Origin of the sequence: Coleofasciculus sp. (genome assembly GCF_046565525.1) — a bacterium.
In the GTDB taxonomy this organism is placed as follows: domain Bacteria; phylum Cyanobacteriota; class Cyanobacteriia; order Cyanobacteriales; family Coleofasciculaceae; genus Coleofasciculus.
In genome coordinates this window covers 57,672-115,342 of the sequence record NZ_JBKHUP010000002.1, presented here as the reverse complement: position 1 = coordinate 115,342, position 57,671 = coordinate 57,672, and the positions used below count along the sequence as shown (strand labels likewise).

General features: G+C 42.3%; 49 protein-coding genes (2 of these 49 cut by a window edge). 26 read left to right on the top strand and 23 right to left on the bottom strand.

Annotated elements, in window-relative coordinates:
* The 14 genes from ACLGGO_RS01235 to pseB form a co-directional block, all read right to left on the bottom strand.
* Positions 1-841, bottom strand: the 5' portion of a protein-coding gene (locus tag ACLGGO_RS01235; RefSeq protein ID WP_446417986.1) for an FkbM family methyltransferase. It extends 8 nt beyond the left edge of the window; the window shows 841 of its 849 coding nt (coding positions 1-841); its start codon is at positions 839-841; its stop codon lies beyond the left edge, outside the window.
* 78 nt (positions 842-919) lie between these two features.
* The gene (locus tag ACLGGO_RS01230; protein ID WP_446417985.1) at positions 920-2,278 is read right to left on the bottom strand and encodes a hypothetical protein; all 1,359 of its coding nucleotides are present in this window, start codon (positions 2,276-2,278) and stop codon (positions 920-922) included.
* Between the two features lie 74 nt (positions 2,279-2,352).
* A complete protein-coding gene (locus ACLGGO_RS01225) occupies positions 2,353-3,567 on the bottom strand; it encodes a lipopolysaccharide biosynthesis protein (protein ID WP_446417984.1) in 1,215 nt (404 codons plus the stop codon).
* 265 nt (positions 3,568-3,832) lie between these two features.
* Complete coding sequence (locus ACLGGO_RS01220) at positions 3,833-5,200, bottom strand: capsular polysaccharide export protein, LipB/KpsS family (protein ID WP_446417983.1); 1,368 nt, start codon at positions 5,198-5,200, stop codon at positions 3,833-3,835.
* An 87-nt stretch (positions 5,201-5,287) separates the two neighbouring features.
* On the bottom strand, positions 5,288-6,595 hold the full coding sequence (locus ACLGGO_RS01215; RefSeq protein WP_446417982.1) for a methyltransferase domain-containing protein: 1,308 nt from the start codon (positions 6,593-6,595) through the stop codon (positions 5,288-5,290).
* Between the two features lie 69 nt (positions 6,596-6,664).
* Complete coding sequence (locus tag ACLGGO_RS01210) at positions 6,665-7,486, bottom strand: phytanoyl-CoA dioxygenase family protein (protein ID WP_446417981.1); 822 nt, start codon at positions 7,484-7,486, stop codon at positions 6,665-6,667.
* 328 nt (positions 7,487-7,814) lie between these two features.
* Positions 7,815-8,867 (bottom strand): pseudaminic acid synthase, encoded by a 1,053-nt coding sequence (gene pseI / locus ACLGGO_RS01205; protein WP_446417980.1) that lies wholly within the window; start codon positions 8,865-8,867, stop codon positions 7,815-7,817.
* 89 nt (positions 8,868-8,956) lie between these two features.
* Complete coding sequence (pseG, locus tag ACLGGO_RS01200) at positions 8,957-10,456, bottom strand: UDP-2,4-diacetamido-2,4,6-trideoxy-beta-L-altropyranose hydrolase (RefSeq protein ID WP_446417979.1); 1,500 nt, start codon at positions 10,454-10,456, stop codon at positions 8,957-8,959.
* On the bottom strand, positions 10,453-11,739 hold the full coding sequence (locus tag ACLGGO_RS01195) for an aminotransferase class III-fold pyridoxal phosphate-dependent enzyme (protein ID WP_446417978.1): 1,287 nt from the start codon (positions 11,737-11,739) through the stop codon (positions 10,453-10,455). Before ACLGGO_RS01195 ends, pseG begins: the two co-directional genes overlap by 4 nt.
* A gap of 4 nt (positions 11,740-11,743) precedes the next feature.
* Positions 11,744-12,520 (bottom strand): cytidylyltransferase domain-containing protein, encoded by a 777-nt coding sequence (locus tag ACLGGO_RS01190; protein ID WP_446417977.1) that lies wholly within the window; start codon positions 12,518-12,520, stop codon positions 11,744-11,746.
* A complete protein-coding gene (locus ACLGGO_RS01185; RefSeq protein ID WP_446417976.1) occupies positions 12,517-13,200 on the bottom strand; it encodes a class I SAM-dependent methyltransferase in 684 nt (227 codons plus the stop codon). The genes ACLGGO_RS01190 and ACLGGO_RS01185 overlap by 4 nt, the downstream gene beginning before the upstream one ends.
* A gap of 1 nt (position 13,201) precedes the next feature.
* Complete coding sequence (locus ACLGGO_RS01180; RefSeq protein WP_446417975.1) at positions 13,202-14,086, bottom strand: aldo/keto reductase; 885 nt, start codon at positions 14,084-14,086, stop codon at positions 13,202-13,204.
* Positions 14,083-15,249: a UDP-4-amino-4,6-dideoxy-N-acetyl-beta-L-altrosamine transaminase gene (pseC, locus tag ACLGGO_RS01175; protein WP_446417974.1), complete on the bottom strand. Its 1,167-nt coding sequence runs from the start codon at positions 15,247-15,249 to the stop codon at positions 14,083-14,085. The genes ACLGGO_RS01180 and pseC overlap by 4 nt, the downstream gene beginning before the upstream one ends.
* Positions 15,246-16,235 (bottom strand): UDP-N-acetylglucosamine 4,6-dehydratase (inverting), encoded by a 990-nt coding sequence (pseB, locus tag ACLGGO_RS01170; RefSeq protein ID WP_446417973.1) that lies wholly within the window; start codon positions 16,233-16,235, stop codon positions 15,246-15,248. Before pseB ends, pseC begins: the two co-directional genes overlap by 4 nt.
* A 200-nt stretch (positions 16,236-16,435) precedes the next feature.
* Between pseB and ACLGGO_RS01165 the strand changes: the two genes are divergently transcribed.
* A complete protein-coding gene (locus ACLGGO_RS01165) occupies positions 16,436-16,744 on the top strand; it encodes a hypothetical protein (RefSeq protein WP_446417972.1) in 309 nt (102 codons plus the stop codon).
* Between the two features lie 472 nt (positions 16,745-17,216).
* Here the strand turns inward: ACLGGO_RS01165 and ACLGGO_RS01160 are convergent, their stop codons facing one another.
* The 3 genes from ACLGGO_RS01160 to ACLGGO_RS01150 form a co-directional block, all read right to left on the bottom strand.
* Positions 17,217-17,675, bottom strand: coding sequence for a DUF29 domain-containing protein (locus ACLGGO_RS01160; RefSeq protein WP_446417971.1), 459 nt, complete (start codon positions 17,673-17,675; stop codon positions 17,217-17,219).
* A 34-nt stretch (positions 17,676-17,709) separates the two neighbouring features.
* Positions 17,710-18,153, bottom strand: a complete 444-nt coding sequence (locus tag ACLGGO_RS01155) for a DUF29 domain-containing protein (RefSeq protein ID WP_446417970.1) — start codon at positions 18,151-18,153, stop codon at positions 17,710-17,712.
* A 204-nt stretch (positions 18,154-18,357) separates the two neighbouring features.
* Positions 18,358-18,798, bottom strand: coding sequence for a DUF29 family protein (locus ACLGGO_RS01150; protein ID WP_446417969.1), 441 nt, complete (start codon positions 18,796-18,798; stop codon positions 18,358-18,360).
* Positions 18,799-19,158: 360 nt separating this feature from the next.
* On the opposite strand from ACLGGO_RS01150, the gene ACLGGO_RS01145 reads away from it, so the two are divergent.
* From ACLGGO_RS01145 to ACLGGO_RS01050, 20 genes are all read left to right on the top strand, one after another.
* The gene (locus ACLGGO_RS01145) at positions 19,159-20,004 is read left to right on the top strand and encodes a hypothetical protein (RefSeq protein ID WP_446417968.1); all 846 of its coding nucleotides are present in this window, start codon (positions 19,159-19,161) and stop codon (positions 20,002-20,004) included.
* Positions 20,005-20,176: 172 nt separating this feature from the next.
* Positions 20,177-22,111: a polysaccharide biosynthesis protein gene (locus ACLGGO_RS01140; protein ID WP_446417967.1), complete on the top strand. Its 1,935-nt coding sequence runs from the start codon at positions 20,177-20,179 to the stop codon at positions 22,109-22,111.
* A gap of 26 nt (positions 22,112-22,137) precedes the next feature.
* Entirely contained in the window at positions 22,138-24,123 is a 1,986-nt protein-coding gene (locus ACLGGO_RS01135; RefSeq protein WP_446417966.1) for an O-antigen ligase family protein, read from the top strand.
* 545 nt (positions 24,124-24,668) lie between these two features.
* Positions 24,669-25,958, top strand: a complete 1,290-nt coding sequence (locus ACLGGO_RS01130) for an ABC transporter ATP-binding protein (protein ID WP_446417965.1) — start codon at positions 24,669-24,671, stop codon at positions 25,956-25,958.
* Between the two features lie 51 nt (positions 25,959-26,009).
* A complete protein-coding gene (locus tag ACLGGO_RS01125; RefSeq protein WP_446417964.1) occupies positions 26,010-27,227 on the top strand; it encodes a class I SAM-dependent methyltransferase in 1,218 nt (405 codons plus the stop codon).
* A complete protein-coding gene (locus ACLGGO_RS01120) occupies positions 27,224-29,536 on the top strand; it encodes a glycosyltransferase (protein WP_446417963.1) in 2,313 nt (770 codons plus the stop codon). Before ACLGGO_RS01125 ends, ACLGGO_RS01120 begins: the two co-directional genes overlap by 4 nt.
* A 19-nt stretch (positions 29,537-29,555) precedes the next feature.
* Positions 29,556-30,497 carry a class I SAM-dependent methyltransferase gene (locus ACLGGO_RS01115; RefSeq protein ID WP_446417962.1) on the top strand — a complete coding sequence of 314 codons (942 nt, stop codon included), beginning with the start codon at positions 29,556-29,558 and terminating at the stop codon, positions 30,495-30,497.
* A 26-nt stretch (positions 30,498-30,523) separates the two neighbouring features.
* The gene (locus tag ACLGGO_RS01110; RefSeq protein ID WP_446417961.1) at positions 30,524-32,437 is read left to right on the top strand and encodes a methyltransferase domain-containing protein; all 1,914 of its coding nucleotides are present in this window, start codon (positions 30,524-30,526) and stop codon (positions 32,435-32,437) included.
* Entirely contained in the window at positions 32,421-32,774 is a 354-nt protein-coding gene (locus ACLGGO_RS01105) for a hypothetical protein (protein ID WP_446417960.1), read from the top strand. The genes ACLGGO_RS01110 and ACLGGO_RS01105 overlap by 17 nt, the downstream gene beginning before the upstream one ends.
* The gene (locus tag ACLGGO_RS01100) at positions 32,771-33,343 is read left to right on the top strand and encodes a class I SAM-dependent methyltransferase (protein WP_446417959.1); all 573 of its coding nucleotides are present in this window, start codon (positions 32,771-32,773) and stop codon (positions 33,341-33,343) included. Before ACLGGO_RS01105 ends, ACLGGO_RS01100 begins: the two co-directional genes overlap by 4 nt.
* Before the next feature lie 10 nt (positions 33,344-33,353).
* Positions 33,354-34,058, top strand: a complete 705-nt coding sequence (locus tag ACLGGO_RS01095; RefSeq protein WP_446418003.1) for a glycosyltransferase family 2 protein — start codon at positions 33,354-33,356, stop codon at positions 34,056-34,058.
* A gap of 79 nt (positions 34,059-34,137) precedes the next feature.
* On the top strand, positions 34,138-36,222 hold the full coding sequence (locus tag ACLGGO_RS01090) for a hypothetical protein (RefSeq protein WP_446417958.1): 2,085 nt from the start codon (positions 34,138-34,140) through the stop codon (positions 36,220-36,222).
* Between the two features lie 127 nt (positions 36,223-36,349).
* Positions 36,350-38,047 (top strand): hypothetical protein, encoded by a 1,698-nt coding sequence (locus ACLGGO_RS01085; RefSeq protein ID WP_446417957.1) that lies wholly within the window; start codon positions 36,350-36,352, stop codon positions 38,045-38,047.
* Between the two features lie 57 nt (positions 38,048-38,104).
* A complete protein-coding gene (locus ACLGGO_RS01080; protein ID WP_446417956.1) occupies positions 38,105-38,998 on the top strand; it encodes a class I SAM-dependent methyltransferase in 894 nt (297 codons plus the stop codon).
* Positions 38,995-40,422, top strand: coding sequence for an FAD-dependent oxidoreductase (locus tag ACLGGO_RS01075; RefSeq protein ID WP_446417955.1), 1,428 nt, complete (start codon positions 38,995-38,997; stop codon positions 40,420-40,422). The genes ACLGGO_RS01080 and ACLGGO_RS01075 overlap by 4 nt, the downstream gene beginning before the upstream one ends.
* A gap of 1 nt (position 40,423) precedes the next feature.
* Positions 40,424-41,938 (top strand): B12-binding domain-containing radical SAM protein, encoded by a 1,515-nt coding sequence (locus ACLGGO_RS01070; RefSeq protein WP_446417954.1) that lies wholly within the window; start codon positions 40,424-40,426, stop codon positions 41,936-41,938.
* A 74-nt stretch (positions 41,939-42,012) separates the two neighbouring features.
* On the top strand, positions 42,013-42,714 hold the full coding sequence (locus ACLGGO_RS01065) for a glycosyltransferase family 2 protein (protein ID WP_446417953.1): 702 nt from the start codon (positions 42,013-42,015) through the stop codon (positions 42,712-42,714).
* Between the two features lie 55 nt (positions 42,715-42,769).
* Positions 42,770-43,153, top strand: coding sequence for a DUF2304 domain-containing protein (locus ACLGGO_RS01060; protein ID WP_446417952.1), 384 nt, complete (start codon positions 42,770-42,772; stop codon positions 43,151-43,153).
* Between the two features lie 63 nt (positions 43,154-43,216).
* Entirely contained in the window at positions 43,217-44,368 is a 1,152-nt protein-coding gene (locus ACLGGO_RS01055; protein WP_446417951.1) for a glycosyltransferase family 4 protein, read from the top strand.
* Entirely contained in the window at positions 44,365-45,549 is a 1,185-nt protein-coding gene (locus ACLGGO_RS01050; protein WP_446417950.1) for a glycosyltransferase family 4 protein, read from the top strand. The genes ACLGGO_RS01055 and ACLGGO_RS01050 overlap by 4 nt, the downstream gene beginning before the upstream one ends.
* Before the next feature lie 115 nt (positions 45,550-45,664).
* Here ACLGGO_RS01050 and ACLGGO_RS01045 read toward each other — a convergent pair whose 3' ends face one another.
* The 5 genes from ACLGGO_RS01045 to ACLGGO_RS01025 form a co-directional block, all read right to left on the bottom strand.
* The gene (locus ACLGGO_RS01045) at positions 45,665-46,642 is read right to left on the bottom strand and encodes a 30S ribosomal protein S1 (RefSeq protein WP_446339827.1); all 978 of its coding nucleotides are present in this window, start codon (positions 46,640-46,642) and stop codon (positions 45,665-45,667) included.
* A 263-nt stretch (positions 46,643-46,905) separates the two neighbouring features.
* Complete coding sequence (gene nrdR, locus ACLGGO_RS01040) at positions 46,906-47,478, bottom strand: transcriptional regulator NrdR (protein WP_446417949.1); 573 nt, start codon at positions 47,476-47,478, stop codon at positions 46,906-46,908.
* A 202-nt stretch (positions 47,479-47,680) separates the two neighbouring features.
* The gene (locus tag ACLGGO_RS01035) at positions 47,681-47,776 is read right to left on the bottom strand and encodes a photosystem II reaction center protein T (protein ID WP_446339777.1); all 96 of its coding nucleotides are present in this window, start codon (positions 47,774-47,776) and stop codon (positions 47,681-47,683) included.
* 170 nt (positions 47,777-47,946) lie between these two features.
* Entirely contained in the window at positions 47,947-49,476 is a 1,530-nt protein-coding gene (psbB, locus tag ACLGGO_RS01030; RefSeq protein WP_446339778.1) for a photosystem II chlorophyll-binding protein CP47, read from the bottom strand.
* 731 nt (positions 49,477-50,207) lie between these two features.
* The gene (locus tag ACLGGO_RS01025) at positions 50,208-50,543 is read right to left on the bottom strand and encodes a hypothetical protein (RefSeq protein ID WP_446339779.1); all 336 of its coding nucleotides are present in this window, start codon (positions 50,541-50,543) and stop codon (positions 50,208-50,210) included.
* A gap of 168 nt (positions 50,544-50,711) precedes the next feature.
* Between ACLGGO_RS01025 and ACLGGO_RS01020 the strand changes: the two genes are divergently transcribed.
* Positions 50,712-51,938 carry an AI-2E family transporter gene (locus ACLGGO_RS01020; protein ID WP_446417948.1) on the top strand — a complete coding sequence of 409 codons (1,227 nt, stop codon included), beginning with the start codon at positions 50,712-50,714 and terminating at the stop codon, positions 51,936-51,938.
* A gap of 207 nt (positions 51,939-52,145) precedes the next feature.
* Positions 52,146-53,345: a homocysteine biosynthesis protein gene (locus ACLGGO_RS01015; protein WP_446339828.1), complete on the top strand. Its 1,200-nt coding sequence runs from the start codon at positions 52,146-52,148 to the stop codon at positions 53,343-53,345.
* Between the two features lie 552 nt (positions 53,346-53,897).
* Here ACLGGO_RS01015 and ACLGGO_RS01010 read toward each other — a convergent pair.
* A complete protein-coding gene (locus tag ACLGGO_RS01010; protein WP_446417947.1) occupies positions 53,898-54,953 on the bottom strand; it encodes a hypothetical protein in 1,056 nt (351 codons plus the stop codon).
* Between the two features lie 245 nt (positions 54,954-55,198).
* Here ACLGGO_RS01010 and ACLGGO_RS01005 point away from each other — a divergent pair, with 245 nt between their 5' ends.
* The 3 genes from ACLGGO_RS01005 to hemE all read left to right on the top strand — a co-directional run.
* Entirely contained in the window at positions 55,199-55,669 is a 471-nt protein-coding gene (locus tag ACLGGO_RS01005; RefSeq protein WP_446417946.1) for a tetratricopeptide repeat protein, read from the top strand.
* A gap of 73 nt (positions 55,670-55,742) precedes the next feature.
* Positions 55,743-56,780, top strand: coding sequence for a S66 peptidase family protein (locus ACLGGO_RS01000; protein WP_446417945.1), 1,038 nt, complete (start codon positions 55,743-55,745; stop codon positions 56,778-56,780).
* Between the two features lie 65 nt (positions 56,781-56,845).
* Positions 56,846-57,671, top strand: the 5' portion of a protein-coding gene (gene hemE / locus ACLGGO_RS00995) for a uroporphyrinogen decarboxylase (protein ID WP_446417944.1). It continues 236 nt past the right edge of the window; 826 of the gene's 1,062 nt are visible here — the first part of the coding sequence; the start codon lies at positions 56,846-56,848; its stop codon lies off the right edge, out of view.

The window sequence follows — 57,671 nt, the reverse complement described above, 5'->3', positions numbered from 1 at the left end:
TTACAAAAAAAACATTATGTATTTTATCATGATGGTGTGGCTCGTAGGGAGAAAAAACACCTTTTTTATTAATAATTTTACTGGCATATCCATAGGCTTCTAGAAAATTACAAACCTCATCAATACTAGAATGGTAATAGTCTAGATGAGCTGACAAAAGTTCTATCATCATTAACCGAGGGCGCATACTTGAGTTAGCAAGCAAGTTACTCATGCCGTTTAATACTCTGTACTCAAATCCCTCAACGTCAATTTTGACAATATCAACTTTTTTAAGGGATAGGGTTTTAACAATTAAATCAATTGTAGTAGTAGGCATTTTACTTTTCTCTGAACCGGGTTTAATATGGTCAGAGCCAAGCCTTGATTGGCTTGAATCACTGACGACAAAAGAAAATGCAGAATCAGCAGTTTGTGAGAATTCCAGTTCGGAGTCTTCTACATCAGAAACAGCAGTAGGTACAACTTTTACAAAGTGATTGGTGTTATTAATAACGCTATTCAGCTCAATTAAACACGCATTCCGTTTGAGTGGTTCTATTGATATAACGGCACCATTAGAACCAACTTTAGATGCAAACAGATGGGTGTAGTATCCAATATTTGCCCCAATATCTAAGCAAATGTCACCTTCTTTAAGGTAATTTTGGAAAAAATTAGATTCGGTAATTTCCCAGGATCTAAGAGCTATTTTACGACCGACATACTCGCTGCTCCAGATTAGCTGATATCGATTCGGAAGTGCTATCTGTGCAAGTTTATTCGGATTATTTGAAAAAACTATATTTAGACTGGAGCGAAATATTTTCCTTAACATATTTTTCCAAAAATTATCCATCATTATCATATTGTCACTTTACTTATCAATCAACTAAGAACTACATACTCTAATCTAAAAAGATATTTTTTGAAACAATAATTAACGCCTAACTAAATTATGTATTTTTACTTTGTCCATTTTCATCAACGATATGACCGTACCTGAAATAATTAATGCTGAAAGAACTTGAAATCCGTTACCTGCATTTAGGGAAAGGTAGAATGGTGAAATCGCAAGGGTTAGTAGAAAGTAGGCACAGAGCATTTCTATATACAAGCCATATCCTAATTTAAAAAGCTTCCATATAAACCCTATGATAAAGCCAAACACAAAAAAAACAAGAAATGAAAATGCGTATCCGAAATCTAAATATATGCTTCCTAGCGCTGTAAAGTATACACCACTGCGTTTCAAGGATTCAGTGACACCGACAATTGAATCAGACGGTATCAAGCCTAGTTTATTAGCGAGTAGCGCAGGTAAAAATAAACTGTGTATGCCGTAAAAGAGTCCTGGTTCAGGAGTTTGGGAACATAAAAGATTAATTTCGTTAAGGCTGTGTACTATGTAAACTAATAGATAAACAAGTGCTAATATAGTATGAGCAATAATTCCTTCATTTTGAACCAAATTATGAATATCAAAAGAGAAGGTTAGTAACCAAGAGTTTTGAAGGTTTTCGTAAGAATCACTCAAGCTTCTTCCTCTGATGCTTTCACGATCTATAAAAACAAACAAAACATAACCCATGAAAGATAACAAGAGTATAAAACTCCAATTTTTAATTTTTTTTAAAATTATAAAACGATTTATTAAAGGTTCTCTTGTTCGACTTATTCTTAACAATATTGCCATAGTTAGAAGCAATAATGTCATAAAAATAGTGTTTCTTCCGCCACTCAGGCTATCAGAGACAAATTGTAAAATCAGTGAGATAACAACTAAGCGTAATGTTGAGGATGTAAGTTGCTCCATACGAAGCAGGGCAATTAGAGCAGCCACAGGTAGAAAACCAGACAATACTCGCGCTGCAATAGACCAAGGATGACCTGTTGGTATACCTCCTTGTTCAATAACCTGCTGATTCATGGCATCTCTGGCAGAAGATAATCCCTGACTGAAGTCTATGCCTCGACCGAACAGAAGATCAACAGCTAGCATAAGGCTGCCAATTAATCCTATGAGTGCGATTATAATGATAAATTTATCTAATCGATAGTTAATCAGTCTATTGTTTACAAAAATTTTGCTTAGATGTATTTTTTCCTTTTTCAAAAAACTTAAATTTTTCCCTGAACCCTTAGCAAGAGTAATTACAAACTCTTTTCCTAATAAATAGCTAGTCGTAAAAACAGCGAAAAATCCCCCTACAAATCCTATGGTTTTTATAGACCACCCTTGATTAAATTGAATCGGAGATATAAGGTAAGCTAAAAAAACAAAAGACCAAGATGTCATGAGCAATCTAAGTGGGCTACGTAAGAGCGGTAATATCAATTTTACTATCACTATCATAACAACAACTATTTCCATTAAGAATCTACAGATAAGCATAGCTTATTCACAGACCATTGGGTGAGAATTAGTGTAAAAATAAAATACAAAATTCTTCCAATTACATAAATTATAGCAAAACTAACTAATGATAGATTCCAAAAAGAACATAACAATGATAAGCCTAAAACAATTGCAACTATAGCAATGTTCAAGATAAGCAGGTATTCAGTCTTCCTGAATGCAACAATAAAGTTTTCATAGTAGCTAACCACTATTACTGATGCTCCCACATAGATTATCGGAATAATTGAATAAGCTTGTAAATATTCTGGAAAGTAATTAGGTATTATCCATTCAACTATTAGACTAAACGGATACCATAGGAGAACCAAGGAAACCAATATTACTACTGTACAACGATTAAGCTTACCGAGTAATTCTTTCGGTGGATCGCCTTGCCCGATACGATATAAGATTTCTGGACCTATATGTTGAGACAGTATAGACTGAACTAGTGAACCCCCTGTCGCTAGAATCATGGCAAACGAATAATACCCAAATATAGTGTCACCCAATGTGCTTATCACAAAAAATCTATCTATATTAGAAGCTGCATTAGTAACGACTCCATTTAGCATTAAAGGTAAACCCACTCGAAAAATTGGCTTTAATTCTACAAAGCCAGATAAATTCCAGGCGAAATTATGAATTTTATATTTGGCTATAATAGCTGTAATACATGTAGTGATAATGATTTCTGAAACTAAGATACCAATATATCCGTATTGATGTGCTAATGTAGTTCCTAAAGATAGACTCAAGATAGAGCGCAAAAAAATAATAGTGCCGAATTCAAGAGTCATTAGACGACTGCGAATATCAGCTAACAAGAGCACAAACAAAGTCGAACCTCCAGCAAACAATCCTGCCAAGAAAATGACTACATTGGTAGACATGTCTTTCAAGGTGTCGCTGGTTATGACAAGTCCTAAACTGAGTAATAGAGCTAAAGTAGATAGAGCAGTAAAACCAGCAATTGTGTTACGAGCCGATTCAACCTCATTACTACGACCTTCACCATACCATCTGGGAAAGATCCCGATTGAACCTTCGTATAAACCACAGCTACAAATATACATTCCATAAGTGGAAAGCAGTAAGGATAGAGAATAGTATCCTAACTGGCCTGGAGAAAGAACTTTAGCATATAAAGTTATCTTCACTAAGCCCACTACTCCTGAAAGAAGCATAACTATGTAGTAATAATATATGCGCTTCACTAAGTATTACGCTACTCAACCTTAACATTATACATACCTGACAGTACTACTGCCAGTAAAGGATAGCTTTTTCCTGTAGTTTTCATAAAAAGCGGATCTATCCTCGTAATCCTCACCTAGACTAGCTTTCACGTATTTTTGACAGACTATTAATTTCGACAGAGTGTTCAAGTCATTATGCTTCCATCAATTTATACCGTATATGGCTTTGGGAATCGTGGCGATCAATCCGGATTTAGCTATTTTCTAGTGTCAATAAGTATTCCTTTAGGCTTTCAATAGTAGTTTGTATATTCTCCTCGGTGTTCAATTTTTGGTTTAGCAATAAACTGCCGACTATAGTCGATTCCAGGAGACTGCGAACTATATTTTGTTTAGAATGTTCTGTTATAGGTTGGGGGGTAAACGATTCTAAATAGTTTGTAAGTTCTTCAATTTGTTCAGCTTTATTTAAACATAAGTAATAGCCATTTAAATAATAGTAAGGAGTACACATAGTAATTACACGTTTTCCTCTTATTGCTGCTTCTACTCCTGCTGTGCCAGCTCCTACAAGAACTATATCCAAATGCTTCATGACAGTACGACTATTGACATCGGCGGGTACTAAAATGAGGTTGGGTATTGACTTTAATTTTTGATAGAATTCAGTTCGGCGGATTCCTAGCATAGCCCAATGCTCCTTGATGACTAAAAGGTATTGACAGCTAAGCTTTTTACATAAGTTCATTATAAATTCTTCATACCTTAAAAAAGTTAGGTCTTTTAGCCAATAGTCTACTGTCATTTCTGGAACATAAGCAAGAGGAATAAATAATGATGGCTTGGGTGATGCCTTACCTAATCTATATTCCCAGTCACTTTCAAATAAATCAATTCCCTGATAATTAGATAAATCAGTTTGACCCTGATCTAGAGTATGAAAAAAGGCGGCTAAATATCTATAGTTTAATGGATCTGCTTTTACCCAACTTAAAATTTTAAAGACTAAATACTTTAACCACCATTGAACAAAATTCCTAAAGTGATCAAAAAAGGAATATCCATAGAATTTTTGTGAGTAAGTAATTCTGTGATTATCGTCTAACAATATTTTTAAAGCAGAGTCAATTTCGGCTTCCGTCGGTGTTCTCACTTTATTCTTCTCACCATATCTAGTAACAATAATAGTATTAGGTATACTTCCACCACATAGCATAATAGTAAACACCCCATGTCTCTCACAGACTCGATAAAAAATGTCTAGAATGTAATTATCGATAGACTGCGACAGAAAATAACTTGGATTATATTTTTCTATTAGTTCTGTTATTGCCTGATACATTGCATGTACCATTCTTTCAGCTTGTTGAGTTGGTAGTAGTCTTAGAACACGACAACGTGTAATGATTTGACACATATCGTGTGGTGTTAGATGTTGCTCTGTAGGGTTTAACTTATAGTATCTATAAAAACTATTCATCAGATTAATTTTTTCTAAACCCGGCAAATCACTACAAGCAATAATTTCTCCATCAAATACATAATTTGCTACTTTTTTTAGAAAAACATTCAATCGTGGGCGTGTGTAAACTAATACACTTCCATTTATTCTTTTCTTCATTTCTATACAACCTCACTTTGATGATAAATAAATTGACTTAACTTTTTTTCCGCTATAATACTCTGAAATTAAAATCTAAAGTTTATTTTAGGCGCGTTTCAATACAAAACCTATTATTTGCACATGATGAGCTAAATAGAAAATATTCCCCTTTTTAAATTTTTTTTCTATTTTTTGTTTTTTCCATTTTGAGGCTAAATAGTTTTTGTAAAACAAGTTAAGCTCAATAATATCAAACCCCGATTTTTTCGCTCTGTAATATATAAAATCAAGTGCATCAGAAAAAGTAAAAATCCAATTGTGACGATCAAATACGGGAGCTAGAGGCAAGTGAGCATTCCCTATAGGTTCACCAAATGTTGTAATAGTTCGACCCCTATTATGAGCACTTTCCACAAAAAGACTTCCAATAAAGTAGTTTTTGGCAATTAACATCATTTGATCCATACTTTGATGAATGTTTTGAAGATGTTCTAATGTTTCAAAGCATAAAACTGTATCAAAAGAATGATGCTCAAAAGGTAAAATTTCTTTATCTAGGTCAATATAGTAGTCAGCTAGTCCCTGCTTGTCTACGCCAACATACTGGGTTTTAGAGCCAATGTACTTTTTAACTCCACAGATGTCACATCCTACATCTAGTACTGTATCCCCGCTTAAATATCTTTCACCGTACAACTTACCGACAGCAAATTGTCTTGAAGCTCTACCGTAACCTAAAAATAAGTTTGATACGGGGATAGCAGTAACCGTAGCAGATGAAGAGATAATTTCAAATTTGCGCGGGAGTTCTGAAATTATATTCCATTCCAGCGCTTCTGTATAACCATAATGCCCATCAACGAGCCTAAGACAAAGCTGAGTATAGGTAGGAAGAGTGATTTTAACTTTTCCTCTTAGTGGAGGAAACTCTTTTAATTTTAAATTTTCAACCAAAGCCAAAACGGAATTAAAACTTGATACGTCTAGTTTTTGCAAAGCTTGATAAATTCGAGTACTCAAACTATCAGGATTTACTTGATCTATTATGATATACTTAAATCCTAAAGTACAGCTAATTAACATCAGCTCATCACTGATTTCCAAAAAAACAACTCTAATATTTTTCGTCGGGGGAATCTTTGGCACGTAATTGGGTAAGTGAGGAATCGTTAATTCAACCGATTTCACTAAAGAAGTAATTAATGAAAAATCATCTAATTGATTTTCTATGAAAGTTACATCACTAGCTTTGACAACTGGCATGCAAACTTTCAGGGTTTGAGCTAAATAATAGGAGCGGACATGGTTTGAGAATAATACCTGTTCTAATCTAAATTTTATGAAACGTCTCCAAATTAATATTCCTACACTTAATAGTCCATCTTGTTTTAATTTTTCAGTTAACCGACTCATATATTTTAGCCCCACACTTAATCTGTAAATGCTTTGTTTTAAGTTAAATGATTTTTATCCTACATAATTTTAAATGATTTGTTTGAGTAAAGAATTATCTATCTTATCATTTTGAAGACCATAATCATTTATAGCGAATTGAATTTGCAATATGAGCCGATCTTTGATTGTGGGAGGATATCCCTTATGAAAACAAAGTGTATCTTCTGCAAAACCAAAACCAGCATTACCACATAACGTAACTATACTCTCACTACCATACGAACTAATTATCTCTTTATCGGGATATCGCTTTAGTAATAGCCAATGGAGAAACTTTTTTCTCTCGTGAGTACCACGGACACATACATGAGGACCATTAGCCAAATCTACATCTGTTAAATAAAAGAAAAACTTAAGGAAGCGATAGTCATCGAGATCATAATGAAACATCTGAGCAGCTTGGCTTCTATCAGATTCAGTCGCTTCAGTTACGAAACTCCACCAGAGACGATTTCCGAGGTGTATGGGGTTTTTCCCTAAATATTTCTTGGCAATCTCTAACAAATAAGGATCTCTTTCTATACGACTAATTGCTGGGCAATTCAGTGCAGCATTAAAGTAAACGGCGGTTAATAAAGGATTTTTATGCTTAGCCTGTACTTGTTCTTTTTCATGTACATAAAAACCTAGGGAAGGCTGACCATTCCCATAACATCGTGTAGAAAAAGCAAAATCGAGTATATCTTGAACCACATCTTCAGGTAAAATAATACCTGACGAAATGCCATCTTTTTTTAAGGTATCAATGACGTTGTCTATATCAATATTTTTGAATAAAGATTTAGCTGTATCATAACAGTGAAATTTTGTTGATTTTTCGATAAAAAAAGACATAATACGACGAGTCATACTAAATCGTCCCACTATCCGCATTAATACCCATTTTGGATTTTTAGTTAAACGCTTATACACAGTAGAAAGCTTGAAGTATAGAATAGACAATGGTTTTAATAATGATATCATCATATTAATTTACTGATTAAATACAAAAAATACATTTAGGGAATTTAGTTTAGTAATGTTGGGTATCATTCTTTCAAATCATTTTTTTTTGAACTAATATTTTTAAAATTAACATTTCACCAAATCTTAGGAGTAGCTATAAAAATGCTGTCACCTACATCTTCACGAAACATAGCCATATTACCCAATTTACTAACTCTCAAAAAGCATCTTTCTAGAGAAGGATATTCCAACTAACAGGTGTTCCCATCTTGACATCTTTTTTAACAGGTTTTCCTAGCAATAATTCATAGTAATTAGGAGCTAATCCCGCTCCAGGACGAACTGATTTAAAGTTGTCTTCTGTCAATAAATCTCCTGCTTTCATATCTTTGGTAATGTAGAGCGATCGCCTAAATTTTAATGACTCCTTCTCAGCTACTGTCGCACCATACTGTATCCTCCCTAGTGATTGCCAAGCTCTTTGCGACTCTATCACGAGTTGCTGTATTTCTTCCGGTTCCATTGAAAATGCTGAATCTACACCTCCATCAGCCCGACTTAGGGTGAAATGCTTTTCAATAACTGTAGCACCCAAAACAACACTGGCAACGGCAACGCCAATTCCTCTTGTGTGGTCAGATAAACCCACTTGTACACTAAACAGTTCCCGCAAATGGGGAATTGTCAGCAAATTGGTATCCTCTGGCGTGGCTGGATAGGTGCTAGTGCATTTTAGCAGCACTAAGTCTTTACACCCAGCCTCCCTTGCTGTCCGGACTGTCTCATCTAACTCTGCTATCGTTGCCATGCCAGTAGAAATTATCATAGGCTTGCCCGTGCTGGCAACTTTGCGAATCAGGGGTAGATCAGTATTTTCAAAGGAGGCAATTTTATAACAGGGTACGTCTAGTGATTCGAGAAAATCGACGGCTGTAGCATCAAAGGGAGTACTGAAGCCAATGATTCCTCGTTCCCGACAACGGTCAAAAATTGGTTTGTGCCACTCCCACGGAGTGTAAGCCTTCTGGTATAGCTGATACAAAGAGTTACCATGCCATAGACTGTTAGGATCATCAATATAAAACTCGCCCTCATTGATGTCCAAGGTCATTGTATCAGCCGTGTAGGTCTGGAGTTTGAGAGCATCTACCCCTGCCTTGGCTGCTGCTTCAACAATTTCTAGAGAGCGATCTAAAGAGTGATTGTGATTGCTGGACATTTCAGCAATCACAAAAGGAGGATGACCAATGCTTATCTTTCTATCAAATATAGTGAGTTCCCGCATTCTTTCTCAGATAATTCAATAATACTCGTTATCAAGTATGACATTGACCTAGCTTATAATACTAAAAGGCATTTTGCAATTCTAATTTTTTATTTAAACCGAACATAATGTAGAGCTACATTACCCCTTACAATTTTATTGCCAAGCTTTTTAAAATGGGCTTTTTCAAAGGCTCTGATTGAAGTATCATTGTTGGGCTTAATTAAGGCATATACAGATGATATTGATGTATGGCGAAAAAGTTCCTCAACTGCTATATCTATGAAACTGCTGCCATAGCCTGAGCCACGTTTTCCTTTATCTAGACTAATACTAATCTCTGCCTCGTTCCCGTCCTGTCTCTCAAAACGTACTTGCCCTATTGCTCTGTCTTCGTAATCGAAAACCATAAAAATATAACAGTTTGAGTCATGGAGCTTATTCGCAAACCATTGTAGATGTTGTTCCCAAGGTATGGGATCTGAGGAAAACGAAGCAGATCTTACTTCTGGATCGTTTGCCCACTCCCACAGCAATTTACAATCCTCTTGGTGTATTGGTCTTAATCTCAGGGGTTGGTCTTGCAAATGCATCAAGACTCTCGCAGTGCCCTCACCATCTATTAATTCCAGTCCATGTCTAGCCATTTCTGATCGAATCCCAGATGAAACTCGTAATTGCTTCATCGCCTGGGCTATGTCAGTAACAGAAACATCTTCATGCCATCCTAAATTGACATCTACTCCCATCTCACCGAGTGTTTCAGCGATCGCGCGTTGGTTATCGGCTAGAATTAGAACCAGGCTAGGCAAACCCATAAAAGCCAGTTCCCAGGTCGTAGAGCCACCTGCGCTAATTGCTACATCAGCCCAAGCCATCAACTCAGGCATATTTGTCACATTCCTCTCCAAGGATATAGGAAACTGCGACACCTTAACAGCAGCTTGCAACTGCTCATAGTGAGGATTACTCCCCCCCACTACCACTATCACTATTGCTTCCAACCCTTGCACGTCCACTCGCTGTAATCCCCGAATTACTTTGAGGGTAACATTCTCAGGGTCACTACCGCCTAATGTGACCAGCACTTTCTGAGCCACTTGCGAAATTTTTCGCGTCCATCCTTGCCACTGGCGAAACTCCTGTCGTAAAAGCGCATAGCGCGTACCCAGTAATAGCTTAGTATCAGGCGAGCGGTTCAGGTACAAACCCTCATGAGCATCGATATTTTGATTCAAGACAATATTAGCCCAGTAGTGCTGTGCATGTCCGTAATCGTCAATAAACAATAGGCATAGTCCGCTGTTTTTAATTATTCGCTGGTACTCAGCCCCAAAGTAATAGCCATCCACCACAACCCAGTTAGCTCCCAGATGCTGCGCTAGAGTCGCTGTTTCTTTGGCATCCTCAGCACTTCCTACCTGAACTGATAGATTGATTACTTCTACTCCCTCTGATTCCAAACGAGCTCTTATTGGGGGTGCATCCGTACTCATGACAAAAATTGGCTGTCCACCAGCGTCTTGCCAAGCTTGAGCCAACGCTAGACAGCGCATCACATGACCCGTACCTATTTGGGTTGAAGCCTCTACTCTAACAACCAATTTCATCGGATTTTAAATAATGGCTCTAAGGGCTGGCAACGGAGGTACTTATCTAAGTATCTATGGTCAACTGCATCCTTTAAAATAGCAAATACTTCATTATAAACAGCTAACAGCCGCTCTAGATCTGTATCACTATGGGCATAACTCATATTATGCGTCCCCAGTGTCAAAATAGCTCTAGCGAACATTTCCTGCAAAAACAACGTCTTAATCTGCCATTGACTATAGGGTGAAATCTCCTTAAACAGCAAAAATGACCAACTAGGATGACCCGACACAGACAAAATGTGATGGATTTGATGACGTTCAATTAAAGCTTGTACTCCTTGCAGTACCTTTTCCCCTTGGCTTCTCAATGTTTCGACCACAGGTTGCTGCTGCAATTTTGTCATCGTCGCCAGAGAGGCAGCTAGTGAAAGAGTTTCCCCGCCAAACGTGAACGAAAAAAATATCTCCTCCATCAGTCGCATTATATCAGCTCGACCTGTTACAGCCGAAAGGGGATAGCCATTCGCTATCCCTTTGCCAAAAGTCGCTAAGTCTGGTAAGACACCGAAATGTTCCTGCGCTCCACCATTGGCATAGCGGAACCCAGTAATGGTTTCATCAAAAATTAAGATTGCACCCTTTTGGTGAGTTAGCTCCTTGACATTACCCAAAAAATCATCTTTTGGTTCCACCACATTCATCGGTTCCAAGATAACCGCCGCAATCTGATGCGGATAGTCCTGAAATAGGCGATACAGAGACTCTAAATCGTTGTAGGCAAACGTATGGGTTAAATCCTGAGTTGACTGGGGAATCCCGCGATTTCTGGATGTCGAGCCAATATACCAGTCATGCCAGCCATGATAGCCACATACCGCTAAGCGATCGCGCCCCGTATACGCTCGTGCCAGACGAATGGCTCCGGATGTCGCATCTGAACCATTTTTACCAAAGCGAACCATTTCCGCGCACGGCACCATTTCAACAATTTTTTCGGCAACCTGAATCTCAATCGGATGAGGCAGAGAAAAAATCACGCCCTCATCAAGTTGGGCACGTACAGCATTGGTTACGTCTAGGTCTTTGTATCCTAAGGTAACAGCCGCTAAACCATTAATGAAATCAATATATTCATTTTCATCAGCATCCCAGACATGGCTACCTATGCCTCTAAGTAAAAAATATGGCGATACACCGAAGGGATACTGAGTTTTGCTTTTACTAAACGTTTGGGTACCCAATGGGATGGTTTTAAGCGCTCTGGACAACAGTTCTTGAGAGCAATGATACCTTTCCATTCTCTTACTCACCCATATTATTTTCTAGGAATTGTTGGTCTTTCAGTAAAGACTTTTGGAAGCCTTCATTGCGACCATAATATGTATTTATTGTTTTCAGAACTGGATTTTTATTCAAAAATCCTAAAATATCTTTAGTTTGAAAATTGCAATTAATTGGATATAAGTATTCATAAACCTGTCTAACTAGCTCAAAGTCTAAGATTTCATCAACAGTCCAGCGCAAATGTGATAAATCGGCATCATTTTTATATATCCCAATTCTGAAGCGATTAGGTTGTTGATGGATAAACGGCGTCACATGTTCCCGCTGGGACGGAAGTTTTGCTTCTCTCCATGCCTGTTCTAAACAAGGAAAACGAAATATTTCTACATCTAAACCATCTGGATAAGTCGGTTCAATCGCATTAGTGCTGTAGTCAAAACCTCCAGCAATATGAAACTGGATTACTTCGTCGATTAAATCAGGATCTGTAAGGGGACAGTCGCCAGTTAACCGGATAACATGCTCTGGAGCTATTGGCTTAGCAGCTTGATAAAAGCGATCAAGAACATCATCCAGCTTTCCCCGGAAACATTCTACACCACTTTCCCGACACCATTGTTCAATTAGATTGTCTGTAACATCATCACTGGTAGCAACAAGCAAATAGTCAATTAACTTGGCTCGTTGTACCCGTTCGATTTGTCTTCCTAGCATAGGTACGCCCAGAATAGGCTTCAGAACCTTTCCGGGCAGTCGGGACGAAGAAACGCGGGCTTGAAGGATAGCTATAATCATGCTATTTCCGGATAAAAACCATACAAAGATTTGTGCAACATGACACAACTGAATCGGGACGATGACTCACAAGTTTCGAGAGCTAATTCACGCTTGTCATGATTGAAGGTAAATCTTGCCATTTCTTGGTAAGTTCCCAAGGATTTAAATATCTTTGTGTAGTCTTGTTTGTAGGTATAAAGTTTTTCAGTCGGACGGTGATGGTAATGACGACGGTGCTGAACGTCGGGTAAAAAATCTCCAATCAACAAAAAGCCACCATCTTTTGTTAGCCGATCAATTTCAGTTATTGACTTAACCAAACTGCTCCGGTCAACCCAGCACAGTACACTATTGAGAATCACTAGGTCAAATTCTTCTTGAAGTGGCACTTGAGATAACAATCCCTGATGGAGGCTTAGTTCTGAATACCGTCTTTTCCCATCTTGGATAGCTTCCAAACTGGCATCAATACCAACAAATTTACCCTGACCAAGTTTCTGGCTCAACTGATGAAGTCGCCAGCCATTAGAACACCCTAATTCAACAATTTTTCTAATTTCCTCTTTTTGCTCTAGTAAATCAATGAGATAACAGTGCCAATCAAACTTACAGTCGTTTTCTAAAGCCATCTGATTCCTGAGAAACCACTGGTCACCTTCACCCTCTAAAAAAACTTGATCTTGATTCATTTGATTCATACTAATATCTCCATTCTGAAGGATTGAGAACTGATGTATCTGTAATTGCGTAAAAGGCTAACTCTTGGCTTTCATGGGTATAGGATTTTTCTAAGGCAACTATAATTTCTTGTAATTGCTTGCGGTTATTTATACCGCACAAAACCACATCAATTTCATCAATACTATTGACAAAACCTAGAGCAGCTTCAATGGGGGAAATGTCTTGTCTAGCAATGACATCATGATAAGCCCTTAGATGCGCTTTTATGGAATCGAAGTAGTTTGGCAATGAATCGGGCTGCATCAATAATAATCCTTGTAAAAATACGGAACGAGCATGAATTTCAATCCCCTTAGTTTTTAACATTGATAAATGCCCACCTAAGAGAAAGCGTTGATCTAGCACATTAATGGGAAGTTGCACTAAATCTATAGAATACTTGTCCAGCACTCGCTCAATTTGTTCGCTATTGTAGATAGAAGCACCCACTTTGCTGACCAATCCCTGTTGCTTCAGGTCTAACATTTTCGCCATTAGCAGGTGTCCATTCTCGACCAACAGGTCATCAGCACGATGCACTAACAAACCATATACAGAAGACTGATCCAAATTCAACAAAGACTGATGGAATGTTTCTTCTAAGTAGTTGACCTCTTCGCTGGTGATAGAATATTTTGAGAAATGAGGGGTCTTTGTAACAATATCAAAGTGATGTCCTGGGGGCATAGTTTTTCCTAAAACTTGCTCACTCGTTCCATAAAGGGGCGCCGTATCTATAACCCGCACTCCGCTATGAGCCGCTATATCCAAGATTTTGGCAACTTCTGCTGGTGGCGTTTTGCCTTCCTGATTAGAGATGCCATAATCCAAACCAAACTGTGCCGTACCTATTCCTAGCTTCATACCAATACATTTCGCAGTGATGCAACTACTGTATCTTGGTTTTCTTTGGTCAACCCAGCGTACAGGGGAATACTAATGGCTTCCTGATAGTATTGTTCAGCTTTTGGAAAATCTCCTACTCTAAAGCAAAGTTTTTGGTAGTAAGGTTGAGTATGAACTGGAATATAGTGCAAATTTACCCCTATCCCAGCTAGGCGTAGTTCCTCAAAGACTTGGCGATGAGTCTTGCTGATTTTATCAAGTTTTAGCCGAATCACATAAAGATGCCAACTTGAATTCGTATCCGGATGTTGCCAGGGTAGAACTATCGGCAAATCTTGAAGTAATTGATTGTAACGATTAGCCAGAAACCGCCGTCGCTCAACAAACTCATCCAACCGATGTAGCTGACTAACCCCCAATGCCGCTTGGATATCAGTCATACGATAGTTGAAGCCCAACTCTAACTGCTGATAATACCACGATCCATGAGACTCGCCTTGCATTAGGTCTGGGTTGCGAGTAATCCCATGAGTTCTCAGACGAATTAGCTTCTCATATAAATCTCTCTGATTAGTCAGTACCATACCCCCCTCCCCCGTGGTGATAATTTTCACCGGATGAAAGCTAAACACCGCCATATCTGAAAAGGAGCAGGAACCAATCGGTTGCTGTAGATAGCGTCCTCCAATAGCATGGGAGGCATCCTCAATAATTTTAAACCGATAACGTTGTGACAGAACAGCAATTCGCTCCATCTCACAAGATTGCCCCGCAAAATGAACGGGTACTACCACTTTAGGCAGGCGTCCCTGCTGATCTGTCCAAGCTAGTTTACCCTCTAATTCATCCACACTCAAGTTATAAGTGCGCGGATCAATATCCACAAAATCAACATCAGCGCCGCAGTACAAGCCACAGTTAGCAGATGCCACAAACGTATTCGGTGAAGTCCAAAGACTATCCCCTTTGCCTAAACCCACGGCTAGACAAGCAATATGCAAGGCTGCTGTAGCACTGGAAACAGCAACGGCATATTTCACGCCACAGTAGTTAGCCACAGCCTGCTCAAACCGCTCTATTGCTGGACCCTGAGTGATCCAGTCCGATTTCAAGACTGCCACAACCGCATCAATATCCGACTGATTGATATCCTGTCGCCCGTAAGGAATCCACTGATTCATTGTTTAAGTATGTCCAATAGCTGATTCGTTGTGAGCCATTCCGTATTTGTGTCAGATCTATACTCAAATTCATCGGGAACCAGCCATCCCTTTTCTCCCAAACTGTTACAAGTAAAATCAAAGTTATGTACAAATCCCGTTGAAGGCATGACAACATAATGATCGGCAAACTCCAACGTCAAGGACGCCGTTTCAGAGGGACACATCACTTCATGTAGTTTTTCCCCGGGTCGAATCCCAATAATCTTTATCGGCATCCCGGGTGCTAGTGCCTCAGCCAAGTCAGTAATTTTCATTGAAGGAATCTTGGGGACAAATATTTCGCCTCCTTGCATTCGTTCAAAACTTTTGAGAACGAGATCAACACCTTGCTGAAGTGTAATCCAAAAACGAGTCATGCGGGGATCGGTAATGGGTAATTCCGTTGCTCCTTCCCGAATCAGTTTTTGAAAGAACGGCACAACTGAACCCCTAGAACCCACTACATTACCATAACGTACTACCGAAAACCGCGTTTTCAGCGGGCCAACAATGTTATTAGCCGCAACAAATAATTTATCCGCTGCTAGCTTAGTTGCCCCATAGAGATTAATCGGATTCACGGCTTTGTCCGTTGATAAAGCAATCACCTTCTCGACTTCCTGTTCTAAGGCAACATCTATCACATTATTCGCCCCGTGAATGTTAGTCTTAATACATTCCATCGGATTGAACTCAGCGATAGGAATATGCTTGAGAGCAGCAGCATGAATCACATAATCCACACCCCGCATCGCTAGGTGTAGACGATCGCGATCGCGCACATCACCGATAAAATAGCGCATCACCGGTGAGTCAAAGTCTTGAGCCATCTCATATTGTTTCAACTCATCTCGCGAATAGACAATAATTTTTTTGAGATGAAATCTTTCTAATAGGCTTTTAACACATCTTTTACCAAAAGAACCCGTACCACCTGTAATTAAAATTGTCTTATTGTTAAACATTACCTTTTCAATTCCAATCCAGAGTCAACCTCGAAACTGCTGAATGGTTTTAGCTAAAAATTGCCAAATCCATTTATATAGAGCTGTATTCTACATCTAAAAACAGAGTTTTATTAAAATGCGAACATAAAATCAATTTTTTGTGCCAACTCCAGAAAATAGGCTAATTCAGGAGGACGATGAAATGTTCCTGGTAGACGTTGTTCGGTTTTGTCAGCGGAAGATGGAAATTTATCGGTTTAACAATCTTAAGTTTAATCGCGATCGCCCTCTCCCTACTCCAACCCAAACAATACCAGAAACAGGTCACCCTGTCAGTCACCCCAGTTCCCATCTCCGTCTCCGGTATCCCTGGTATCGATATCCATCAAGCCAGTAATAAAACCGTGAAACTGTTGGAGAATCATTACGACGAAATCGACGAGATTGAGGTTAAACCAAACTATAACACCCAAACGCAGCAAATCAACATCACCGTGCGATCGCCCGATACCCGTTTTCTCGCTTAAGCCGCTTCCTAAGTCTCTACCCTGCTCCAGCAGCAGTTCCCAGCCCCATTAGGTCACGCGATCGCTCATAGTCTATGCCGCATCTAGCTGGAAATCAACCAGCCGCAACAGGTTCTCGAACAGTTAGACCAACAAATTGCTCAAGTTCGCGACTCCAACAGCATCGATCCCCAACGGATTAGAACCGCTCCCTAGTACAAATAGTAGTACTGGATGCGATCGCCAGTTTCATGGTTGCCATCCTCGCTGCGATTATCAGCAATCAAGCCAGACGTCTCCACCATGAGTTCTCCCCAGAAAAGTTCATATTCCCCCTATGTACAGCGTTTTCAGACTCGATGTGATACACCTTTTCCAAGAGTAGAACAGCGCTGTCTCATAGTTGCTGTACTACACCATGTTAGAAAGTGCTGTACTGTAGGGACACGATATGTCGTACCCCTACAGATTGTAGGTCGGCGATTGTCCGGAATCAACCTTCTGTCTCCATCTGAGAATTCGGCCAAAAGTCTTCGCGCATCACCTGCTCCCAGGAAAACGGACAAACGTCAGGAAACTGTTCATCGGGTAAATCCGTTTCCGCAATCGCCAAATCCCTGGCTTCAAGCCAACTTTCCTCCATCGCTTCATCTAAGCGAGATTTGAGACCTGGATTACGCCGTAGCAGCTTGGCAATCGCCGTTCTTTGCACCCGAATCGTCGCTCGCCAACTGTTCGTTTGTTTCCAATATTGAACTTGCCACTTCAACAAGTGAGCGATCAACTGAATCAATCGAGATTCTAGTTGATCGTAGTGACGATTCCCCAAGTCTTCTAACTCCTCAACCAGATGACCCAAATCCAACTCCTCAAACCTACCCTTACGGAGTAAATTCGCTTGATTGAATGCCCAACTATAAAAGTCTTGTTCATAAAGGGTTTCTCCTGCCATTTTATTCTCCCTATTATCACAGTAGTTAAGAAAACTAACGGCAATCCGGCAGAAAACTTTGAGCCAAAATCTCTTCTATCTCAAAAGGACAGGATAAGGGAAATGTCGTCTCAGGAAGACCCGTTTCTCGACAGGCATCCCGCACAGCTTTCGGATACACCCTTGCCAATCCCTGCTCCAACTCGCCTCTTAAACTCGGACTATCTAGCAATAGGGCTTCAATTTCATCGCGCTGATGATCAATTGTCACCAGCCAACTTTTGCTTTGTTTGTCAGGTTGATATTGCCACTTGAGCAGGTGCATGACTAAAATCTGTAAGCGGCTGCGAAGTTGACGGAGGTCACGCTTGCCCATACTTTCTAACTCTTCGGCAATATGCTCCACATCAATTTCGGACAAACGACCTCGCCGCAGTAATTCTACATTTTTACGAATCCAAGCATAGAAGTCCAGATCGTATTCAGCCTCTAGATTCATCGTTCTCATACTCCAAATCACTTTTCTGTCTTGTTGGGAGTTTAGGGGCGGGTTTGACTACTATCCTTTTCAATGAACCAGATGTAACTAAACCCGCCCCTACCCATTCTGGCACGGTGGCAAGAAGTCCAAGCCGTTCTTGAATTGTAATGCCCAAGTCTGGTGGAAGATTTTCGAGGGTAAATTAACTGTAGGGCATACAACCTAATTCGATGGGTCTGAGTTAGGTAAAATGAGGAGCATGGCGCTATCAATAATACTGTTGCGGTCAATCATGTTCCCTAAAGTTTCTGGAGCATAAAATCCTTCAGCGACTTCGAGAGATGCGCCATTGAGGGCTTGTTCATAGGCTTCTTCTAGGGCGAGGCGCAATTCCTCCGGTTTAAGATAATAACCGCCTGCTTTGCGTCGTTTATTTTTGCTCTGTATCTCTAGGACACAATTCCGAATAGAGACATCCCAAGAGCGGGTAGTGCGGTTTTCAGCTTGTTGTTTGATTAAATGGAGGAGCAAAATCTTGGCGTAGCTACGAATATTATTGATTTTGTCGTCTCTGCTCATTTCCTCCAATTCTTCAACAATGACTAATGCCCCAGAAATATCACCTTTGAGGAGTAAACCTTTCAACTCTAGTAGTTCTTCCATTGGCTTGCCTGATCTAGATTTGAGGGATTAACCTTACGCCTGGAAACCGTAGGGACGCAAAGCCTTCTTATGGGTCAACTTGGTCACGCCAGTAGTAAGAGCTTTAGCCCTAAATTCTGTTGGGTAACATGCGCCAACCCAACCTACAACCTATTCTACGATTTTAGCTGGGTCACGCTAGTAGAACCCCATACCCCCAACCCACCACATCAACAATGATACTAGGGTTGCTGATTTTCCCAGTTAAGTCTAGAAAGGTTGGATTGATATCCACTATTGAATTCAATCTCATGGTGCTACAGCTCGTCGCTGTATGCTAGTTGTGGTCATGATCATTGGTGTAGGAGGTAAACAAAATTGATGCAAAACACAGAACTGAGAACCATTGAGGATGAAGATGAAATTTCCTTACTCGATATTATTCAGTTTTTCCGCCGCAACTGGAGGTTTATGGCATGGGGAACTTTGGGACTCTCAGCGATCGCGATCGCTCTTTCCCTGCTAATGCCCAAACAATACCAGAAGCAGCTCACCCTCTCAGTCACCCCGGTTCCCATCTCCGTTTCCGGTATCCCTGGCGTTGATATCCAGCAAGCCAGTAACCAAACGGTAAAACTGTTGGAGAATCACTACGACAAAATCGACGAAACTGAGGTCAAACCCAACTATAACACCGAAACCCAGCAGATCGACATCACCGTGCGATCGCCCGATACCCGTTTTATCACTGAAGCTGGCACCCAAGTCTCTACCCTTCTCCAGCAGGAGTTTCAAGCCACATTGGGTCAAGCGATCGCGAATAGTCTCTTCAGCATCGAGTTGGAAATCAGCAAACAGCAACAGGTTCTCGAACAGCTTGAACAACAAATTGCTCAAGTTCGTGACTCCAATGGTATCGATCCCGAACGGATTAGAACCACTCTCAGGCTGGAGGCGCTAGAGACACAACGAGCAGGAGTTCTAGCTCAAATCGCCGCCCTAGAATTTGACAAACAGTATCTCGAACCGGCTCAGGAGAATCTAGCTGAGTTTACCTCTCAAATTATTTCTATCCAACTCTTAAGCGAATCCAAAGTCGAACCGACGCGCTCCCTAGTACAAATTGCTGTACTGGCTGCGATCGCCAGTTTCATGGTTGCCATCCTTGCTGCGATTATCCGCGATCAAGCCAGACGCCTTAAGGATGAGTTCTCCCAGAAAAAGTAGCGACGCTTAGGGAACTAAAGTTCCCACTACGAACCTGCTGAGCGATAATAACCGAAAACGTTTTGAGCGACTGATATTCTGGTCTATTGGGAACAAAAGTGATCCTAGCCAGGACGTTAAAGCCAATGTATCATACCTTGTTGCAGCCAGTATTGCCTTAGAGGTGCCGTTCATGCCCCAAAAAAGGCTCTTTCCTTCCGCATATCGATTGGGACAACTCGGACTCGATGGATTTGTAGCTTGGTCAGCTTGTAGCCTTGCTTTCTGGTTCCGTTTTGACGGTCATATTCCCGCTTCTCACCAAACCCTGGCTTGGATGCTTCCCCTCTTGGCGATTCCAGGGCGTTTGCTGTTTCACGCCACGTTTGGTCTGTACAGGCAAGTCTGGCGTCTGTTTGGACTGAAAGATGCCACCACCCTTTGTCAGTCCATCACCCTATATTCCTTACTACTTCTAGTCATCACTCGCTTACTGATTCCCCGTTTTACCTCCTTTTCGGGAATTCCGTTGGGTGTGGCTGTGATTGACTGGAGTTTTTGTGTGATGGGGATGATAGCCCTGCGCTATGCCCGTCGTCGATTTGTCCTTTACCACCCACGCGATCGCACGGCTTCACCTAAAGATTCCCAGCGGGTACTATTAGTCGGTGCGGGGCGGGCGGGATCACAAATTGTCCAGGAAGTCAACCAAAATCGCCAGCTTAACTTAGAAATTCTTGGCTTTCTGGATGATGATCCCACGAAGATGGGACGTAAAGTGGAGGGTATACCTGTTCTCGGTGCGACATCCCAACTTGTACCCATTGCCCAACGCCTCAACGCCGATGAAGTGCTAATTTCTATGCCCTCGGCTAAGGCATCCCAAATCCGTAAATTGGTGGATCTCGCCCAGGGTAGCGCCTTGAAGCTGAAAGTATTACCGGGACAGGCAGAACTGTTGTGCGATCGCTCGCTGACCCCCCAAGCTAGACCCATCCAAATTCAGGATATCTTGGGACGCCCGGAGATTAAACTGGACTTTGCCGATGAATTTAATCAGCAATTTCCCTCCGCGCGATCGCAAGTCTATCAGCGCACGGCTCTAGTTACGGGTGCAGGCGGTACAATTGGCTCAGAAATCTGTCGCCAGCTTGCCCGTCTCGAACCCCAACACCTCCTATTACTCGGACGCGGGGAAAATAGCATTTTCAACATTGAACAAGAACTGCGCCGAGACTTCCCCAACCTGAAAGCGACACCCATTATTGCCGATATCCGCCATCAGAGTCGTATCCAGACCATCTTCCAAACCTGGCATCCGGAAATTGTCTTCCATGCGGCGGCTCACAAACATGTCCCCTTAATGCAGCATAACCCCACTGAAGCCCTGGAAAATAATGCTTTAGCTTCGGCTCATCTAGCACAACTGGCGGAACAACAGAGTGTAGATACCTTTGTCCTCATTTCTACCGACAAAGCCGTTGATCCCTGTAACTTTATGGGCTTAAGCAAGCGCTTAGCTGAACTCCTGGTTAAAGCGTGCGCCGCCAAAAGCCAAACCCGCTTTCTTGTGGTGCGCTTTGGCAATGTTTTGGGAAGTCGCGGTAGTGTTATCCCAATTTTCCAGGCACAAATTGCCAGAGGTGGTCCTGTCACCGTCACTGATGCCAATATGACCCGTTATTTCATGACCACTCCTGAAGCCTCTCAGCTTGTGATTCAGAGCCTTGCTGTGGGACAATCCGGTCAAACACTAATTTTGGATATGGGTCAACCTGTAAAAATCTTAGACTTGGCACAACAAATGATCCAGTTAGCGGGTTTCATGCCAGAACTGGATATCCCAATTAAGATTACAGGGTTGCGTCCCGGTGAGAAACTGCATGAATCGTTAGTCTGTGCCACAGAACAAGTCATACCCACCGCTCACCCCAAAATTCTAGCAGTTTCCAGTCAACCGCCAGCACCCTTATCTCAGCAAAAGGCGATCGCGACTCTCTTAGACGCGACTACAACTAGCTTACCTCCTGACTGTCTCTGGAAAACCGCCCAGCATTGTATTACTGTTCTGGAAGATTACCCTGTCTGTAAACAGTCAGAAATGGAACAGGGAATCGGTAACAGATAATACTTAAGTTCAATGTATATTCGCTGATGACTAAGGTAATAAAATTTCACTTTTTAGCTTCAACAATTTTTCTGATTAGTTGCTTCATTATCCAAGTTTTTTTCAACGCTTATAACGCCTTACATTGGGTAAATGTAGTCCTATTTTTAGGAATATTGATATCAACGGTAATTCATCCTCTTTATGGTATTGGTATTTTAGTATTTTTACTTCCCTTCACAGCAGGTGTTTTCCCTCAAACTCAAGCCCTATTTAATATCGCCATTCCCATGGCAGATATTTTGAGCCTAGATTGTGTGATTGGGGTTTTATTCGGGCTATTTCTTCTATATGTTTTTACCAAGCGATTAAAAATTGATCGGAATACAGACCGAGATCAAGCTAGGATACTTGAATTCCTGCTAATTGCTTTTCACCTTGTTATCATTATAACCGTCGCGATCGCTATATCTCGCAATCTTTACCAGTCTGTATCTCCCTACTCTGTTAAAGGATTTTTCTATAATCTTGCTAATATCCGCTACCTCAGCTTTCATGATGACTATTTTCCCCTCAGAGACTTAGTTATTTTTACCGCTGCGATTACACTCAGCATCAGGTTACTCATCCTAATCCGCACTCCGTCACAGTTAAAACAAAGCCTCTTAATACCTCTGGCTATAGCGACAACTATCATTTTAGGGTATGCGCTGTGGTCAAAGTTAACGGGACTTGGCTACAACCGAGATGGCGTCGCGCTGGGTGTCAACAGCTTTCTCCCCGATATTCACGCTTATGGAGGATTTGCCCTAGCCGCTGTTATGGGGGGACTCTATTATTTAAGCAGCACTAATGTCCTGATTAAATGGATAGCCGGGGCTTTTTCATTACTGGCGGTTGCTGGAGTCGTTGTTAGTGCTTCTCGCTTTGCGATCGTCATGTTAGGTATTGTCGTTATTAGTTATTTATTTTTTGTTTTCCGAAATAAAAACCGAGGTAAGCTAACAACAGTTGTCTTGAGTTTTATTCTAGTTTTAGGAACAGCTTATTTAAGTATTCACTGGGATAACAGAGGCTTATTCAGCAGACTTTATTCAGTGTTACAATCTCAATCTTTTGAAGACTTCAACACTGCCCTAAGTCAGCGACCCGAAATATTTCGTTCCAATCTATTAATGTACAGCCACTATCCCATTGTGGGTTTAGGTAAGGGCATTTTTTATCGCCAAAGTTCAATTGCTGAGTTTAGCCAGTCTGATTTCTTTGCAACATATAATGGAGAAAATGCCCATAACTATTTTCTGCAAATTCTCGTGGAAATGGGTCTGGTTGGGTTGGTTATTTTTTGTTCTTTATTTCTTTACCAAGGTCTGTACCTAAGAAATCGACACACGGGAATCATAACTATACTGATATTGGGACTATTTTCGGGGAATATCTATGGTCATTCCCTGTTGATACCTAACCTGCTTTTCTTACTGTTTATCTTGCTAGGAGCATCCAATGTAAATGAACAACAAGAAAAATCTATTGCCCCGATAATCCGGCTTATACCGTTGCCTAAAGCTTGGCGTTATTTCCTTATAGCAATGACAACAGCCATAGTCGTCGGAGCCATTTATGAAGTAAAAACTAGCTATGGTAAACTTCCTTTCCAATCACATTTTTTCTGTTACAAACCTGCTGAATACAGTGACCGCCAGACTAGCGGCTTGTTTGAAGAAACCTATACAGTCACTGGAAATTATCTCATGCTCAATTATATTGTCCATCATGCCGATGCTCAAAGGCGTCCTCTGACTATTGACTTCAACTTAGAACAACAAGGACAAACGATTTATTACTACCAACGCTTGATTAATTCTCCAGGTGAGTATCAGGAAAGTTTGGATATCTCTCAATTAAAAACAGGCTCTAACATTTCACTGCAAATTAAACTATCAAGGTGCTTCACACCGATAAATTTGGGAGTTAGTTTAGATAAAAGACCTTTGGGTATTCAGTTAAACAAGGTTTTGCAGGATAGCAGATAACTTCAAGATAGACAATTGGCTCAGCCTTTTTTCAAAAAGGCAATGAATTTAAAAAAAGTTGCTACTTCTGATCCAAAACAGACTCCTGTTCGCTCTGATTTAGGCTCAGTCAAATAAGTACAAACTACACCCGACACCCGACTTACCCAAAGTAGAATGGTACTGATTTAAGGCTGGTGGACAATGCCCACCCTACGGTATATCAAGGGTGGAGGCACTGCCCAAATGCTTATCGAGCGTGCTACTAACCCTAAGCAGGCAGAGGAAGCATCTTTGTGTAAGTCTTAAAGATGTTGGAACTGCACGGGGTAAGCAGCGGTCAGTAATGGCAAGACCATAGGAGCATATTACCTTTGTCGGCTGGGTAACGCTTACGCTCTACCCAACCTCCAAGAACATTTTGTGTTCTGACTTGTTCCCAAGACCTAGCGAGGTGCGCTAGGTAAGTTTATTTGGTAGTGTTTTAGTGTGGTGTGTGAATTGAACAGCGACGCGATTAGCGTCAGCTGATGTCCTCTAGAGGTTGCTAAAACCCTAATGGTGTGATGAGTGAGATAGCGATTTCATTGACAAATGTCTCCAAGTGCTATAAGCGCTATAACCGTCCCCTCGATAGACTCAAAGAAATAGTACTGCCAGGAAAGAGCCGCGCCCAAGAGTTTTGGGCATTGCGCGATATCAACCTGGAAGTTGCCCCAGGGGAGACTTTGGGTATTGTGGGACAGAATGGTTCAGGGAAAAGTACCCTGCTACAGATCATAGCCGGAACGCTGACACCAACGACAGGTGAGGTGTGGGTTAATGGTCGAGTTTCCGCCTTATTGGAGTTAGGGAGTGGGTTCAATCCAGAGTTTACCGGGCGACAGAATGTTTTTTTTAATGGTCAAATTCTCGGCTTAAGTCGGGAAGAAATAGCAGCAAAGTTTGATAGCATTGCGGCTTTTGCGGATATCGGTGATTTTCTCGACCAACCCGTGAAAACCTATTCTAGTGGAATGGTTGTTCGCCTAGCTTTTGCTGTGGTGGCAAATATTGATCCCACTATTCTAATCATAGATGAAGCTCTTGCCGTCGGTGACGCTCGGTTCCAAGCGCGTTGCATGAAACGAATTCGCCAGCTTAAAGAGCAAGGCGTAACCATTCTTTTTGTTTCCCACGATTCAGCCAGCATTAAAATGCTTTGTACTCGTGCGGCATTGATAAATTATGGCTCAATCATTGAGGTGGGTCAGCCTAAACGAGTTATTGATCATTATACAGCGCTATTGAGTTCAGATAAGTCCTGTAATCATCAACAAATTATTTCGCCTAGAGAAAGGCTAGAGTTCAATCATTGCCAACCCGAAACTTCATCAAACCGAACCCTACCTGAATTACATGAATACAGACATGGTACCCGAATTGCCGTAATTAATGAGGTCAATATTACCAATAGCTATAACCGCAAGGTAGAGACGATAGAAACGGGTTCTCGGTTTAATATTCAGGTAAAATTAGCCGTTAATGCAAATCTATCCGATTTGGTTATTGGTATTTCCATTAGAAACTTAATGGGGTTGGTTATGTATGGCACGAATACTCAATTATTGAACTGTCAATTGCCCCAGCTTGACAGGGGACAAGAATTGAGTGTAGGATTTCAAATTCCTTGTAACTTACATAAGGGAATTTATACAGTAACCATAGGAGTTCATTCTCAAGAAGGGTTAAGTTATGACTGGATTGATGATTTAGTCGTGTTTGAAGTGAGCAATGGCAATCATTGTGAAGGCGTCGTCGATTTGCAAGCCGAGGTTCAGGTCAAACCTGAGGCTGTTTTTTGTCTGACCCCATAATTTCAAAAATTTAACCCAAAAATTACTCAAGTTTCTTCCCTGTTAGTAAGTATGATTGAAGCAAATAACCCAGAAATTGATGTTGACGAATTAATGAAAAAAGTTCGGGAAGAGGTAGCAAAACTTCAGAATAAACCGTTATGGAAAGAAAAATCTACTGGCATTAATTTGCAGCCGAATAATGGCATCAACCTGCGGATTATTTCCCAAATACAGGCATTACTCAATAATGCCGAATCTAAGTCTCAAGTTCGCACAGAGTTTCCGGAAAAACTGAATCGTTTTCCGTTTACAATCAGCCGAGATTTGCAGAGGTTTGTTTTGAAACTTTATACCTTTCTCTTTAAAGAGCAACGTGCTGTTAATTTCTCTTTAATTCAAGCTCTGAGAGAGTCGCTAGCCCTGAATCAACAGTTGAACCAGCAAATCGCGGTTCTTCAAGATCAAATTAAGTCCATGGATGAGCGTCATCTTAAAAAATACAGTAGTATCAAAAATGATTTAACTCAACAAAAGCAAATAATTGCCTGTTTTTTAGATGAGACACGTCCTTGGTTACCTGAACATTTTACTTCAGATCAACTGCAAACCTTCCAAGAAGAAAAAGGCTTGTTCGATGGGTTTTATGGAGCACTTACAGATCATTTTCGTGGAAGTAGAGAGGAAATATTGGCTCGATTAAAGGTCTACTTACCCCGAATTGCTGAAGCTAAGATTGGAACACAAGACTCGCCTATCTTGGATATAGGATGTGGGCGTGGGGAATGGGTAGAGTTACTGCGAGATGCGGGATATGTGGCACAGGGTTTAGATATTAGTCAGATTATGCTGGAGCAGTGTAAAACTAGAGAGCTTGATGTTATCGAAGCGGATGCATTAACTTATCTACAATCTAAACCTGATGGTAGCCTGGGTGCAGTTACAGGATTTCACTTGATCGAGCATTTACCTTTTCCTGTATTAATGAATTTGATGAACGAAAGTGTCAGAGTGTTAAAGTCAGGAGGGTTAGTCCTATTTGAAACCCCAAATCCTCAAAATGTCTTAGTGGGAACGCATAATTTCTACCTTGATCCCAGTCATCTCAAACCTTTACCGAGTGCTTTAGTGAAATTTATGCTAGAACACTGCGGATTGGAACAAGTAGACATTATCAACCTCCATCCTTATGGCGAATCGTTTAAACTGAGTGGTTCTCAAGTTGCAGAACGTTTTAATGAGTATTTCTATGGTTCACAAGATTATGCAGTGATTGGGTACAAACCATGAAACCCCTGGCTATCGTAACACCTTGGTTTGGTAAGAATTTAACAGGAGGAGCCGAGCAACAAGCGTGGCAAATAGCTACCCGTTTGGCGCGTCGGGGTCATAAAATTGAAGTGCTAACCACCTGCTGTCGTTCCTTTCATGATGACTGGGCGGTGAACCATCTCAAAGCCGGAGTTAGTCGGGAGTCTGGGTTTCTTATTCGGCGGTTTCCGGTGAGTCGTCGCGATCGCGCGGCGTTTGATCAGGTTAATCGCGTTATGCTAAGTTTACCCCCTTGTCAACTTAAACCTGGGGTCAATCCCGTTAAATCTGGAGAATCGGCTATTTTCTGCTCGGAAAATATTAATTCTCCCAAGTTGCTGAATTATATATCCAAAAAATACCAAACCTATCAAGCGTTTCTATTTATTCCTTATCTTTATGGTGTTATCTTAAACGGACTGCATATTGTAGCGAGTAAGGCTTTTTTGCAGCCCTGTTTACATGATGAAGTTTATGCCTATCTATCAGAAATTGCGAATACTTTTCATCAGGCAAAGGGTTTATTCTTTAATAGCGACGGCGAAGCTCAACTGGCAAGGCGGTTATATGGTCCAGGCATTCTTTCCAAAACTTTAGTCATTGGGGAAGGAATAGAAGTTAGTCAGAATGAGGCTCAAAACTTAGTAAATAGAGGAGACAAAGAGCATCCAGAACGCTTTGTGCTTTACTTAGGGCGTCGTGATCCCACAAAAAACACTAATCTTTTAGTCAAGTCTTATCTCAGATTCAAACAGAATTATCCGAATTCGCTCCTGAAATTAGTCCTGGCTGGTTCAGGTAATCAATCCTATGATCACTCAGAACAGGGTGTGATTGATTTAGGTTTAGTAGGTGAACCGGAAAAAGCCGCATTACTTACCCACTGTATCGGATTATTTCAACCCAGCCGTAATGAAAGCTTCTCCCGTGTAATCATGGAAGCCTGGTTTTACGGGAAACCTGTGGCGGCGAATCGAGACTGTTTAGCAACGGCGATGGCGGTAGAAGCCAGTCAAGGGGGTTGGTTAGCGGGGAGTGAGGGAGAATGGGCAGAATTATTTGCCAAAGTTGATCAAATGGCAGGGGAAGAATTGTTAAGCTATGGGACTAGGGGTCAAGCTTATGCCAAAGAAAATGCTGTATGGGATAAAGTTATTGAACGTTATGAAGTCGCCCTGGGTTTATCTAGACCTGTCAACCAGCTTCTACAGCCAACAAGAGGGGGAAAGCTTAAGGAAATCCATCAACTTCTACCTAATTTAGCCTATGGGGATGCCATCTCAAATCAGGCGTTAACTATTCGAGATTATCTGCGTTGCTGTGGTTATCAATCCGATATTTTTGTCCGCTATATTGATGAGCGAGTTGCCCATGAAGCCAAATTATTCAAGCCCAATAACATTAGTGAGCAAGCTGGGATCATCTACCACCATTCGATCGGCTCAGAACTCACCGACTATGCGATCGCGCATCCGGGTTCAAAGTGCTTAGTCTATCATAATATCACGCCTGCGGAGTTTTTTCGACCCTATAGACCCGAATTTGCACAACTTTTAGAAAAAGGACGTGTTGAATTGAATCAATTGGCTCAACACTTTCCCTTATCTGTAGGAGATTCTGCCTATAATGCAGCGGAACTCGCAGCCGTTGGGTTTGATCAGCCAGGGGTTTTGCCTATAATCGTAGACCCAAGCAAGTGGGATATGGCCGCAGATGCTACGTTGATGGAGCAATTACAGGATGGAAAATCCAATTTGCTTTTTGTGGGTCGTATTGCCCCCAATAAATGCCAGACTCATCTGCTAGAATCATTCTACCATTACCTGACGATGGATCAACAGGCGAGGCTAATTCTGGCTGGATGGGGAGATATCAATGATCCGTATTACTGTTACCTCCTGGATAAAATACAAGAACTCGGTGTAAAGGATTATGTTATAGTTTCAGGACTTGTTAGTGAGAGTCAATTGCTTGCCTTTTACCGTACAGCACACCTATTCTGGTCAATGAGTGAACACGAGGGGTTTGGTGTGCCATTCGTGGAAGCGATGTGGTTTGATGTTCCGGTTTTGGCATATAAAAGTAGTGCAGTTACTGAAACCCTGGACGAAGCGGGAATTTTGTTTACGACTAAAGATGATCAAGTTCAAGTTGCTGCGTTAGCCAAGTTACTGGTCAAAGATCCCAGATTACGAAGAACTGTACTCAAAGCTCAACAGAAAAGACGAAATTCTTTTATACAATCTGTAATTAATCAACATATACTCGATCTCTGTGGTAAACTATAAAGGCTATCAAATTGAATAAATGAACACAATTACTCAACTCTTAAAAAAAACAAAATATAAATTTCAAAATAAATTAAATGGAACGCCAAATACGGTCTTCCATTTGAGTCCCGAATTGCCTTTGCCCGAAGGAGTAAGTGAGCAGAAACTCCGAAATTACTTAAAGTCGGTTTTAGTTGCTGATGCTCCGGCTCAGGAAATGGCGAATTACTGTGATCAAGATTTTCGACGATTTGTCTACACCTACGGGTTAGTTCGAGATCTATCGGGTAAGTGTTTAGAATTGGGCGCTAATCCCTACTTCACAACTCTACTCCTCAAAAAATTTACTCAACTAGAATTAGTATTAGCCAACTATTTTGGTTCTCCTGTTACTGATCGCATCGTCCAAAAAGTAAAATACAAAGATTTTAACACGGGCAAAGAATGTTCAATAAAATTTGATTCTTTTCACTTTAACGTAGAATGTGATAAATTCCCCTTTAAAGATGGCGAATTTGAAGGTGTTTTATTTTGTGAAATCATTGAACACTTAGTTATAGATCCTGTTGCCGTTCTCCAGGAAATAAAACGAGTCTTAAAGCCCAATGGTGTGCTAATATTGACAACACCAAATGTCAGTCGCTTAGAAAATGTTAGTAAAATGATTGCCGGGGCTAATATCTACGATCCCTATTCTGGTTATGGATATTATGGCAGACACAATCGAGAATATAATAAGCACGAGTTGTATTTGTTACTTAATTATATGGGGTTTACAATAGACTCAATGTTTACGGCTGATGTCCATGAAAATTCTGCCAATCATTACTGCTCAGTCGCTCAATTACAACCTTTTTTGAAATATCGAGAACCGGATTTGGGACAATATATTTTTGTGCGGGCGCTAAACCAGCAAAAAGCCGGGAAGAAAAAGCCTGCTTTTTTATACCGAAGTTATCCTGAAGACCAACTAGAGTGATTTCTATAGATCCATTTTTATTGCCAATGAACGTGATAAAAAATTTAAATAAAGCCATTAGATTATTGCGCCAAATTAGTCCTAAAAAATCAAAGTTACAAACAACTCACTTCACGGATCAATTAAAAGTTAAACAATCGGGTGAGCTTATTGATGTCAAACAAATAATAAAGCAGTTAAGTTTAGAGGAAATTAATGAAGCAGCTGAAGCTTATTTTGCAAGATTGAATAATTGGGAGTACCATTTAATCAAGCCTTTTGCTTCTATTGATGAAACTCCAGAACTCCTCCTATGTTTCAGTCAGATTTTACAGGGATTAAAAATTGTTCCGGGAATAACTGTCCTTGATTTTGGTTCCGGCTCCTGTTGGACTTCTAGATATTTGACCCAAGTCGGTTGTCACGTCATTGCTCTAGATGTATCAAATACAGCGCTCAAAATTGGGCAAGAACTATACAATCGCCAACCTGTTATAGGAGTTCAGCCAAAGCCAGAATTTATCCTATTTGATGGGAGACAAATACCTCTTGCTGATGAAAGTGTTGATCGCATCCTCTGTTTTGATGCGTTTCACCATGTCCCCAATCCTGATCACATAATCAAAGAGTTTTGTCGAATTTTAAAGCGAGGTGGAATTGTGGGTTTTTCTGAGCCAGGAGAAAATCACTCAAAAATGTCCCAATCTCAACATGAAATGCGAAATTTCAAGGTCATTGAAAATGATATCAAGGTCAAAGAAATTTGGGATATAGCTCAAAAAATGCATAGAGTTGCCTTTGTTGTTCAACGCTGCGGATTGGAGGTTAATGGGGGGGCGGAATCGCTCTGTCTTCAGATTGCCCAAAGGATGTCTCAGTATTGGGATTTAGAAATCCTAACAACTTGTGCTTTGGACTATATGACTTGGCAGAATCACTATTCGCCAGGAGTTTCAGACGTATTGGGTGTAAAAGTGCGGCGTTTTCCGGTAGCAAAACCCAGAGATATCGCCAGTTTCAATCGGTTATCTGATAAAATTTACGCTCGGATCAAAACGGTCTCGCTAAAGGAGCAGGAGGCTTGGATGCAAGCTCAAGGACCCTGGTCCCCTGACCTGATCAACTATGTCAAAGCGTATCAAGATGAGTATGATGCGTTTATCTTTTTCACGTATTTATATGCGACGACTTATTTTATCTTACCCTGGGTGGCTCAAAAAGCGTATTTAGCGCCTTTAGCTCATAATGAGTGGACGCTATATCTGAGTATGTGGGATAGGTTGTTTGAAAAACCCTGTGGGTTTATCTTCAATACGCCAGAAGAACGGGATTTGATACAAGCACGCTTTCCCAATGCTAAGTGTGAAGGACCAATTGTGGGAGTGGCGGTAGAACCCCCCGATGTTTATAGTGCAGCAGCGTTTCGGCACAACTATAAAATTGATGAGCCATTTTTGTTGTATATTGGCAGAATCGATCCGTCTAAGGGATGCGAGGAGTTGTTTGGTTATTTCATGGAGTTGCGATCGCAGGAAACAAAACCCAGAAAGTTAGTCTTACTAGGAAAGCCAGCTATGCCGATTCCCCAGCATCCAGATATCCTCGCGTTGGGGTTTGTGGATGAGCAAACCAAGTGGGATGCGATCGCGGCTTGTGATACTTTAGTTATGCCCTCGCCTTATGAAAGTCTTTCTCTGGTTTTGTTAGAAGCTTGGGCTGTGGGTAAGCCGGTTTTAGTTAATGGGCGATGCGATGTTTTAGTCGGACAGTGTAGGCGGGCGCAAGGGGGACTTTGGTATAAGAATAAGGATGAATTTCTCGTGGCTGTAGGCATGATCCAAAACTCCGTCAGCTATCAGTTGGGATTACAAGGGCAACGCTTTGTGAAAAGCCACTATGTTTGGTCTAAGATAGATTGTGATTATTTAAGTATAATTCCTAAAAATGACTGTTATAGCTAAAATTAATAAACTGTACCGAACCAAAGTCAAACCATTTGCTTCATTAATTATTGCATTGATTGTATTAGTTGCATATTTTTACTATGCTTTGGTAAGCCATAGAACTCCCACAGGTGATGAGCCTCATTATGTATTAGCGACTATCAGTCTAATCAAAGACCATGATCTCAATCTACTTATCATATGTTTAATATGGACATGGAAAGGACTACTGTTTAGAATTAGCTATTTAGAAAACCATGAATTAGTTGGTGTTGTCATTTTCATTTTCTTGATTTTCACTATAGCGGTGAATCAATTACTTATTTACAATAAAAAAATAGGATTCAAGCAATGAAAAAAATAAAAGAACCTTTATTAGAACCACTGCTGCGATGGATGAGATTAAGGAGAGTCAAACCCCATATTCCTCAAAATTCTATTCTACTAGATGTTGGTTGTGGTGTGTCAGCTACTTTTTTAAGGTCTATATCTAGTCATATAAAATATGGAGTAGGTGTAGATTTTAAAGTTCAGGTTTATCAATCGGGCAATATTACAACAAAGCAACTAAAACTTAATAATCATTTGCCTTTTGATAATTCAAGTTTTGATGTAATTACAATGCTTGCCGTTTTGGAACATATTGAATATGAAAAGGAAATTTTAAAAGAAATATATCGAATACTTGTCCCTAGAGGTAAGCTTATAATTACAGTTCCATCTATCTGGTCTCAACCTATACTAGAGTTTTTAGCTTATCGACTAAAGATAGTCAGTGAAGCAGAAATCAGAGATCATAAAAGATACTATACTCGCAAGTCTCTTGAAAAAGTATTGATAGGTGAAATTGGATTCCAAAATTTTCAACACCAATATTTCCAGTTTGGAATGAATAATTTCTGTACTGTAACGAAAAAGGAGTAACTATTTGAAAATGAAACTATCAGTTATCATACCTTGCTATAACGAAGTAGGAACGATTGGTCAAGTGGTTGAAGCAGTAAAAGCATCTCCCATGAGAGATGTTGAAATTATCATAGTTGACGACTGTTCAAAAGACGGTACACGAGAACTCCTACAATCAAGATTAGAAGCGCAGGTTGAGCGCGTCATTTACCATCGAAAAAATCAAGGCAAAGGAGCCGCTTTACGGAGCGGATTTGCTGCTGCAACTGGAGACATTGTAATTGTCCAAGATGCTGATCTAGAATACGATCCTGACGAATATCCGCTCATGATCAATCCTATCCTTAAGGATAAAGCCGATGTCGTTTTTGGCTCACGCTTTCAAGGAGGTAGACCTCACCGAGTCGTGTATTATTGGCACATGGTAGGCAACAAGTTTTTAACCACCTTGTCGAATATGCTCACGAATATCAATTTAAGCGATATGGAAACTTGCTATAAGGCATTTCGACGAGAGATTGTTCAATCCATCAAAATCCAAGAAAATCGATTTGGCTTTGAACCCGAAATAACGGCAAAGGTGGCGAAAATGAATTGTCGTATTTACGAAGTTGGTATATCCTATTATGGTCGTACTTATAAGGAAGGTAAAAAGATAGGATGGAGAGATGGTATATGGGCTATTTATTGCATTATAAAGTATAACCTCTTGGTGAAAGATTTGGGAAGATGAATAACTTATTAAATAAGTTATTTACAGAAATTACATCTTATTGACAATTTCTGGCGTAGAGAAAGTTATCTTGATTTTCATGAAAAACTTTTTTTTAAAGTTACAATCATTATTTCCATACATTGTTTTATGTGGCATAGGAGTTTGGATAGCATTCCACCCGACGCTTGTCAGTGGCTTTTCGCTGATGCAAACTGACCCGGGAGACACAAGACTTAATAATTATTTTTTAGAGCATTCTTTTCAACTACTAGTTAACAGTGACTATAGTGGGGATGTATGGTCACCCACCTTCTTTTTTCCATACAAAGAAGTATTGGCTTTTTCTGAAAATCTTTTTGGTTCAGCCCCCATATATTGGCTATTTAGAGCATTTTTTTCATCAGATATTGCATTCCAGCTATGGATGATTGCCGTCTGTATTGCTAATTTTGTTAGTTTTGCTTTCCTGATGCAAAAACTCAACGTAGGTCATGGACTCAGTGCTTTAGGGGGTTTCCTATTTGCCTTCAGTATGCCTCGAATTGTCAAGATTGGGCATCAGCAGTTACTTCCCCAGTTTTTTACGCCTTTCGTTTTCCTAACGGCATTAAATTTTATGAAAAAGCCGACCTCAAAACGGCTTTTTTTACTACTCTTACTCACTTATTTACAAATTCTGTCGGGGATTTATTTAGGATGGTTTTTAATGTTTAGCTTACCCATATTTTTGGGCATAGCTTATAAACTAGAATCTGAAGCCAGACATCGTTTTATAACTTACTGGAAAAAGAGTCATAAACAAGCTATTAGCATTACTTTGGGCTGGTTAGCATTAACAGTTTTTACCTTATTCCCTTATTTGAAAGCCAAGTTAATTTTAGGAGGAAGATCTTATTCAGATGTAGATACAATGATTCCACGACTTTCTTCCTGGTTTTCCGTTCCACCAGGTAGTCTGTGGTCATCCTTGCTAGGTTGGGTTTCCCGTGATTTACCCATGCAACATGAACATCATTTATTCGCAGGCTTGACATTGATTATTTTGACTGGACTATCTATATACACAATTCTCCGGTTAAAGTCTTTATTAACTATTCAAAGATATAAAATTATTAAAATCTGTCTGATTGTTTTTATTATAATATTCTGTTTATCATTACGTTTACCCTTTGGATTATCTTTATGGCGAATTATTTATGAAGTTGTACCTGGAGCTTCTGTTATTAGAGCCGTGAGTAGAATATGGACTATTGCTTATTTTTATTTATTTATTGCAGTTTTATTAAATGCAGATTCTCTTTTAAAGATATTAGTAAATAGCAAATATTTGCGTTTGCTAATAGTAAGTTTTATTTGCCTTGTCAGCGTGTCAGAGCAAATTGTTTTAAACCTACCTAACTATGAAAAAGCTCCCTGGATAGAAGAAGTTGCAGAACTTCGTGACTTAATGCAGACTAACTGCGATTTTGCCTATGTATCGTTGAATCCGGCAAGACCTTTTTGGGCAGATCAGTTAACAGCAATGTGGGCTGGTATTGAAGCTAATGTACCAGTTGTTAATGGCTACTCTGGGAATCAGCCACCAAACTATGGAACGACTACTGAACCGATGGATACAGTAAGGATTTTACATTGGCTTGATATAGCTAGTAAAAATATTCAAGGAAGACTTTGTATGATCTCTCCTAATTTAGGTGAAAAAACTGATAGTCTGATTTCCAAGTATGCTGTACAAGAAACTAACAGTTTTTCAAACAAGTTCACCTCTGCTACAATTCAATTTCCACTCAAAAAATCATTTTCTCAGGGTATAACTGTTCTGGATATTCCCTCAAATTCTGTTTATACAAGCTCATCTATAAAAATAGTAGCTTTAGTTGAAAACAAAAGTAATTTTATATGGACTCAAGAAGGTAAGAATAAAACGAATTTCTCTTATCGTTGGATAGATGCTAATGGCAAGTTAGCTGAGTTTGATGGAGATGGCGATCGCACAAGTTTACCTTGGGATGTTTCACCCGAAGATTTCTTTGCAGTAAATGCAATTGTCCGTACACCTCCAACGCCTGGAAAATATCAACTTATTCTGACTATGGTTCAAGAGGATGTAGCTTGGTTTAATGATAAAAACACCAATAATCCAGTAATTCCAATGGATGTTGTTCCTCCTCAAACATACTAATTGAGAGCTATTGGATTACGTTATAAATTCTAAAAGCTCTTATGTTTCCATAAAATTATGACAATCCCTATAATTTGCAGATTGTAGTCAAATAATCTGTAAAATTCGATAAAATCGGGTTAAAGCCATGAAAATCAATACTACATTAGTTTTTGCCGTATTACTTTTGCTAATTGTCCTAATCCTACCTGATTCTGGTCAAGGAGAGATTGTGCAACTGAGTTGGTGGGATCAAAGTGTTTTTTTAAAGGCACTTCAAGACGTTTTGTCAGGAAAATCGTCGGGTTCAGTAGAAAATGGTCTTGTGGGATCTGGCTATATAACTTTAGGCGTTCTTGTAACTAAGCTTTTTTCTACAGATCCAAAAAATTCTCTAGTCTTACTTAATCGCTTATCATTTATATTAACGACTTTAGTGTTTTTTATTTCAGCATTTTTTTTAATTAATCATGCATTAAATAAACCCCAAGACATCCCTGAAACTTTATCGATGAATTCAAAAATTAAAACGTCAAATTTAATTGCTTTTATTTATACCATAACTGTAATATTTTCAAGTAACTTTGTATCGTTTTCAGATATTCCTTGGTCTCATTTTCCGGCTACGCTGATGGGCATATCTTGTATGCTATTAATTTTTTATATTGAAGACAGTTATAAAAAACGACATTCTAGAAAAACATTATTTGGCTTGAGTCTTTTGGGTTTTTCCCTAGGGCTCCTGTTACAAATTCGTTCATTTGAAGGAATTGCTTTACTATTAGGTATAGGCACTTGGTTATTATTGTTAGCGCTGATGTCTCCTATAGTAACACTAAAAAAAATAAAGTATAGAGTTAATTATTTTCAAGTCATAAAATATACTATTGTCTTAGGTTTATCCTCTTTGGCAACTTTTTTAACCAGCCAAATTGTTACTCGTCAAAAAGCGATAAGCCTACTCTATTTTGGATTGAGAGATAATCATCCTGTTTTAAAAGAAATGTATAAAACTTACCCGGATATTTTTCTAGTTAAATTTGTTCAAGTCTTTATCGATCCAAATTTTTTTAGTTTCAATCAAAACTACGAAATCAAACCATTAATTTTTGGGTTTAACTTTGATGTTTTTAAAATGCCTTTTTTATTACAAGTCCCATTTTTAATCTATGCCATACCAGCCGTTTTTACTCTATTAATATTTTATGGATATAAAAAAAATATTAAAAGTCTACTAAAAAAAGCAAGTTTTGTAATTCCTTTAATTACTGGATTAATCTTAACGGTTGCCTATCTGGGAAGTCCGCTTTTTGGCAGTCCGCATCTAAAATATGGGGTGGTTCGCAACATGATGTTAGTAACGTGGTGCCTGGCATTAGTAGCAGGACCCTGGCACTTTTCCCCAACTCTTTTACCTTCATCAAGTCGTCGCTTTTTTTCTCAAGGTTTAGTCTATGTGTGTATTTTACCTATACTAATATCTGTAGTATATGGACAAATAATCGTTCACTATACAGGGTTTTGGGAGTTTGAAAAAATGCACATAAAAAAAATAGAGTTAGAGGAGAATTGCCAGAGTCTTATCTGTTCCTTAAATGTTAACAGCTATAACAATCAAGGACAAGTCATAAAAATCCCTAACCAACGTTATATAGTTGCCGGAAGTTGTCCCTCAACGGGAAAAAGGATGGCAACAACTGTTAGTCCAGATCAGTCATTCACGCTGCTTCCTTGCTCAGAACGTTATCAAGTCGATGTTTATCCCATTAATATGGGATTTGCGGGAACCCCAGACCCAGAAATGCCTATTTCGTGGCAATTTACCCCGCCACCTTCTCAGAAATAGAGGTGTTATCGCCAAAGACGTTAGCCAAATTGACTTAATAATAGCAAATCCTAAGTCATGAAAATTGAAGTTCTCTGTCCTGTCTGTGACTCCAATCAAAACAAGGTTAAGTATGAACCCTGGATAGACATTCAAGATCCCCAGAAGCTTTACGGCGCCGCCTCAGGTGTTCCGGGTACTCAACGGCTGGTTGAATGTGAAAACTGTGGCATGATTTATGAAACTCCCCGTTTTCCTGATCCGGTTATTTTACAAGGGTATTTACTATCTGAAGAATCGGGACATGATAGTCAGTATCCGATGCGCGTCGAAAGCTTTTCTCGAACCTTATTATCCCTGGGTTCTCGGATTCCGGCAAAAGGCGCAACGGTTCTGGATATTGGTACGGCTGGGGGAGCGTTCTTGGAAGCCGCTCAACGGTTTGGTTACAATGCTGTGGGATTAGAACCCTCACAGTTTTTAGTCGAACAAGGGAGAAAACGCGGACTGAAGATAGAACAGGGAACTCTGGACAATCATCCCTTTGAATCGGCATCATTTGACCTAGTATGCCTTTGGGATGTGATCGAACATCTGACCCATCCAAAAGCTGCACTTGAGCAAATTCAAACATTACTCAAGCCAGGAGGAATTCTGCTGATTAATTATCCCGATATCGGCACTTGGCAGGCAAAATTAGCAGGTCATCGATTTTGGTGGATTATTTCCGTCCATCTGCATCACTTTACCCGCCAGACTCTTAGCACGATTTGCCAACGCACGGGTTTTCAGGTGTTCCATTTTCAACCCTATTGGCAAACGTTACAATTTGGCTATTTGGAAGATATGGCAATCCTCTATAAAATTCCGTTGAGTCAGATATTGAAACAACTCACCCCCCGGTTGATTCAACAGATTCCGATCCCTTATTATGCCAGTCAAACCACGGCTCTGGCGCGAGTTAAACCATGACAGTTTATATCCTCGGCGGTGGACCGGCTGGGCTAGCCCTCGCTCACGGTTTAACCCAAGATAGCAACGCCTCTTTTGTTCTGCTTGAACGGGGGTCGAGTTTGGGAGGACTCGCCCAAACCATTCATTGGTCAGGAAACGGCTTTCATGACTTAGGTCCCCATAAAATTTTTACACTCAATCAAGACTTAATGACGCGAGTCGAACGCCTTTTGCCTCCTGAAGACTGGTTGACTCGCCCCAAGAAAAGTAGTATTTTTATGGGCGGTCACTTTCTGCCCTATCCCCCCTCACCTTTTTCACTAATTCAGGTTTATGGGTTAGCCTCGTTTTCGGTAATGGTTTGGGACTATGGACTGGCTCAGATTAGTTCTGTGGTTACCTCAAAAAGTCCCCTAACCTTTGAAGCCGATTTGCAGGGGCGGGTAGGGAAAAAGCTCTATGACGCCTTGTTCAAACCGATTGCGCTAAAACTATGGGATGATCCAGCCCAATTAGATGTCAAACTGTCTCAGGGACGAGTGCAAACCCCATCCCTAACGGAATTGGTTAAGCGATTGCTCAAAATTAGCCAATCGAGTAATTTTGAAGCGTTAGAATTTCGCTATCCTAAAGGCGGACTACAAAAACTGTGGCAGGCGATCGCGACTCAAACCAGCCACCAAGGTGAGTATCGGCTGAATCAGGAAGTGTGTCACCTTAGTGTTGAAAATAATACCATCCAAAGGATTCGTTATCGCGATCGCGTCACCGGATCAGTCCAACAGATTCAGGTGAACCCAGATGACTGGGTGGTGTCTACACTCCCCCTACTCAAACTAACCGAACTCATGGGTGATGCGCTTGAGCCAACGACAACGGCTCGGATGCAGGAGATTATTCAGCTCAACGACCTGATCCTGGTATTTTTAAAGATAGACCAACCGAGCTTGTTGGATGAGTCTTGGATCTTTGTTCCGGACTCAAACATCGTGTTTCATCGGCTTAGCGAACAGGAATCGTTTGATCCACAGATGACTCCAGGGGGTAGTATTATTTGTTGTGAGGTGATGGGATCAAAAACCAGAGCCATGAGTCAATGCTGTGACAGCGACTTAATCGCCCTAGCTAAGCAGGGGTTAAAAGATATGGGTTATACGGGATTTTCCATACTTGATCAACGGGTCATCCGTCTCCCTTCGTCCTATCCTGTCTATAAGTCAGGGTTTGAGCCTGTGTTAGACGGGATTCTTAATCAACTGGATCACTTCGCTAATTTTCGCACCATCGGTCGTCAAGGTTCATTTAACTATATTGGCACGTTAGATGCGATGGACATTGGCTACGGTGCGGCTCAATGGCTGATTCGGCAAATGACAGGACAGCAGGAGTATAGCTGGAAACAGGAACGGGAAAGAACCAGTCATTATCCAGTCCTTGATTAATATGAAAATCACGTTAATCTCTCCACGACTGGCGGTACAAAAAGGAGATTTCCTGGGTTCTGGAGTCCCCTATTTGCCCCTTGAACTTGCAGTTTTAGCTGCGTTTTTCAGGGAACAAGGATATCCTATCTGTGTCATTGACCTTTTTGGCAATTCGCCTACCACCCTGGAATCCAGGCGCGATCATTACCTGCAAGGTGAGCCTTTCACGAAGTTTCTTTACACTCCTGAGATTGAGCAAGCCGATCTGGTGATAATTTACGCGATCTCAGTCATGTCTCATCAGGAAATTCTGGCGATTATTCGGGACTTGCGCCACTCTCACCCTCAAAGTGCGATCGCGGTATTGGAAAATTCCCAAGCCGTTACCGCTTATGCAGTTTCTCAATTGGCTGAGGACTTCTTTGATGCGGGTGTGGATGCACTTCTATGTGGTGAACTCTACTGGAATTGGCATGAAATTAGCACCTACTTACAGGATCGCCAAACTGTTCCTGTTCCGGAAAACGTGATCGTGTCAAACCAACCCCCTAGTCATATCTTGCGGCGGAAAGTGGAAAAGCATCCCACCTATCCGATTCCCGCCTGGGATTTATTCCATTTAAATAATTATTGGTCGATTCCCTATTCCCATGGACCGAAAACCAGACGCTTCCTCCCGATACTCACATCACGGGGTTGTCCCTATCCGTGTGACTTCTGCGTGGTTCCCGAAACCAATAACCAGCAATGGCGCGATCGCACGGCGGAGGAAGTGGTGACAGAAATGATCGTGCTGCGCGATCGATTTAATGTCCGTCATTTTCAGGTTGAGGATCTTAATCCCACCGTGAGACATTCCCGATGGCATAAAATATGCCAACTTCTGATTGAACGCCAAGCCGGGATATTTTTCTACTTTGTCAGTGGCACCAAAGCGGAAACCGTAAAATTAGAGCAAATTCCCCTTTATGCTCAAGCTGGATGTCGTTACATTTCCATTAGCCCTGAATCCGGTAGTCCGGCTGTCCTTAAAGCCATTGGCAAACCCTTTAACCATCCTCATGGTTTAGCCTTAATCGAAGCCTGTCATCGTCATGGAATTTACACTCAAGCCTGTCTTTTAGTGGGTCATCCCGCCGAGACGGTAGCTGATTATGAATTATCTTGTAATTATTTACGCGCAATGGTTCTGGCTGGACTCGATGAAGTTGCTATCTTTATTGTCGCCCCTTTAGCCGGGAGTCAATTACATCGTCAAAATAAAATTGAACTGGATGATTCAGAAACTTTGACCAGCTTTAGTCCCCAAGGAAGACGAGGATGGGAGGAGTTAAAACACCGTCGCCGCAAGCTGATTCAAATCTTCTTTTGGCAGAAGCTAAAAAGGGGAGCTGGACTCTGGTTACAAGGAATTAGAGCGGTGTTAGGAACACCCCGCACCAAAATGGAGAACTTACCCCGCAGAGTTTTATTTATCTATTGGCTTATGAGCAAGAATTATTGGCTTCAGTTGTTGTCCTCTATTTCGTTCTAGATTGGCTTATGCTCAAGAATTATTAACTTCAGTTTTGTCCTCTATTTCGTTCTAGAGCGTCGATTGGTGTAACCATGACCCATCCTAGCACCATCTTAATTATTCCATGTTATAACGAAGAAAATAATGTGGGTAAGCTCCTCCGTGAAATCCAAGACTTAAAGCTTGCCTATGATACTTTAGTTATTGATGATGGTTCTCAAGATAATACTTATGCGGTAGCGCGTCACTTGTCTCCTTGTGTGAAGCTATTAACTAACTTAGGAATTGGTGGTGCTGTCCAAACAGGGATAAAATATGCACTACAACACAATTATGAACTCTGTGTTCAAATTGATGGCGATGGTCAACATCCTCCTAGCCAAGTTTACCGTTTAATGGAAAGCTACCTAACGTCACCCGCAAACTTAATTATTGGTTCTCGCTTTCTTCGGGAAAAAGGGTTTAAATCCACCTGGAAACGCCGCCTAGGAATTAAGATAATTAGCCGGGTCATTCAATGGCTTTTTAAGCATAAAATCACCGATCCGACCAGTGGATTAAGGATGATGGATAGAAAAGCCATTCAATTATTTAGCACTGAATACCCCCATGATTTTCCCGAACCGATTTCATTGGCTGTAGCCCTTGAACGGGGTCTTAAGGTGCGGGAAATTGCTGTAAATATGCGTTCAAGAGAGCAGGGTTTTAGTTCTATTACTGGAATAAAATCCTTTCTCTATATGATCCGAGTGATTGGATATTTAATTTTAGTGAGAATGGGACGACATCTATAACTATTTCATCCCCTATTTATAGAAGCTCTTGATGAATAAAACGCTTGTTTAAACGATGAATTATACCCCGACCCCGCAGACCGTCGTATCTGTCCTAATCTTTATTGTAATATATTTATTTGTATTGCTAAAAAAAACAATTAAGAATACGATAGATTTATCCGATTTTTTCCTGCTTTCTTCATTAGCAATATTTCCGGGTATATTTGTTTTTACCCCTAAACTTGTAGTATATTTAGCTCGTATAGTTGGGGTTGAGTTTCCCTTCATCATACTATTTTCAGGCTTATTTGTTTGTGTTTTTATCTATCTTTATCGTTTAATAATCAAAGTCAACAAACAAGAAAAATTAAATTTACTTCTTATTCAAGAAATAAGTTTACTCAAACAACAGATTGAATTAAGGCAGGTTATTTCAAACAAGAAATCCGAAGAATAAGCTTGATTGTGTAGTAGGTATTGAATCTCAAAGGAATTAAACTAAGTAAGTTGATGAATATTTATGTATCGCATTGGAATTGATGTTACTCCTCTATCCAGTAAGCCCAGTGGTATCAGTTTTTACGTAGCCAACCTAATCCATTATCTTTATCCTATCCAATACCAAGAAAATTTTCAACTTGCATTAATCTACCAACCTAGACTCAGAAACTGGCTACGCCTCCACCGAGACTTTCCCAAGTCACTTTCTCGCTATTCAAACCGCTATTTTCTGCCTTTACCCGTTAGAATTACTAACATTCTTCTTGATTACTTTCCCTACATTTTCTCAAGCCATCTCGGACATGAGCTGGACTCTCCCACAATTATACATGGGACGAACTATACCATTTTTCCTTATCCGAATAGTCTAAAAGTACTGACAATTTATGACCTGACCTTTCTTAAATATCCTGATTATATTGATTCCGTAGTTAAGACCTATTCAAAGCGCGTAAAAAAATGTCTAACTTGGACAGATTTAGTGATCACAATCTCCGAAAGTTCCAAAAATGATATTATTGAATATCTCAACGTAAATCCTGACCGCATCCACGTCACGCCCCTAGCCAGCCGCTACGCTTCTGATGTATTTGTTCCCTCTAACCCATCTGTTAACTACGACTTCTCCTACCCTTATATCCTCTTTGTCAGCACCATCGAACCGAGAAAAAATATTACTACTCTAATTTCTGCTTTTAACTACCTCAAACAAAAACATAAAATTGAGCATCATCTAATCCTCATCGGTCAAAAAGGCTGGCATCATAAACCCATATTTGCTGCCATGGAGAACTCTCCCTGGAATCACCATATCCATCATCTGGACTACCTCTCAGACGAACATGTTGCCCTTTTCTACTCTAAAGCTGATGTCTTTGTCTATCCCTCCCACTACGAAGGCTTTGGTCTTCCGGTTCTCGAAGCCATGACCCTAGGAGCACCCGTCGTTACTTCCAATACCTCCTCTCTCCCCGAAGTCGCTGGAGATGCTGCCCTTCTCATTGATCCCAACGATCCCATACAGTTAGCCGACGCTATCTTAAAAATCATCAGTGACACCCAATTATGCCAGGAATTAATTCAAAAGGGCAAAGAAAGAGCTAAATTATTCTCTTGGGAAAGAACGGCGAAAGCAACCTTAAACGCCTATAAATCTCTACTCAGTTCATGAATTCCTCAATCGCTTATTCAACCTTGTCTTCCCCCCTTTTAATCAACCTCTCCATTCTATTTTACCAACCCACTGGCATCGCCACGTATGCTGCCAACGTATTCCCCTACTTAAAACCCCTGAATCCCACCCTGCTGATTTCACCCCTCGCCTCAAACCACTTCCCCCTCGCCTCTGACTTTATCGGCTACCCTGTTCCCGCCAATCTCAGCCCCGCCCAAGGAACAAAAGGTCACTTCCGTCGGCTTTTATGGACTCAACTCCAACTTCCCCGCCTCTACCACACCTTAAAATCTCCCCTCCTCTTTTCTCCCATCCCCGAAGCCCCCCTTAATAGCAATTGTCGCTATGTCGTCATGGTTCATGACCTAATCCCACTACGCTTTCCCAAACCTAACTCCCCCCTCACCCCCTACTTCCGTTACTACATCCCCCAAGTCCTCAACCAAGCCCAACACATTCTTTGTAACTCCATCGCCACCGCCAGAGACATTACCGACTATTACCCTATCCCCGCCACCAAAATCACGCCCATTCCCCTAGCTTACGACACCAACCACTTTCGCCCCCTCTGCGTCCCTCTGCGCCACCCTCTGCGCCCCTCTGCGTTTCCCAAAAAGCCCCACGAAGCAACATCAGCCCACCCCAACCCCTACTTCCTCTACCTTGGACGTCACGATCCCTATAAAAACCTACACCGACTGATCGACGCCTTTGCCACACTTCCCAACTGCGGCGACTATGAACTGTGGATTGCTGGGTCCAGTGATCGACGTTACACCCCTAAACTTCAATCCCAAGCCAACCACCTCGGTTTAAGCCATCAGGTTAAATTTCTCAACTACGTTCCCTACAACCAACTACCCATCCTCCTCAACAGCGCGATCGCACTCATTTTTCCCAGTCTCTGGGAAGGCTTTGGACTCCCGGTTCTAGAAGCCATGGCTTGTGGCACTCCGGTAATCACATCTAACCTCTCCGCCCTCCCAGAAGTCGCAGGTGATGCGGCTATCCTGGTGAACCCTTACAACACCTCAGAACTCGCGACGGCTATGGACTCTATCGCCATCGACACCCAACTGCGATCGCGCCTTAGCACCCTCGGACTCCAACGCGCCCGCCAATTTAGTTGGGCAAAAACCGGACAGAAAACCGTTGAAGTCCTGCAAAAGTACAGTTAAAAAAAAAGAGGTGGGGAAGTCCACTGTATCCCAACGCCAAATTAAAAATTATGGCGTGGGTCTTATTGCTTCCCCTCTCCCCCCACAACTAGATAAATCTGTCCTTACGCCGTGATTACTCTTCCGTCGCTGATACAAACTCTTCTTCTTCAACTTCATACTCTGGCTCTGGAGATTCAGGATTAGTGCCTTGCTGTTGTGCCAGCATCTTCTCCCGATACTTCTGAGCCATTTCTTCTGCCTTCTCGTAGACTCGATCCCGATTATTGATCATATCTCCCGGTTCAGGTTCCAACTGCTTCGTTGACAGAGAAATCCGACCGCGTTCAGCATCCAAGTCAATGATCATCACTTTCAATTCATCATTGACATTAAAGACACTGTGAGGCGTGTCAATATGATCATGAGAAATTTCCGAAATGTGTAGCAATCCGCTCACACCACCAATATCAATGAATGCACCGTAAGGCTTAATACCCCGTACCGAACCCACGACGACTTCACCGACTTCTAAGCGGTTCATCTTGCGTTCAACCAAAGCGCGACGGTGAGAGAGAACCAGACGGTTTCGGTCTTCGTCTACCTCTAAGAATTTTAGCGGCAGTTCTTCGCCCACTAAATCTTCCTTCGGTTTGCGAGTACTGATGTGAGAACCGGGAATAAAGCCCCGTAGCCCTTCAATGCGAACCAGCGCCCCACCTCGGTTTGTGGCAAAAACCAGAGAACGAACTGTCGCATCTTCCGCTTGAAGCTGCCGTACCCGCTCCCAAGCCCGCATATACTCAATGCGCCGAATGGAAAGGGTTAGCTGTCCATCCTCATTCTCGTCAGTCAAAATGAAAAATTCTCGCGTTTCATTTGACTGCAATACTTCTTCCGGGGCGTCAACCCGATTAATTGACATCTCCTGTATGGGAATATAAGCGGCGGTTTTAGCACCAATGTCAATCAGAGCGCCTCTTGGCTCCAGACTGAATACTGTACCTGCGACAATATCACCAGGGCTAAAGTGATAATCGTACTTGTCGAGGAGGGCGGCAAAATCGTCGTGAGTGAAGCCAATATCTATTGTATTTGTTTTCTGACTGAGCATGTGCGTTGTGTTTCCTTGTTTAATCTCCGTAATGACTATGCCTCCTGTCGATGTACTCGCACGTCGGTATTGTGCCACCTACACCTACATTGCTTTGTCTCAACCTAACCTTATTTTAAAAGATTTAATAAAGTCCAGACAGGTAATTATAACTCAATCTGGAGCGCCCTGTTGAGATCGAGAAGTACACAAAACTTCATGAAATCGGATATACGGGTAGCCTAAAATGATAAAACCTCTATCTGATAATGGTTTAGCGCCTCTCACCGTAAAACCTGTTGCTCCTCTGACGCGGGAGTAACCAGGGAGGCTGATGTCTCCGAATCATCCGAATCCTCCGGGATAGCTGGTGGTACAGGCGGCATCCCTGGGTTGTCTAGTTCAGCATCATTTCTGAGATGCTCTAGGGTTTCGATAAAATCCCGAATGCCCTGAAACTTTCGATAAACTGAGGCAAACCGGACATACGCCACTTCACTCTCGTGTCGCAGGTAGCGCAGGACTAACTCACCCACTTCATTGCTGGTGACCTCCCGTCCATAGTGCTGCTGAACTTCCGCTTCAATCTCATCGACTATCGCTTCGAGGCGTCGTTGGGAAATTCCTGTTTTTTCACAAGCCCGCACCATTCCCCGTAACAACTTAGAACGGTCAAAGGACTCCCGCTTGCCATCCCGCTTCAGGACAGTAATCGGTACAAATTCAATCCGCTCATAAGTCGTGAAGCGATGTTTACAAAGCAAACACTCCCGACGACGCCGAACACTTTGTCCTGCTTCTGTTGAACGAGACTCCAAAACGCGGCTGTCGGTGTGCTGACAATAGGGGCATCGCATAGTAGCAAGTCTTTAGAGACTGGTTAAATACAGAAAGTTGAGCCGATACAGGTCTATCTAATTTCCTCCGACTCGAATCCCTATCGGCAAAAGTAATCAGATAGACCGTATTCGGCTCAGGGTATCCTAGAGAACTGATAAAATTCGCTCATCATCAGGGATACGAGGACGCTTTCTCAGAGGAAGAACAGCGCCGCCATCGCTACTTTTCAATCCGAGGCGGTTCCCGGAAGGCGATAGCAAAAAACAGAACGCCAAGAGCGCAAATCAAGAAAAATGTATAAATGAGGCTTTCCATGTCACAACTTACCCAATTATCTACTGTACTACCAGTTTAACTTGCTCATTGACACTCCCCTGTCTGAAGACGAGGGAATATCATTATATCGATCAACCACAATAGCGAAAGAGGCAAAAGAAAAAGTACTTTTTCTTTTGCCCTCTACCGATTAACGAAGTCTTGCTGTTTTACACTGCTTCTTTTTTCCGAGTGGTCTTATCACCCACTTTCTGGAACAGACCGAATTCGACCTGCTCGTCTAGGTCAGGATCAACCCCAGCAAATACATCTCGGAACAGAGTCCGGGAACCATGCCAGATATGACCAAAGAAGAACAACAGAGCAAAAACCGCATGACCGAAGGTGAACCAACCCCGTGGACTAGTACGGAACACCCCGTCAGAGTTTAAGGTTTCGCGATCAAATTCAAACGGCTCACCCAGTTGCGCTTTCCGGGCATACTGCTTGACAACCGCTGGTTCTTCAATGGTTTGACCATCCAAAAGACCACCGTAGAATTTAGCCGTGACACCTGTTTGCTCAAAGCTATATTTCGACTCAGCCCGCCGGAATGGAATATCCGCACGAACAACGCCATTGGCGTCGGTCAAAACGACCGGGAAGGTTTCAAAGAAGTTAGGCATACGGCGCACCGTCAATTCCCGACCTTCGCCATCGGTAAATACCGGATGACCCAACCAAGCTTGGGCAATACCATCACCCTTGTCCATTGGACCGGTGCGGAACAAACCGCCCTTAGCTGGAGAGTTGCCGATATAGTTGTAGAACGCCAGCTTCTCCGGAATCTGATTCCACGCCTCTGAGCGGCTGGCTCCGTCTGCCATCGCCAGTTCCACACGGCGATCAATTTCTTCCTGGAAATAGCCTTGATCCCATTGGTAACGGGTTGGACCGAACAGTTCAATCGGTGTAGCCGCAGAACCGTACCACATCGTACCCGCCACGACGAAGGCTGCAAAGAATACAGCGGCAATACTGCTAGAGAGTACTGTTTCGATATTCCCCATCCGCAGCGCTTTGAAAAGTCGCTCTGGGGGTCGAACTGTTAAGTGAAAAAGTCCAGCAATAATTCCGACAATACCTGCAGCGATATGGTGAGCCACGATACCGCCTGGGTTAAAGGGGTTAAATCCTTCAGGACCCCACGCTGGGGCTACAGGTTGAACGTTACCCGTTAGACCATAAGGATCAGACACCCACATTCCTGGACCAAAAAGCCCAGTCAGGTGAAATGCACCAAAGCCAAAGCAGAGAAGACCCGACAAGAACAGGTGAATGCCAAACATTTTCGGCAAGTCCAACGCCGGTTCGCCGGTGCGGGGATCTCTAAACAGTTCTAAATCCCAGTAAACCCAATGCCAGCAGGCTGCTAAGAACAACAGACCTGCCAGAACAATATGAGCGGCCGCGACACCTTCAAAAGACCAATAGCCGACATCTGTCGCTGTTTCCCCAGTAATGCTCCAACCCCGCCAAGAGTCAGTGACCCCTAAACGGGCCATGAACGGCATCACGAACATTCCTTGACGCCACATGGGATTGAGGACTGGATCACTCGGATCAAATATGGCTAGTTCGTACAAAGCCATCGAACCAGCCCAGCCCGCCACAAGGGCAGTGTGCATCAGATGCACAGCAATCAGACGCCCTGGATCATTCAGGACGACTGTATGTACTCGATACCACGGTAGTCCCATCGACTACGCTCCTCCTAGAGATAGAGTTTCTACTTTGACGCTTCTTTTGAATCAAGATATTAGAAATTGATCTTACCCGCCTAGAATAATGAACCGATTACTTTTTGAGGTTAACCTCTATGTTCTATACGGCTAGGCGAGTCAGTTGACTGTGAAGTACCCCAACTTGCTTCGCTGAAGTTGGGGCTTCCAACTTAGCTAAACAAGGACGGTCTTATTCGTCTTTGGGATTTCCCGTCTCATTCGCCGATGCCACGTTGGGCACTTTCTAATTCCTAAGAGCAGAAAGTCCAGAACTCAATCTGGTGATGGTCTTACTCAGCGTCCACAGGCAGCCGCCCGTCTTCCACAGGCAGTTATTTTTTACTCGTACAACATAACTTGGCTTATCTTTTACCGTAGGGCGTAACCTAACGAACCAGCGGTCATGTTCTTTCCCTAGCTGCGATGTTTCTGCGGCAAGCATCTTACTGCTACTTTGAAGTTAGCCTGTCTGATAGTCCATACGCCTAGGCGGGTCAACAACCATTTTTATAGTAGCAGTCTGTTGATTGACTCCGTACCTCCGGAGGGTCCGCTGTCCATCCTCACCCTGCTAACGCTGAGGGTGAGGACTTCCGCGACTACGTTAAAGAAGTGTAACTTTTGTTAGAAACGATTGCAAGCCGAGGGGAAGTTTTGAGTTACTCCCTCCCCCGGTTCCTCTGCTCCGAGAGCTATCCAATCGCTAATCAAGAATCGTCAGTTTCTGAGGAGAGATTCAAAACACTCGGCGCGGTGGTCAATCGCTCAATCACTTGTTCAGCACTCATCAAACGTTTGAGGACGACTTGACCAATGGTTTTTGCGGATTGGGGTGAGGCTTCCGGTGTCGGTTTAACTTCTACCATCAGTACCGCATCCTCAACCCGATATAGCCATAACTTTTCCCCCTGTTCCAGGATGCAAAGGTTTAGACGGATGATTTCGGGTTCCCGTCGCCAAGCATTAACATTCCAGAGTCCTCCAAACTCCCAAACTCGTCCCACAGTCCAGCCATCGGATAGAAAAAAGTACTTTACAGACATTTGTATTACATTTATGGAACTGGTGTTCTAGTGCAGCATGGCAAAAGTTGTTTTTTGTTTCAGTCTGTATTGATAATAAAGTAGATAGGGTAGATAGGGGAGATGGGGCAGATGAGGGAGTTGGGGAATTCCAGCATGATCAAACCAGAGTAGCGTGGAGGTAGGGCAGTGAGTCTGGGTAAATGGATTGGTATACTTGCCTTTATTATTTCACTATTTATTTTGTGGCAAATTAGGCAGATTTTAATGCTTATATTTGCTGCAATTGTAATATCTAATGCCTTGAATATTTTGGTGGGAAGATTTCAACGCTCTGGAATGCAGCGTTTTTTCGCGGTTCTGCTGTCGCTTTTTCTGTTACTGTGTGTTTTGGTCGTATTTTACTTCCTAATTGTACCTCCTTTTGCCGAGCAATTTCTACAACTGAGTGAGTTGGTTCCCCAGGGTATCGAACAATTAGGTGAGTGGATAGAAGCCATCGAAGCGGATATTTCATCGGGATTGCTCGATCAGTATATCCCAGATATTAACCAGTTGCTGCAACAGCTTCCTCCCTTAATTAATCGTGTATTAGGGGGTGGAGTCACATTTTTTAATAATGCTTTGGGTGTTCTGCTTAATGGTTTGCTTGTTCTGATTTTAACACTGATGCTCCTTGCCGATCCTAACCCTTATCGGAAAAGTTTTGTTCGCATTTTTCCATCATTTTATCGGCGTCGAGTCGATGAGATTTTGCAACGGTGTAATGAATCGTTACGAGGATGGCTAGCGGGTATTCTGTTTAATATGGCAGTTATTTCTTTGTTGAGTTTTTTCGGCTTGCTGCTGTTAAGAGTTCCCCTGGCACTGGCACAAGCTACGTTAGCTGGAATTTTGACATTTATTCCCAATATTGGACCCGCGTTGAGTGTGATCCCACCCATAGCGATCGCGCTGCTGGATTCGCCCTGGAAAGCCTTGGCTGTATTGATTCTGTATATTGTGATTCAGCAGATTGAAACTAATTTACTCACGCCCTTAGTTATGGCGCAGCAGGTATCCCTGCTACCCGCCATAACTTTGCTCGCCCAGTTATTTTTCGTGACCTTCTTTGGATTTTTAGGATTATTCTTAGCGCTTCCCCTAACGGTAGTGGCTCAGGTTTGGCTCAAGGAGGTTCTAGTCAAAGATATTCTTGACCAATGGCATCATCCGAGTCACAAGGATGCTCAACCTGTAGCAACAACCTTTGCTGTTTCTCCCACTGCTGATACTCTAAGGGATGGGGGAGCAGGGGAAGCAGGGGGAGCAGGGGGAGCAGGGGGAGCAGGGGAAGCAGGGGGAGCAGGGGAAGCAGGGGGAGCAGGGGAAGCAGGGGAAGCAGGGGGAGCAGGGGGAGCAGAAGACGCAATGTAGAGACGTAGCTACGTCTGTACGCCCAATTCTCGACTTGTCACCCCATCAGGGCAGGTTGAGTAACATTAGAGCGGGAAAAAAACGATAATAGTGAAAAGAGCCACTAAGTAGGTTGATGGAAATAAACCGAACTCTGTTAAATTTTGTAAATATTCCTCGAACCCTTACAAATGACCAATGACCAATGACCAATGACAACTGTTGATTGTGCGAACCCTAGCTGAGATCAATGACAAAATTCACCATCGTCGTGCAGTCGTCTGGACGGTCGAGGAATTAAAAACGCGAGTCGCCGAGATAGGTGTTACTCAGGCGGCTAAGAACGTCGATGTGATTACCACAGGTACATTTGAGCCGATGGAGTCCTCTGGCGCGATTATTAATTTAGGTCACACAGACCCTCCGATTAAGATTCGTAAATGTTGGTTAGATGGTGTACCTGCTTATGCAGGCTTTGGTGCAGTGGATTTGTATTTGGGCGCGACTCAAGTCGTAGACTCTACCGATATGGGAGATCTGCCAGAGGTTGAGGAATCTAGGGAACGGGGTGGTTCCCATGTGATTGAAGACTTGATTGCTGGTAAATCGGTGCAGTTACGAGCGATGGGACAGGTAACAGACTGTTATCCTAGAGCCTCTTGTGATACGACGATTACTCGCGAAACGATTAACCAGTTCTATCTCTACAATCCGCGCAATCTTTATCAAAATTTTATCGTCGGCGTCAATGGGGGCGATCGCCTCTTGTACACTTATCTAGGTCCGCTCCAGCCCAGACTGAGCAATGCAGTCTATTCCAATCCTGGAGCCATTTCCCCACTCCTTAACGATCCTGAACTCAAATTGATTGGAATTGGCACGAAAATTTTCTTGGGTGGGGGTATTGGTTACATCGCTTGGGAAGGGACTCAACATTTTCCCCTGCAGAAACGCCTTCCCAATCACACGCCCATTGGTCCTGCCGCTACATTAGCATTAATTGGGGATGCCAAGCAGATGAATCCTAAGTGGGTACGGGGTTGCTACTTTAAAAATTATGGCCCGTCTCTGATGTTGGGCGTTGGTGTACCCTTACCTGTCTTGAGTGAAGAGGTTGTTCAGCATTGTGCTGTGTCGGATCAAGAGATTGTCGCCCCAGTGGTTGATTTCTCGATACCCCGTCGCGTTCGTCCCACCTTTGGATTAGTCAGCTACGCCCAACTGAAGCAGGGGCGCATTACTATTGACGGCAAATCTGTGCGGACGGCGCCCTTGGCAAGTCTATTTCTCTCACGGCAAGTTGCTTTGGAATTAAAGCAATGGATTGAAAGGGGAGAATTTACTCTCACCGAACCCGTGGCATCCATTCCCATGGATCGTTCCTTTCTGCCTCAAGATCGCTGGGGCGCTCAAATAACTATAGATTAAGCCAATCCCACGACTTTCAGTCGTGGGATTGGCGTCATCTGTCATCTGTCATTTGTCCTTTGTTATATTAGCACTTTACAGGTTTAACGTCCTATAACCGCCCCTAACTACCACTTCACCGATGAGGTAGAAGCTTGACATCCTCCCCACCCTGCTTGCGAGTCGTGGTGGGGATTCCCATCATTACTGACGGGGTTTCCTGGCTCGTCGAGCAACCTTACTCGTTTGGGTTTCCCCAGAAGAGCAGGGGGTCATCTCATCCCCAGGCGTAACTTTCCGTCTGCCCGACGGTAGTTGTGCAAGACCGGGCAACGCTAACATCAAAATATTGATGGCGGCGTTGGTGTCTCGTCGGACATCCTAGCATAGGACGGGAGAGATTGTAAAAAGCAGGTATTCAATATGCCTGCTTTTTACTTGGGGGAGTGAAGGCATCCCCACCCTACTCCACTTCGTTGGGTTGAGGATGGGGTTCTATAGCTCCCCCTCTCCCCCCCACGTTACGATACAATAGGCGGCGGAATCCTGATCCATGCCTATCAGGAATCGCTCTTAGGAATTACCTTTACCTGGCTTGTCCCTACGTTGAACCGGTTTGGATAAGGGTTCTGAACGCTTGAGTGAGGTTCCTGTTCCTGTTGTTTCGCCCGCACCACGACGGGGAGAACTCTTTTTAGGTCTTGACCCTTGGCGTGGGCGAAAATTCTTATTGGATCGCCTTTTGGGTGCATGAACCATACCAATATCATTGCCTTCCTCAATCATCAGGGTATTGGTATGCAGTTTGACGTGCAAATCCCAAAAGTGATTAATCACCTTTTCCCCAAGCAATCCCTTGAGCTGAAGCTTGAAAAATTTGGTTTTCTCTGACTCTTTACGGGGAGACTGTTTGATTTTGACAATAACGTCTTCATTCTCCCGCGACTGGTAAATGACTTGACCCCGAATTGAAAAATAACCTTCTGGTAATTGCTCTGTTGGTTCAGGTTGAGAATCATCTGGAGACGTTTGCGCCTCAGGGGTTGACTCTGCCGGTGGCGAGTCGGTTGATTCCAAAGCCGTTGTTTGATTTTGATTGAGTGTTTCAGGTTCCCAAACACCGACAATTTGGACGTGCAAATTTCCGTCTTGTTGTCTCGTGCGAGGATAAACTACCCAAAGATGGGATAGAGCTAAATCAAGATGATTTTTCACCAAACTCATGACCCGACCCAGTAAGACGGCATCAATTAAGGTACCGTCATCTGCGAGTAGAGTACCCCGTGTCAATTGCTCAGCAGAGGGCATATATTTTCCCCGAATCAGACCGATTGCTCGGTACTGCATGGGTTCACTGGGTGGAGGAATAGGTTGTTGTCGTTGGACATCTGATGGCATTGTCCCGGTTGAATCCGTTGTAGTAGATGAGTTAGTCACGTTTTGAGAATTGCCATTGGGCGGGGCTGGGTGTGGCGGTTGCACACTGGATGCTTCTGGCAGATTTTCACCAGAAGACTTGGGTGAGTCGGAAGACCGATTCACAGAAGGACTCATATAACCTCCTAGCGGCGGAGACACATTCCCTTGTGGGAGTTGGACTGACTGCTTGAATTCTAGTTTGTTCAACATCCTTGCTGGAGTGGAACAGCTAGAATGACTCTCCTAGCTATGTTTCCCGCAAAAAACCAGCACAGTAAGCGAACTTAGTATCAGTCTGCCCATTTTACAAAATGCAGTCATAAGACTGGTACATCCGTAAAGTTTATGGAATCTTTACTCGCAACAATCTGGACTCTATTCAAATTTTGGCGGGAAAATAGGGTAGTGGGTATCAATCTGAGTAATCCGTTACATACTAGATAAGAGGACAAGATATGAGTGAATCATCCATCAATTCCTTACTGGAGGACTTAAAAAACCCTGACGAAAATGTCCGCAAGCAGGCAACCGAAGCACTATGGCGTATCTGGTTCTATCAAAAGGGAATCTCCGGTATGGAACGGCTGGAACGAACACAGATTTTATTAGAACGTGGGGAAGCAGCCCAAGCTGAAGCGCTGCTGACCCAGATTATTAGAGAGCAACCTGATTTTGCCGAAGCGTGGAATCGACGAGCCGTTCTTTACTACGTACTTAAACAGTATCAAAACTCAAGAGACGATTGTCAGCAGGTTATCCAACTTAATCCTATTCATTTTGGGGCGCTGCATGGTTTGGGATTGTGCCATGCGGCGTTGGGAGACTATCAAGCGGCAATTACAGCCTTTCGTAGGGCGTTGAAAATTCAACCCTATTCTTTAGTTAATCAAAAGTTGATTCTTGAATGCACGGCGCGGTTGAGTTAGAGGGTGAGTAACTGTATTAGTAGATGGGAAAGATGGTGATGATGGCGATGATGGTGATGTGTAGAGACGTAGTATGCTACGTCTCTACCGTGAGGTAAATTTGGTGAATATAAATCAGCTCTATCCCTTACAAGCGGGCGATTTGCTACGGGTGATTGCTCCGAGTGGTGCGTTAAGAGAGGTTGACGCATTCCATCAGGGAGTGGAAATTTGGCGTCGTCGAGGTTATCGAGTTGAATTGCCAGCTAATTGGGATGCTAGGGATGGTTACCTGGCGGGTACAGATAACCAACGACGCCAGCAGTTAGCCGCCGCTTGGTATGACCCAGAATGTCAGGGGATTCTTTGTATCCGAGGCGGCTATGGTAGCGCTCGTCTTCTGGAAGACTGGACGTGGACGTCTCCGATACCACCCCAGGTTGTAGGGGCGGGTTTGACCGATAACGCTACTCAAGAAACCGATAACTTGACGAAACCCGCCCTGCTTGGGGAACAGGGGAGTCTTGAGCCAAAATCCCATATCCCCAAATGGCTGATTGGCTTTTCCGATATAACTTGTCTCTTGTGGAGTCTAGCTGGAGTGGGAATTGGCAGTGTTCATGGTCCAGTCTTAACTACATTAGCCAGTGAACCGGAATGGTCGCTGAATCGCTTATTTGACTGTGTAGAAGGACGCTCTGTGTCCCCCTTAACTGGGAAGGGTTGGGGCGGGGGTAAGGTTAGGGGGTGGCTTTTGCCAGGGAATCTGACTGTGGCAACCCATTTACTGAGTACGCCGATTCTTCCACCGCTAGATGGGGCGATTCTGGCGTTAGAGGATGTAACTGAAGCGCCTTATCGAATTGACCGCCTGTTGACTCAATGGCGGATGAGTGGCATGTTACACAAGGTTAAGGGTATTGCCTTGGGACGGTTTAGCCGCTGCTATCCCCCCCAGAATATACCAAGTTGGACGGTTGAAGAGGTATTACGCGATCGCTTAATGGGTCTCGATATCCCCATTGTCTCCGATTTTCCCTTTGGTCACGATGGTGTCAACGCGGCTTTGCCTGTGGGAGGCGAGGTTGAACTGGATGGGGATCAGGGAACCTTATGTTGTGAAACTTCATAAATCATTGTCAACCGGGAATGGTAAGCTAACATAGCGCTGAAAAATTTATGTAGGGTAGGTCTAGTATGGCTGGGTTAACCCAGGTTCCTTATTTATTACGAGCCGCTCGTGGTGAAGAATTAGAACGTCCGCCGGTGTGGATGATGCGACAGGCGGGTCGATATATGAAAGCCTATCGGGATTTACGCGATAAGTATCCCAGTTTCCGGGAACGCTCCGAAATTCCCGAAATTGCTATTGAAATTTCTCTCCAACCCTGGAAGGCGTTTCGCCCTGATGGAGTGATTCTATTTTCTGATATTCTCACTCCCCTACCCGGACTCGGTATTCCCTTTGATATTATCGAAAGCAAAGGACCAATTATTGATCCGCCGATTCGCTCCCAAGCACAAATTGACGGGCTTCATCCCTTAGAGTTAGAAAAATTAACATTTGTCGGTGAGATTTTACAAGCGCTGCGCCGGGAAGTCGGTAACGAAGCCGCTGTATTAGGCTTTGTCGGTGCACCTTGGACGTTAGCCGCTTATGCGATTGAGGGGAAAAGTTCCAAAAATTACTCGATTATTAAAGGGATGGCATTTTCCCAACCTGCCATGCTGCATGAGTTTCTGGGGAAAATAGCCGACGCGATCGCGGTTTATGTGCGTTACCAAATTGACAATGGTGCCCAAGTCGTGCAACTGTTCGATTCCTGGGCGGGTCAACTGAGTCCCCAAGACTACGATACCTTTGCCTTACCCTATCAGCAGCGAGTGGTTGAGCAGGTGAAAGCCACCCATCCAGATACGCCTCTGATTTTATATATCAGTGGGAGTGCAGGTATATTAGAGCGCATGGGTAAATCCGGTGTGGATATTATCAGCGTAGACTGGACGGTGGATATGGCAGAAG

Bases quoted from the DNA above. Each gene is read 5' to 3' on its own strand.
- ACLGGO_RS01120 (WP_446417963.1), top strand. From the start codon at position 27,224: ATGAAACCCCTGGCTATCGTAACACCTTGGTTTGGTAAGAATTTAACA.
- ACLGGO_RS01195 (WP_446417978.1), bottom strand. From the start codon at position 11,739: ATGGAAAGGTATCATTGCTCTCAAGAACTGTTGTCCAGAGCGCTTAAA.
- ACLGGO_RS01085 (WP_446417957.1), top strand. From the start codon at position 36,350: ATGAAAATCAATACTACATTAGTTTTTGCCGTATTACTTTTGCTAATT.
- ACLGGO_RS01110 (WP_446417961.1), top strand. From the start codon at position 30,524: ATGAACGTGATAAAAAATTTAAATAAAGCCATTAGATTATTGCGCCAA.
- ACLGGO_RS01160 (WP_446417971.1), bottom strand. From the start codon at position 17,675: ATGGCAGGAGAAACCCTTTATGAACAAGACTTTTATAGTTGGGCATTC.
- ACLGGO_RS01190 (WP_446417977.1), bottom strand. From the start codon at position 12,520: ATGATTATAGCTATCCTTCAAGCCCGCGTTTCTTCGTCCCGACTGCCC.
- ACLGGO_RS01105 (WP_446417960.1), top strand. From the start codon at position 32,421: ATGACTGTTATAGCTAAAATTAATAAACTGTACCGAACCAAAGTCAAA.
- ACLGGO_RS01045 (WP_446339827.1), bottom strand. From the start codon at position 46,642: ATGCTCAGTCAGAAAACAAATACAATAGATATTGGCTTCACTCACGAC.
- ACLGGO_RS01095 (WP_446418003.1), top strand. From the start codon at position 33,354: ATGAAACTATCAGTTATCATACCTTGCTATAACGAAGTAGGAACGATT.
- nrdR (WP_446417949.1), bottom strand. From the start codon at position 47,478: ATGCGATGCCCCTATTGTCAGCACACCGACAGCCGCGTTTTGGAGTCT.
- ACLGGO_RS01035 (WP_446339777.1), bottom strand. From the start codon at position 47,776: ATGGAAAGCCTCATTTATACATTTTTCTTGATTTGCGCTCTTGGCGTT.
- ACLGGO_RS01230 (WP_446417985.1), bottom strand. From the start codon at position 2,278: ATGACATCTTGGTCTTTTGTTTTTTTAGCTTACCTTATATCTCCGATT.
- pseG (WP_446417979.1), bottom strand. From the start codon at position 10,456: ATGAAATTGGTTGTTAGAGTAGAGGCTTCAACCCAAATAGGTACGGGT.
- ACLGGO_RS01055 (WP_446417951.1), top strand. From the start codon at position 43,217: ATGTATCGCATTGGAATTGATGTTACTCCTCTATCCAGTAAGCCCAGT.
- ACLGGO_RS01065 (WP_446417953.1), top strand. From the start codon at position 42,013: ATGACCCATCCTAGCACCATCTTAATTATTCCATGTTATAACGAAGAA.
- ACLGGO_RS01150 (WP_446417969.1), bottom strand. From the start codon at position 18,798: ATGGAAGAACTACTAGAGTTGAAAGGTTTACTCCTCAAAGGTGATATT.
- ACLGGO_RS01130 (WP_446417965.1), top strand. From the start codon at position 24,669: ATGAGTGAGATAGCGATTTCATTGACAAATGTCTCCAAGTGCTATAAG.
- ACLGGO_RS01180 (WP_446417975.1), bottom strand. From the start codon at position 14,086: ATGAAGCTAGGAATAGGTACGGCACAGTTTGGTTTGGATTATGGCATC.
- ACLGGO_RS01140 (WP_446417967.1), top strand. From the start codon at position 20,177: ATGCCCCAAAAAAGGCTCTTTCCTTCCGCATATCGATTGGGACAACTC.
- ACLGGO_RS01155 (WP_446417970.1), bottom strand. From the start codon at position 18,153: ATGAATCTAGAGGCTGAATACGATCTGGACTTCTATGCTTGGATTCGT.
- ACLGGO_RS01010 (WP_446417947.1), bottom strand. From the start codon at position 54,953: ATGTTGAACAAACTAGAATTCAAGCAGTCAGTCCAACTCCCACAAGGG.
- pseI (WP_446417980.1), bottom strand. From the start codon at position 8,867: ATGCGGGAACTCACTATATTTGATAGAAAGATAAGCATTGGTCATCCT.
- ACLGGO_RS01220 (WP_446417983.1), bottom strand. From the start codon at position 5,200: ATGAAGAAAAGAATAAATGGAAGTGTATTAGTTTACACACGCCCACGA.
- ACLGGO_RS01185 (WP_446417976.1), bottom strand. From the start codon at position 13,200: ATGAATCAAATGAATCAAGATCAAGTTTTTTTAGAGGGTGAAGGTGAC.
- ACLGGO_RS01080 (WP_446417956.1), top strand. From the start codon at position 38,105: ATGAAAATTGAAGTTCTCTGTCCTGTCTGTGACTCCAATCAAAACAAG.
- ACLGGO_RS01225 (WP_446417984.1), bottom strand. From the start codon at position 3,567: ATGCTTCTTTCAGGAGTAGTGGGCTTAGTGAAGATAACTTTATATGCT.
- pseC (WP_446417974.1), bottom strand. From the start codon at position 15,249: ATGAATCAGTGGATTCCTTACGGGCGACAGGATATCAATCAGTCGGAT.
- ACLGGO_RS01135 (WP_446417966.1), top strand. From the start codon at position 22,138: ATGACTAAGGTAATAAAATTTCACTTTTTAGCTTCAACAATTTTTCTG.
- ACLGGO_RS01125 (WP_446417964.1), top strand. From the start codon at position 26,010: ATGATTGAAGCAAATAACCCAGAAATTGATGTTGACGAATTAATGAAA.
- ACLGGO_RS01115 (WP_446417962.1), top strand. From the start codon at position 29,556: ATGAACACAATTACTCAACTCTTAAAAAAAACAAAATATAAATTTCAA.
- ACLGGO_RS01090 (WP_446417958.1), top strand. From the start codon at position 34,138: ATGAAAAACTTTTTTTTAAAGTTACAATCATTATTTCCATACATTGTT.
- ACLGGO_RS01060 (WP_446417952.1), top strand. From the start codon at position 42,770: ATGAATTATACCCCGACCCCGCAGACCGTCGTATCTGTCCTAATCTTT.
- ACLGGO_RS01005 (WP_446417946.1), top strand. From the start codon at position 55,199: ATGAGTGAATCATCCATCAATTCCTTACTGGAGGACTTAAAAAACCCT.
- ACLGGO_RS01025 (WP_446339779.1), bottom strand. From the start codon at position 50,543: ATGTCTGTAAAGTACTTTTTTCTATCCGATGGCTGGACTGTGGGACGA.
- psbB (WP_446339778.1), bottom strand. From the start codon at position 49,476: ATGGGACTACCGTGGTATCGAGTACATACAGTCGTCCTGAATGATCCA.
- ACLGGO_RS01070 (WP_446417954.1), top strand. From the start codon at position 40,424: ATGAAAATCACGTTAATCTCTCCACGACTGGCGGTACAAAAAGGAGAT.
- ACLGGO_RS01210 (WP_446417981.1), bottom strand. From the start codon at position 7,486: ATGACTCGTCGTATTATGTCTTTTTTTATCGAAAAATCAACAAAATTT.
- pseB (WP_446417973.1), bottom strand. From the start codon at position 16,235: ATGTTTAACAATAAGACAATTTTAATTACAGGTGGTACGGGTTCTTTT.
- ACLGGO_RS01100 (WP_446417959.1), top strand. From the start codon at position 32,771: ATGAAAAAAATAAAAGAACCTTTATTAGAACCACTGCTGCGATGGATG.
- ACLGGO_RS01000 (WP_446417945.1), top strand. From the start codon at position 55,743: ATGCTACGTCTCTACCGTGAGGTAAATTTGGTGAATATAAATCAGCTC.
- ACLGGO_RS01215 (WP_446417982.1), bottom strand. From the start codon at position 6,595: ATGAGTCGGTTAACTGAAAAATTAAAACAAGATGGACTATTAAGTGTA.
- ACLGGO_RS01050 (WP_446417950.1), top strand. From the start codon at position 44,365: ATGAATTCCTCAATCGCTTATTCAACCTTGTCTTCCCCCCTTTTAATC.
- ACLGGO_RS01075 (WP_446417955.1), top strand. From the start codon at position 38,995: ATGACAGTTTATATCCTCGGCGGTGGACCGGCTGGGCTAGCCCTCGCT.
- ACLGGO_RS01145 (WP_446417968.1), top strand. From the start codon at position 19,159: ATGCAAAACACAGAACTGAGAACCATTGAGGATGAAGATGAAATTTCC.